Origin of the sequence: Streptomyces sp. NBRC 109706, from assembly GCF_000974485.1 — a bacterium.
GTDB lineage: Bacteria > Actinomycetota > Actinomycetes > Streptomycetales > Streptomycetaceae > Streptomyces.
Genome location: NZ_BBOM01000009.1, coordinates 115,042 through 172,712, shown reverse-complemented (window position 1 = coordinate 172,712; position 57,671 = coordinate 115,042). Strand labels below are relative to the sequence as shown.

At 73.1% G+C, this 57,671-nt stretch carries 40 protein-coding genes (2 of these 40 only partly in view); 7 read left to right on the top strand and 33 right to left on the bottom strand.

Annotation, left to right across the window (positions count from 1 at the left end; translation table 11 throughout):
• The 12 genes from AOM46_RS20285 to AOM46_RS20230 form a co-directional block, all read right to left on the bottom strand.
• On the bottom strand, window positions 1-358 hold the beginning of the coding sequence (locus AOM46_RS20285) for an aminoglycoside phosphotransferase family protein (protein ID WP_062214003.1). 692 nt of this gene lie to the left of the window's left edge; the window shows 358 of its 1,050 coding nt (coding positions 1-358); it begins with the start codon at window positions 356-358; its stop codon lies off the left edge, out of view.
• Window positions 359-368: 10 nt separating this feature from the next.
• On the bottom strand, window positions 369-1,241 hold the full coding sequence (locus AOM46_RS20280; protein WP_062214002.1) for a CoA ester lyase: 873 nt from the start codon (window positions 1,239-1,241) through the stop codon (window positions 369-371).
• Complete coding sequence (locus tag AOM46_RS20275) at window positions 1,238-2,413, bottom strand: CaiB/BaiF CoA-transferase family protein (RefSeq protein WP_062214376.1); 1,176 nt, start codon at window positions 2,411-2,413, stop codon at window positions 1,238-1,240. Before AOM46_RS20275 ends, AOM46_RS20280 begins: the two co-directional genes overlap by 4 nt.
• Before the next feature lie 113 nt (window positions 2,414-2,526).
• Window positions 2,527-3,459: a ribokinase gene (locus AOM46_RS20270; RefSeq protein ID WP_062214001.1), complete on the bottom strand. Its 933-nt coding sequence runs from the start codon at window positions 3,457-3,459 to the stop codon at window positions 2,527-2,529.
• 17 nt (window positions 3,460-3,476) lie between these two features.
• Entirely contained in the window at window positions 3,477-4,841 is a 1,365-nt protein-coding gene (locus AOM46_RS20265; RefSeq protein ID WP_062214000.1) for an ADP-ribosylglycohydrolase family protein, read from the bottom strand.
• Window positions 4,838-6,070 carry an ADP-ribosylglycohydrolase family protein gene (locus tag AOM46_RS20260; RefSeq protein ID WP_062213999.1) on the bottom strand — a complete coding sequence of 411 codons (1,233 nt, stop codon included), beginning with the start codon at window positions 6,068-6,070 and terminating at the stop codon, window positions 4,838-4,840. Before AOM46_RS20260 ends, AOM46_RS20265 begins: the two co-directional genes overlap by 4 nt.
• Window positions 6,067-7,281 carry an ADP-ribosylglycohydrolase family protein gene (locus AOM46_RS20255; RefSeq protein ID WP_078857026.1) on the bottom strand — a complete coding sequence of 405 codons (1,215 nt, stop codon included), beginning with the start codon at window positions 7,279-7,281 and terminating at the stop codon, window positions 6,067-6,069. Before AOM46_RS20255 ends, AOM46_RS20260 begins: the two co-directional genes overlap by 4 nt.
• On the bottom strand, window positions 7,278-9,077 hold the full coding sequence (locus tag AOM46_RS32340; protein WP_078857025.1) for an ADP-ribosylglycohydrolase family protein: 1,800 nt from the start codon (window positions 9,075-9,077) through the stop codon (window positions 7,278-7,280). Before AOM46_RS32340 ends, AOM46_RS20255 begins: the two co-directional genes overlap by 4 nt.
• Window positions 9,078-9,147: 70 nt before the next feature.
• Window positions 9,148-10,467, bottom strand: coding sequence for an ABC transporter substrate-binding protein (locus AOM46_RS20245; RefSeq protein ID WP_062213998.1), 1,320 nt, complete (start codon window positions 10,465-10,467; stop codon window positions 9,148-9,150).
• Window positions 10,464-11,360 carry a carbohydrate ABC transporter permease gene (locus AOM46_RS20240; protein ID WP_078857024.1) on the bottom strand — a complete coding sequence of 299 codons (897 nt, stop codon included), beginning with the start codon at window positions 11,358-11,360 and terminating at the stop codon, window positions 10,464-10,466. Before AOM46_RS20240 ends, AOM46_RS20245 begins: the two co-directional genes overlap by 4 nt.
• Window positions 11,357-12,316, bottom strand: a complete 960-nt coding sequence (locus AOM46_RS20235; protein ID WP_062213997.1) for a carbohydrate ABC transporter permease — start codon at window positions 12,314-12,316, stop codon at window positions 11,357-11,359. Before AOM46_RS20235 ends, AOM46_RS20240 begins: the two co-directional genes overlap by 4 nt.
• Before the next feature lie 7 nt (window positions 12,317-12,323).
• Window positions 12,324-13,433, bottom strand: coding sequence for a LacI family DNA-binding transcriptional regulator (locus AOM46_RS20230; RefSeq protein WP_062213996.1), 1,110 nt, complete (start codon window positions 13,431-13,433; stop codon window positions 12,324-12,326).
• A gap of 316 nt (window positions 13,434-13,749) precedes the next feature.
• Here AOM46_RS20230 and AOM46_RS20225 point away from each other — a divergent pair, with 316 nt between their 5' ends.
• Both AOM46_RS20225 and AOM46_RS20220 read left to right on the top strand, forming a co-directional pair.
• On the top strand, window positions 13,750-14,400 hold the full coding sequence (locus AOM46_RS20225; RefSeq protein WP_062213995.1) for an NAD(P)-dependent oxidoreductase: 651 nt from the start codon (window positions 13,750-13,752) through the stop codon (window positions 14,398-14,400).
• Between the two features lie 68 nt (window positions 14,401-14,468).
• Window positions 14,469-15,272 (top strand): GNAT family N-acetyltransferase, encoded by an 804-nt coding sequence (locus tag AOM46_RS20220; RefSeq protein ID WP_062213994.1) that lies wholly within the window; start codon window positions 14,469-14,471, stop codon window positions 15,270-15,272.
• Window positions 15,273-15,326: 54 nt separating this feature from the next.
• Here AOM46_RS20220 and AOM46_RS20215 read toward each other — a convergent pair whose 3' ends face one another.
• The 3 genes from AOM46_RS20215 to AOM46_RS20205 all read right to left on the bottom strand — a co-directional run bounded on the left by AOM46_RS20215 (window position 15,327) and on the right by AOM46_RS20205 (window position 19,551).
• On the bottom strand, window positions 15,327-16,916 hold the full coding sequence (locus AOM46_RS20215; protein WP_062213993.1) for an MFS transporter: 1,590 nt from the start codon (window positions 16,914-16,916) through the stop codon (window positions 15,327-15,329).
• A gap of 158 nt (window positions 16,917-17,074) precedes the next feature.
• Window positions 17,075-17,440 carry a hypothetical protein gene (locus AOM46_RS20210; protein WP_062213992.1) on the bottom strand — a complete coding sequence of 122 codons (366 nt, stop codon included), beginning with the start codon at window positions 17,438-17,440 and terminating at the stop codon, window positions 17,075-17,077.
• A 104-nt stretch (window positions 17,441-17,544) separates the two neighbouring features.
• Entirely contained in the window at window positions 17,545-19,551 is a 2,007-nt protein-coding gene (locus tag AOM46_RS20205) for a translation factor GTPase family protein (protein ID WP_062213991.1), read from the bottom strand.
• A 308-nt stretch (window positions 19,552-19,859) separates the two neighbouring features.
• Here AOM46_RS20205 and AOM46_RS20200 point away from each other — a divergent pair, with 308 nt between their 5' ends.
• Window positions 19,860-21,014: a threonine synthase gene (locus AOM46_RS20200; RefSeq protein ID WP_199824028.1), complete on the top strand. Its 1,155-nt coding sequence runs from the start codon at window positions 19,860-19,862 to the stop codon at window positions 21,012-21,014.
• Window positions 21,011-21,670: a transcriptional regulator gene (locus AOM46_RS20195; RefSeq protein WP_062213990.1), complete on the top strand. Its 660-nt coding sequence runs from the start codon at window positions 21,011-21,013 to the stop codon at window positions 21,668-21,670. The genes AOM46_RS20200 and AOM46_RS20195 overlap by 4 nt, the downstream gene beginning before the upstream one ends.
• 29 nt (window positions 21,671-21,699) lie before the next feature.
• Here AOM46_RS20195 and AOM46_RS33375 read toward each other — a convergent pair whose 3' ends face one another.
• The 10 genes from AOM46_RS33375 to AOM46_RS20145 all read right to left on the bottom strand — a co-directional run bounded on the left by AOM46_RS33375 (window position 21,700) and on the right by AOM46_RS20145 (window position 33,068).
• Window positions 21,700-23,184 (bottom strand): ABC transporter ATP-binding protein, encoded by a 1,485-nt coding sequence (locus tag AOM46_RS33375; protein ID WP_062214373.1) that lies wholly within the window; start codon window positions 23,182-23,184, stop codon window positions 21,700-21,702.
• Window positions 23,156-23,962, bottom strand: a complete 807-nt coding sequence (locus AOM46_RS33370; RefSeq protein ID WP_067226460.1) for an ABC transporter permease — start codon at window positions 23,960-23,962, stop codon at window positions 23,156-23,158. The genes AOM46_RS33375 and AOM46_RS33370 overlap by 29 nt, the downstream gene beginning before the upstream one ends.
• Window positions 23,963-24,042: 80 nt before the next feature.
• Complete coding sequence (locus tag AOM46_RS20180) at window positions 24,043-24,996, bottom strand: ABC transporter permease (RefSeq protein ID WP_062213989.1); 954 nt, start codon at window positions 24,994-24,996, stop codon at window positions 24,043-24,045.
• Entirely contained in the window at window positions 24,993-26,558 is a 1,566-nt protein-coding gene (locus tag AOM46_RS20175) for an ABC transporter substrate-binding protein (protein ID WP_062213988.1), read from the bottom strand. The genes AOM46_RS20180 and AOM46_RS20175 overlap by 4 nt, the downstream gene beginning before the upstream one ends.
• A 48-nt stretch (window positions 26,559-26,606) precedes the next feature.
• Window positions 26,607-27,416 (bottom strand): bifunctional 2-polyprenyl-6-hydroxyphenol methylase/3-demethylubiquinol 3-O-methyltransferase UbiG, encoded by an 810-nt coding sequence (locus AOM46_RS20170; RefSeq protein WP_062213987.1) that lies wholly within the window; start codon window positions 27,414-27,416, stop codon window positions 26,607-26,609.
• A complete protein-coding gene (locus AOM46_RS20165; protein WP_062213986.1) occupies window positions 27,413-28,726 on the bottom strand; it encodes an MFS transporter in 1,314 nt (437 codons plus the stop codon). The genes AOM46_RS20170 and AOM46_RS20165 overlap by 4 nt, the downstream gene beginning before the upstream one ends.
• Window positions 28,713-29,789, bottom strand: a complete 1,077-nt coding sequence (locus tag AOM46_RS20160; protein ID WP_062214372.1) for a dipeptide epimerase — start codon at window positions 29,787-29,789, stop codon at window positions 28,713-28,715. Before AOM46_RS20160 ends, AOM46_RS20165 begins: the two co-directional genes overlap by 14 nt.
• Window positions 29,790-29,800: 11 nt before the next feature.
• Window positions 29,801-30,898, bottom strand: coding sequence for a PLP-dependent cysteine synthase family protein (locus tag AOM46_RS20155; protein WP_062213985.1), 1,098 nt, complete (start codon window positions 30,896-30,898; stop codon window positions 29,801-29,803).
• Window positions 30,895-31,779: a Rossmann-like domain-containing protein gene (locus AOM46_RS20150; RefSeq protein ID WP_062213984.1), complete on the bottom strand. Its 885-nt coding sequence runs from the start codon at window positions 31,777-31,779 to the stop codon at window positions 30,895-30,897. The genes AOM46_RS20155 and AOM46_RS20150 overlap by 4 nt, the downstream gene beginning before the upstream one ends.
• A complete protein-coding gene (locus AOM46_RS20145) occupies window positions 31,776-33,068 on the bottom strand; it encodes an ATP-grasp domain-containing protein (protein WP_062214371.1) in 1,293 nt (430 codons plus the stop codon). The genes AOM46_RS20150 and AOM46_RS20145 overlap by 4 nt, the downstream gene beginning before the upstream one ends.
• A gap of 295 nt (window positions 33,069-33,363) precedes the next feature.
• Between AOM46_RS20145 and AOM46_RS20140 the strand changes: the two genes are divergently transcribed.
• Window positions 33,364-35,331, top strand: coding sequence for a hypothetical protein (locus tag AOM46_RS20140; protein ID WP_062213983.1), 1,968 nt, complete (start codon window positions 33,364-33,366; stop codon window positions 35,329-35,331).
• On the opposite strand, the gene AOM46_RS20135 is transcribed toward AOM46_RS20140, so the two are convergent.
• Entirely contained in the window at window positions 35,328-37,031 is a 1,704-nt protein-coding gene (locus AOM46_RS20135) for a translation initiation factor 2 (RefSeq protein ID WP_234313882.1), read from the bottom strand. The two genes, AOM46_RS20140 and AOM46_RS20135, sit on opposite strands and share 4 nt — an antisense overlap.
• 86 nt (window positions 37,032-37,117) lie before the next feature.
• Here AOM46_RS20135 and AOM46_RS20130 point away from each other — a divergent pair, with 86 nt between their 5' ends.
• A complete protein-coding gene (locus AOM46_RS20130) occupies window positions 37,118-37,537 on the top strand; it encodes a hypothetical protein (protein WP_062213982.1) in 420 nt (139 codons plus the stop codon).
• Between the two features lie 97 nt (window positions 37,538-37,634).
• Here the strand turns inward: AOM46_RS20130 and AOM46_RS20125 are convergent, their stop codons facing one another.
• The 4 genes from AOM46_RS20125 to AOM46_RS20110 all read right to left on the bottom strand — a co-directional run bounded on the left by AOM46_RS20125 (window position 37,635) and on the right by AOM46_RS20110 (window position 51,082).
• Window positions 37,635-38,621 (bottom strand): BtrH N-terminal domain-containing protein, encoded by a 987-nt coding sequence (locus AOM46_RS20125; protein ID WP_062213981.1) that lies wholly within the window; start codon window positions 38,619-38,621, stop codon window positions 37,635-37,637.
• A gap of 213 nt (window positions 38,622-38,834) precedes the next feature.
• Complete coding sequence (locus tag AOM46_RS20120; RefSeq protein WP_062213980.1) at window positions 38,835-39,896, bottom strand: NADP-dependent oxidoreductase; 1,062 nt, start codon at window positions 39,894-39,896, stop codon at window positions 38,835-38,837.
• On the bottom strand, window positions 39,893-41,653 hold the full coding sequence (locus AOM46_RS20115) for an NAD(P)/FAD-dependent oxidoreductase (protein ID WP_234313881.1): 1,761 nt from the start codon (window positions 41,651-41,653) through the stop codon (window positions 39,893-39,895). Before AOM46_RS20115 ends, AOM46_RS20120 begins: the two co-directional genes overlap by 4 nt.
• Before the next feature lie 45 nt (window positions 41,654-41,698).
• On the bottom strand, window positions 41,699-51,082 hold the full coding sequence (locus AOM46_RS20110; RefSeq protein ID WP_078857022.1) for a non-ribosomal peptide synthetase/type I polyketide synthase: 9,384 nt from the start codon (window positions 51,080-51,082) through the stop codon (window positions 41,699-41,701).
• Window positions 51,083-51,681: 599 nt separating this feature from the next.
• On the opposite strand from AOM46_RS20110, the gene AOM46_RS20105 reads away from it, so the two are divergent.
• Window positions 51,682-53,643 (top strand): glycosyl hydrolase family 28-related protein, encoded by a 1,962-nt coding sequence (locus tag AOM46_RS20105; protein WP_078857021.1) that lies wholly within the window; start codon window positions 51,682-51,684, stop codon window positions 53,641-53,643.
• Window positions 53,644-53,817: 174 nt separating this feature from the next.
• Here the strand turns inward: AOM46_RS20105 and AOM46_RS20100 are convergent, their stop codons facing one another.
• The 3 genes in view from AOM46_RS20100 to AOM46_RS20090 are tightly spaced (each overlapping or abutting the next) and all read right to left on the bottom strand, a layout consistent with a single transcriptional unit that may run on beyond the window.
• The gene (locus AOM46_RS20100) at window positions 53,818-55,239 is read right to left on the bottom strand and encodes an LLM class flavin-dependent oxidoreductase (RefSeq protein WP_062213979.1); all 1,422 of its coding nucleotides are present in this window, start codon (window positions 55,237-55,239) and stop codon (window positions 53,818-53,820) included.
• Entirely contained in the window at window positions 55,236-56,924 is a 1,689-nt protein-coding gene (locus AOM46_RS20095) for an ABC transporter ATP-binding protein (RefSeq protein WP_234313880.1), read from the bottom strand. The genes AOM46_RS20100 and AOM46_RS20095 overlap by 4 nt, the downstream gene beginning before the upstream one ends.
• Window positions 56,921-57,671 carry the 3' portion of an ABC transporter permease gene (locus AOM46_RS20090; RefSeq protein WP_078857020.1) on the bottom strand. It continues 137 nt past the right edge of the window, so 751 of the gene's 888 nt are visible here — the last part of the coding sequence; its start codon lies beyond the right edge, outside the window; it ends in the stop codon at window positions 56,921-56,923. The genes AOM46_RS20095 and AOM46_RS20090 overlap by 4 nt, the downstream gene beginning before the upstream one ends.

Sequence of the window (57,671 nt, the reverse complement as noted above, 5' to 3'; positions counted from 1 at the left end):
CCCGGCACCACTCCCAGGCCAGGAAGCTCACCGGCCCCGGCTCGTCCGCCACCCTCAGATTGACCAGCAGACCCTCGGCGACGCCCGGCGGCTCGATCGGGCGGGGGATCGCGAGGCCGGCGGCGAGCGCGGCCCGCTCGATCCTGGTGGCCAGCAGATGGTCCTGCCACCACCACTCCTCCCGGGAGCGGTTGAGCCGCTTGATCGCCCATTCACCATGCACGGTGCGCAGCCGGAACAGCGGGTGCGAACGGCCGCCGCCCACCGGCTGCCAGCCGCCCGTCACCCGGCCCAGGCCGAAGGCGGCGGCGACGGCGGCCGGCAGTTCCGCGCTGGTCACGACGGTGCGGTCGGTCATGCGGGGCACGTTAGCAGCGGGCCGCCAGGGCCAGGGTGCGCCGGGCACCCGCGACGACGGCGGCGTCCACAAACCTGCCGTCCGCCAGGGCCAGCGCGCCGGCCTCGGCCTCGGCCGCCGCCAGCACCTCCCTGGCCGCCGCGATCTCGGCTGCGGTGGGGAGGAACGCCTCCTCGATCACCGGGAGTTGACGCGGGTGAAGGGCGGTGCGGCCGAGAAAGCCAAGCGCCCGCCCCGTCGCGCAGGAGGCGGCCAGACCCGTCAGATCGCGCACATCCGGATAGACCGACTGCGCCGGCGGCGGCAGCCCGGCCGCCCGCGCCGCGACCACCGCCCGGCCCCGCGCCCAGGCCAGTCCCTCGTCCGAGGCGATGCCGAGATCGGCCCGGAGATCGGCCTCGCCGAGGGCGATCCCGGCCACCGCCGGATGCCCACCCGCCACGGCGAACGCCGCCTCCAGCCCCAACGCGCTCTCCAGCAGGGGGAAGAGCGGCGGCACCGGGCGGTCGCCCGCCCAGTCGGCGACGCGCGCCAGCTGCCCCGCCGACTCGACCTTGGGCAGCCGCAGCCCGGCCAGGCCCGGCAGCCCCACCAGACGCCGCACCTCGGCCTCGGCCCAGGGCCCGCCCAGCGCGTTCACCCGCACCTGGACCTGCACCCGCTTCTGGGCGAGCGCTGGCGGCGTGGACAGCAGCTCCTCGGTGGCGTCCAGCGCATAGCGCTTACGGTCCGGGGCGACCGCGTCCTCCAGATCGACGATCACCGTATCGGCCCCGGAACGCAGGGCCTTGGCGACGACTTCCGGACGGTCACCGGGCACATAGAGCCAGGTCAGGCTCACCTTCTGAACGGGGGGTGCCCCGTTCGACAGCGGCGTGCTCATAGCGTGCCCGCCGTCCTGAGCCGGGCGATCTCCCCGGCGGACAGGCCCAGTTCGCCCAGCACCGCATCGGTGTCGGCGCCGTGCGGGCGGCCCGCCCAGCGGATGGCGCCCGGCGTCGCGGAGAGCCGGAAGAGCACGTTCTGCATGCGCAGCGGGCCCAGTTCCTCGTCCGGCACCTCGGTGACGCTGTCCAACGCCCGGTACTGGGGGTCGTCCAGCACATCGCGCACATCGTAGATCGGGGCGATCGCCGCCTCCGCCGCCTCGAAGGCGGCCAGCACCGCCGCCCGGTCACGGCGGGCGATCCAGGTGCCGACGGCCTCGTCGAGGGTGTCGGCGTGCGCGGCGCGGCCGGCGCCGGAGCCGAACCACGGCTCGTCGATCAGCTCGGGGCGGCCCACCAGCCGCAGCACCCGCTCGGCGACGGACTGGGCCGAGGTGGAGACGGCGACCCACTGCCCGTCGGAGGTGCGATAGGTGTTGCGGGGCGCGTTGTTGGTCGACCGGTTGCCGGTGCGCGGCTGCACATAGCCCAGCTGGTCGTACCAGAGCGGCTGCGGCCCGAGCACCGTCAGCAGCGGTTCGATGATGGCCAGGTCCACCACCTGGCCGACGCCGCCGGCGGCGCGGCCGGCGAGCGCGGTCAGCACCGCGAAGGCGGTGGAGAGCGCGGCGACGGAGTCGGCAAGACCGAACGGCGGCAGCGTGGGCGGCCCGTCCGGCTCGCCGGTGACGGCGGCGAAGCCGCTCATCGCCTCGGCCAGGGTGCCGAACCCCGGGCGCCCGGCGTAGGGGCCGAACTGGCCGAAGCCCGTCACCCTGGCCAGCACCAACCGGGGGTTGGCGGCGTGGAGTTGGTCCGGTCCCAGGCCCCATTTCTCCAGTGTGCCCGGGCGGAAGTTCTCGATCACCACATCCGCCTCCGTCGCCAGCCGGAGCAGCAGCGCCCGGCCCTCGTCGGTGGACAGATCGAGCGTCATGGTGCGCTTGTTGCGGCCCAGCAGCTTCCACCACAGGCCGATGCCGTCCTTGCTGGGGCCATGGCCCCGCGAGGGGTCGGGGCGGCGCGGATGCTCGATCTTGATCACCTCGGCGCCGAAGTCCCCCAGCAGGGTGGCCGCCAGCGGCCCGGCGAAGAGGGTGGCCAGATCCAGCACCCGAAGCCCGGCCAGCGGCCCCGGGCTCCCGTGGGCTTCGTCCGTGGCGCTGTCCGGTCCGGCGTCCGGTCCGGCGTGCGGTGCGGTGATGCGTCCGGTGTTGCGTCCGGCGTTCGGTGCGGTGTGGTTCACGGTGCCTCCCTGGGGTGCGGGGCGGAACGGTGCAGGGCGTCGATCTCGGCGCGGTGCGGCATCGACGACGCGGCCCCCCGACGGCTGACGCAGAGCGCGGCCGCGCCGGCGGCCCAGGCCATGGCGCGCGGCATCGGCAGCCCCTCGCCCACCGCCACGGCCAGCGCCCCGACAAAGGTGTCGCCCGCCGCCGTGCTGTCCACGGCCCGCACGGAGACGGCCGGAACGCTCACCGGCTCGGCGTTCCGCGCGGCATAGAGGCTGCCCGCCGCGCCCAGGGTGATCACCACCTCGGGGACCACGTCCAGAAACGCGCGGGCGGCGGCCAGCGGCTCATGGTGGCCGGTCAGCGCGGCGGCCTCGTGTTCGTTGGGCACCAACAGATCGGTCAGGGAGAGGAGTTCGTCCGGCAGCGGACGGGCGGGCGCCGGCGTCAGCACGGTGCGCACGCCATGCGCGCGGGCGGCGCGCGCCCCGGCCAGCACGGCGTCCATGGGGAGTTCGAGCTGCGTCAGCAGGACGTCGGCGGCGGCGATCCGCCGCTCGTCGCCCGGCCCGAGACCGGTCACGGTGCCGTTGGCGCCCGGCACCACCACGATGGAGTTGCCGCCCTCGTCGTCCACCACGATATGGGCGATGCCGCTGGGGCCCGGCTCGGTGCGCAGCCCCACGGTGTCCACCCGTGCCTCGTTGAGCGCGGCCCGCAGGCGTGGCCCGAACTCGTCGTCGCCCACGGCGCCGATCATGGTGACTGAGCCGCCGGCGCGGGCGGCGGCGATCGCCTGGTTGGCGCCCTTCCCCCCGGGCACGGTGCGGAACTCGCGGCCCGACACCGTCTCCCCCCGGCGTGGCGCGGCGGCCACATAGGCCACCAGATCCATGTTGGTCGAGCCCAGCACGGCGACGGCGGTGGCGCGGTTCTCAGCCATCGGGTCATCTCCTTCGATCACGCGGAAACCTCCCGGGTCAGGGCGGCCAGGGCGTCGAAGCCGATGCCGTCGAAACCCGTGATGGAGCTGGCCAGTCGGTTGCGCAGCGGCGCCGTCCAGCGGCTGGGCAGCGCCTCGGGGGCGCCGGCCAGCGCGCCGGCGATGGAGCCGGCCGTCGCCCCGTTGGAGTCGGTGTCCAGGCCCCCGGCCACGGCCCGGCAGATGGACGCGGTGAAGTCACCGTCCGCATGGGTGAGCGCGGCGGCCAACAGCGCGGCGTTGGGCAGCACATGCACCCAGTGGTGGTCGGCGAACCGTGCGTGCAGCAGATCGACCACGGTGTCGAAGTCGGCATGCGCGCGGGCCGTTTCGATGCCAAGCGCCACGGCGGCGGCGTAACGGGAGCCGGGCGGAACGACGTTGAGCCCGGCCGCCAGGCAGCCGTGCACGTCACTCGCCCCGCCGACCGCCTCCGAAACCACGGCGGCGACAAACATCGCCCCGTAGACGCCGTTCGCGGTATGCGTCAACACCGCGTCCCGATGGGCTAGTTCGGCTGCGGTCGCCGGATCGCCGGGATGGGTCCAGCCGAACACATCGGCGCGGATCTGGGCGCCGATCCACTCCCGGAACGGATTGCGGAACGTCGCCGTCGCGGGCGGCTCCACACCGGTCAACAGATTGCGGTAGGCGACCCGTTCGGCGGTGAACGTCCGCCCGGCCGGCAGCTCGTCCAGCCACAGCCCGGCGACCTCGGCGGTATCGAACCCGTCGCCGTGCCGGCGTAGCAACAGCAGCCCGAGCAACGGGTAGTTGAGGTCGTCGTCCTCGGGGGCGCCGTCGATGGTCTCGGCCAGCGAGGTGGGCGCCGAACGGCGGTTCCAGGGATAGGCGGCGGCCAGCTCGGGCGGCACGCCCCTGGCGGTGAACCAGTCGTTCAGCGGCCAGTTCCCCGTCGCCCTGGCCAGCGCCCTGATGCCGGTCAGCGGCAGCTTCTCCACCGGCTTGCCCAGCACACAGCCGGCCGCCCGCCCCAGCCAGGCCGCCGCCAGCCTCGGCACCTCCGCCGGCGCCGAAAGCACCGGCCGCGCCGGCCAGTCGGGGCAGGCCGCCCGGATGGCGGCAAGCTCCGTCGGCTCCCGCCGCGCCGTCGGCACGGCGAGCGCCGCCAGCTCGTCAAGCGTCCGCTCGGCCAGCAGGCGCAGCGCGGGCGACGCCGGGCTCCGCGAGGCCCCGGCCCGCGCCGGGGCCGGCGCCCCGCCGGCGGCCAGCCAACGGTCGGCGACCGCGCCGGCGTCCCGGCCGTCCTGCGCGGCCTGCGCCAGCTCGTGCCCCACCAGATCCTCCGGCTGCACCCAGGTCAGCCGCAGCGCGCCCGTCATGGCGCCTCGGTGAGCGTGGCGAACGCGGCCTCGTGCGCCCGGCGGCGCGCCACATCCCGGGCGAACACCTCGCGGGCCACCTCGGTGAGTGCCACCGACGGCCCGTGCAGATCCAGCCGGCTGGCCCGGCTCACCTCGGCGCTCCACTCCTCCGGCACCGCCCGCTCGCCGCGCAAAGCGCCGACGATCGCCCCGCTCATGGTGGCGATCGAGTCACAGTCCCGGCCGTAGTTCACCGAACCCAGCACGGTCTGGCGGAAGTCGCCGCCGCCGACCAGCACCATGCCCAGGGCGACGGGCAGTTCCTCGATGGCATGCAGCCGGGACGGCCGCCGGGCGCCGAGCGAGGGCTTGCGGTAGTCGGGGCCGACCGTGTCGAACGGCGCGACGGCCGCCCGGAGCGGAGCCAGCGCGGGCTCGAACTCCCGGTAGTCGGCGGCCACTTCGCAGACCGCCTCGATCGCGGCCCGGGTGCCGTCCTTGGCCAGCCCGAGCGCCGTCTCCACCACCGACTCCGGCGTCGCTTCCGGTCGCAGCGCGGCGGCCACCGAGGCGGCGAACACCCCGGCCGCCTCCCGCCCGTAGCTCGACTGATGGGCGCCCGCCACGTCCAGCGCCTCCGCGTAGGCGGCCTCCGGATGCGCCGCGTTGACCACCCCGACCGGCGCCATGTACATCGCCGCACCGCAGTTGACGATGTTGCCGACGCCGGCCTCGCGCGGATCCACATGGCCGTAGTGCAGCCGCGCCACGATCCACTTCTCGGCCAGGAAGATCCGCTGCAACGGCAGTGCCTCCGCCTCCAGTTCGGGAATCCACCGGGGCGTGGTGATCAGCTCGGGCACCAGATGCTCGGCCACCGCGTAGGCGTCGAGATGGTCCCTGACCCGCTCGTAGACCCGCACCAGCGCATGGGTCATCAGGGTGTCGTCGGTGACATGCCCATCGCCCTTGTGATATGGCGCGATCGGCCGGGCGGTGCGCCAGTCGTCCTTGTGGAACGGCTCGACGATGCCCCTGACCCGGCCGCCGTGCCGCTCGACGATCGCCTCCGGCGTCCAACCCTCCACCGGGCCGCCGAGCGCGTCACCCACCGCCGCGCCCACCAGGACGCCGGCCGTCCGCTCCGCCAACGGGGGCCCGCCGGTGCTGAGTTGGGGACGGGACCGACTCCGGCTGACGCGTTGACCCGTGTCCTGGCCCGTGTCCTGGCTCGTGCTTCGACTCATCTGCGGACTCCTTCGGGTGCTGCCGAGTGGGGGGAGGGAAACGAGGTGGTCGATGCGGTGGTCGGTGGGGTGGTCGATGGGGCGTGGATCAGGGCGAGTCGGCCGGCGATCTCCACCAGATCGACGCCCGCCATTCGGGGCAGGGCACAGCCGGCGAGCGTGCGGCAGGCGTCGCGCCAGCTGGCCGGCAGGGCCTCGGCCCCGCCCACCACCCCGGTGAGGGCACCGGCGAGCGCGGGCGCCGAATCTGCCACCCGGGAGAGACACGCGGCGCTCGGCACCGCCTCGGTGACCGCGCCGGCAGCGGCGGTGGCCACCGCGAGCGCGACGGGGACCGTCTCGGCCGCCGCGATGCCGTAGCTGTAGACATGGTCGACGATCTCGTGCTCCAACACCGGGACCAGCGCGAAAGCGTTCCCCGGCAGACCCGGTCTGGCCGCTGCCGCCGCCTGCCCCAACTCCACGGCGCGCAGCGCGTTGCGCCGGATCTCGGTGTCCTCTGGCAGCTGCCGCAGGGCCGCCGCCACACACAGGTCCATCGACTCGCCGCCCAGCGCGGTGGCCACCGCCGCCGCTATGGCGCGGGCGCCGTGCACCCCGTCGTCGTCCTGGGTGTAGCGGGCGTCGAACTCGGCCAGATCAGCGGCGGCTTCGGGGGCGCCGGGGTGCACCACCGCCAGCACGGCCGCCCGCACACAGGCGGCGTCGTCGAAGTAGTGCGGATTGTCGTGCCCGGTCGCCGGGGGCCGCAGCCCCGCCGCGAGATTCCCCAGACCGGCGCGCACCGAGATCCTGGCCCGCAGCGGGATATGCGCCGACTCGATCTCGGCGGCCTGGCTGGCCGCCGCCGCCACCTCGTCGGCCAGGGTGTTCCAGGCCAACGCCAGGGCGGAGCGTACCCGTTGGTCCGCCGGCAGATCACTGCCACCCGACCCCGTCGCGGAGAGCACCGACCCGGCCGTGAACGCCGCCCACTCGGCGTCGTCCGACGGGCCGAGCCGCAGCGGGTCCGGCGGCTGGTTGAGGGCGATCGGGACGGGCAGCGTGGTCGTCGCGTTCTGCTCGGCGAAGGTGTCCAACTCCCGGGTGAGCCGCCGGGTCCAGTCCGGCAGCCGCGTCGCCCGATGCCGCCCCGACGGCCACCCGGCGGCGTCGCCAGCGGCGATCCCGAGTAGCAGCCCCTCCACCCGCGTGCCGCGGTGCGCGGTCACCGCACACCCCCGACGCCCTTGCCGGGCGGGACATGCGGGCCGGCGCCACGGCCCCGGCCGAACTCCCCGGCGACGACGAGCACAGCCACCGGGCCCACCCCGACGGCCGTCGCGCCGCCCGCCGGGCCCTCCGGGACGGTGGCCTGCCGCCGCGCCCGCACGGCGTCCCCCGGACCGGTGGACGGTGCCTCGCCCGCGGCGCCCGGTTCGTTGCCCGCGCGGTCATCCGGGCCGAGGGCTGTCGGCTCCCGCCCGGCTGTCCGGGACGGCTCTCCCGCCCGGCCCGCCGAGGCGGCATCGCCTCGCCCGTCCGCCGGCCCGGTGCCGTGCGTCGTGGTGGGCTCCGGCCCCGCCGGAGGCGTTGCCGCATCGCCTCGGTCGGTGGCCGGAGTCCGTGCCGCCACGACCGCCCCCGGGCCGGCGGCCGGTGCGCCGCCCGCCCGGCCCTCCTGGGCGGTGGCCTGCCGCCGCGCCCGGACGGCGCCCCCGGGGCCGGTCATCGGCCCCTCGCCCGCGCTGCTCCCCGCCCCGGCGGCCGTCGCGCCGCCCGACCGGTCACCCGGTCCTGCGGCCGGGTTGCCGCCCGGGGCGTCCCGTGGGCTGGGCGTCGTCGGCCCGTTTCTCGCCGTCCAGGTCCGTTCTTCTCTCCCCGCCGGAGGCGTCGCCGTCCCCGCCGGAGGCGTCGCCGTCCCCGCCGGAGGCGTCGCCGCACCGCCCCCGTCGGCGGTAGTGGCCGCTTCCGCCGGAGGCGACGGTGGGGTCAACAGGTCGGCTACTTCGAGGACATGGCGGCCGGCCATGGACGGGAGGCAGCTGCCGCTGACCGGGCCGATGGCGGCCGACCAGTCGGGGGGGATCGCGGCGACGCCGCGCAACGCCCCGGCCAGGGCGCCAGCGACCGCCGCCGTGGTGTCCGCGTCGCGGCCCATGTTGACGGCGGTGCCGACCGCCGCGCGGAACTCGCCGCGCGCGGCGGCGAACGCGCCGAACGCCAGGCCGACGGCCTCCGGCGCGAGGTCCGTCCAGGGGTAGCCGCCGATCACCGTCGCGGAGCGAACCGCGCGTTCCACCGACAGCCGGGTGGCCGCCGGATCGTGGCGGGCGCGGCGCGCCGCCGACACCGCGCGATGCAGTGATCTGGCCGTCCAGGAGTCCTCGGGGACCACCGAGAGCGCGGCCTGGACCACCACGTCCGGCTCGTGGCCGACCATGGCGGCGGCCACCCCGGCGGCGACCGCCCGTCCGCCGTAGATGCCCTCGCCGTCGTGCGAGACGGTGCCGTCGATGGCGACCAGCCGGGCCGCCTCGGCTGGTCGGCCGGCCGCGAAGACGCCGAACGGCGCGGCCCGCATGGCCAGTCCGTCGCTCCAGGCGTGCCGGTGCTGTGCCGAGATCGGCGCGGCCAGGCCACGGCGGAGGTTCTCCAGGGTGCCGCGTTCGCTGAAGCCCGCGCCCCGGAACGGGCCCTCGTCCCGGTCGGCGATCAACTCGTGCCAGGCCGACTCGACCTGGGCGACGGTCAGTTGGGAGCCGTGCCGGGCCAGGAGCAGCCCGGAGAAGATGGCGTACTCGGTGTCGTCGGTGCCGGCCGGGTCGTCGCGGACAAAGCCGTCGATGCGGCCCCAACGCTCCCTGATCTGGGAGGGGGTGAGGTTTTCCGCCGGTGCGCCCAGCGCGTCGCCGACGGCCAGGCCGAGCATCGCGCCCCTGGCGCGGTCGCGGGGCACGATCGGTTGCCCCGGCGGCGTGGGCGACGGCCGACGTGGTTCGGGAGCGGGAACGAGGCTGACACTCATGGTGTTCGTGCTCATTTCTGGGTTGTGCGGGGCCGCGCGACGAGGGCGCCGGCGCCGGTGAGGGGCGGCGCTACCGCTGATAGCGGTCGAGGATCCGGTTGCCGTCGTCGGTGAGCTTGTCCCGAAGCGTGTCCAGATCGCTGGCCCCGCCGTAGTACTCCTGCAGGGCGGGGGTGGCGATCTTGTCCTTCCATTCCGGATAGCCGCGCACCCCGAGCACCGGGGAGGGGCGCAGCTCGCTCGCTATTCGGGTCCCGGTGCGCCAGCCGTGCTCCTCGGTCTCCAACGCCGGGTCGGCCAGGGCCTGTTGGCTGGTCGGGAGCATCCAGTCGCCCCGGGCGAGGGCCACCTGGTGTTCGGGCCGGGTGAGGAAGGCGATGAAGTCGGCCGCGGCCTGCTGATGGACGCTGTCCCGGGCGACGGAGAGCGTCTGGGGTGCGACGCCCTGCGCCAGGCCGTGTTGTGGTCCGCCGCTCGGCATCGGCAGCACCGTCCAGTCGAAGCCGTCGGGCGCCTGCTGTGAAATCTGCTGTCGGAAGGAGAAGTTGAGCGGCAGCATCGCGTAGCGGCCGGCGAAGAAGCCGGGCAGGGTGTCCGAGCCGGACATGCCCAGGCCCCCGCGTGCGGCGGTGCCGTCCTCGTGGATCTGACGGTGGATCAGTTCGGCGACGGCGGAGTCGGCCGGATCGTAGCGGACCTCGTTCCTGCCGTCCCGCCGGGTGAACACCTCGCCGCCGGTGGAGAGCGAGAGGTTGATGGTCTGGGCGACCGGCTCCTTCAGCGACCAGGCGACGCCATAGGTGTCGGCCTCGCCGTCGCCGTCGGTGTCCCGGGTCAGTCGTTCGCTGACCTCCTCGAACTCCGTCCAGCTCCAGGGCTCTTCGGGGGTGGGCAGCCGCACCCCGGCGCGTTCCAGCAGCGCGGTGTTGGCGACCAGCACCCGGGGTTCCTGGAGGAACGGCACCCCGTGGATACCGCCCTCGTAACGGGTGGTGGACCAGGAGGCGTCGGGGATGTCGGCGAGGAGGTCGGTGGGCAGCAGCGGCGTGAGGTCGGCGAGGAAGCCGCCGTTCGCGAAGTCGGTGAGATCGGAGGCGTCGTTGTGGATGACATCCGGCGCCTCGCCGCCCTCGAAGGCGGTCAGCAGATGGTCGTGGATATTGTCCCAGGAACCCTGGACATAGCGGACCCGCACCTCGGGGTTGGCCGCGTTCCACTCCTCGACGAGCGCCTCGTTGGCCGCCACCGACTCCACCTGCCAGGCCAGGCTCAGGAACTGAAGGGTGACCCGGCCGTCGTCGTCCGACGGGCCGCCGCCGCAGCCGGCGACCCCGAGCAGCGCCAACGCCAGGATGCTCGTGGCGAGTTGGCGACGGGTGCGGCACCTCATGCCTTCACCGCCCCGGCGAGCATCCCGCTGACCAGGCGCCGCTGGAGCAGCGCGAAGAACAACAGGCTGGGCAGCGTGGCCAGCAGCGCGGCCGCGGCCAGCGGGCCCAGGTCGGCGACGCCCTCCGCGCCGATGAAACGGGTCAGGATCACGGACATCGTCTGCTTCTCCGGAGACTTGAGCAGGACCAGGGCGAAGAAGAACTCGTTCCAGGCGGTGACGAAGGAGAACATCAGCGTGGCGACCAGACCGGGCGTCAGCAGCGGCAGCACCACGCTGGTCAACGTCCGCGACCGGCTGGCACCGTCCATCGCGGCGGCCTCCTCCAGGGAGATCGGCACCGCCTTCACATAGCCCTGCAACATCCACAGCGAGAACGGCAGGTTCCACACCACATAGACGATGACCAGGCCGGGAAGCTGGTTGATCAGCTGGAGATTCCGCAGCACCAGGAAGAGCGGGATGATCACCAGAACGAACGGGAACATCTGGCTGATCAGGATCCACACCGTGCCGGCCCGGCTGATCCGGGAGCGGTAGCGGACCATCACATAGGCAGCCGGCACCGCGATGGCCACCGAGATCAGCGCTGAACTGGTCGCCACCACCAGGCTGTTGAGCGCGGAACGGAGCAGCGGCTGGGCGTCGAAGGCGGCCCGGAAGTTCTCCAGGCCCGGATCCCCGGGGATCCAGCTCGGGTCGATGGAGCCCAGCTCCTGGGGCGACTTGAGCGAGGTGGAGAGCAGCCACAGCAGGGGAAAGCCGAGAAAGACCAGATAGCACAGCAGCGCCAGATACTGCCCGGTGCGGCCGGCCCCTCTGAGCAGCCTGCGGCGGGCCGGTGGCCTGGAGACGGGGCGCTTCGCCGCCGGCGTGGGGTCGGTGCGGCTCATCGCGCGTCCTCCCTGAGCTTTCCGCGCAGGAACAGCACAAGCAGCACCGCGATCAGGGCGATCATCGCCAGCCCCATCGCCGCCGCATAGCCGTACTGGCCGTACTTGAACGCCTCCTCGTAGGCGAAGAGCGACGGCAGCCGGGTGCGGCCGCCGGGACCGCCCTGGGTCAACACATAGATCAGACCGAAGGAGTTGAAGTTCCAGATGAAGTTGAGCGCGGTGATCGCCAGCACCACGGGGCGGATCGCCGGCCAGGTGACCGTGGCGAACCGGCGCCAGGCCCCGGCACCGTCCAGCGCCGCCGCCTCCCGCAGCTCAAGCGGCACGTTCTGCAGGCCGGCCAGCAGCACCACGGTGGTCCCTGGCATGCCTGCCCAGACGCCGACCACGATCACGGCGGGCAGCGCCAGCGTCATCGAGGAGAGCCAGCCCACCTGCCCGTCGATCAGGCCGAGTCGGCCGAGTGTCTGGTTGAGGATGCCGGCGTCCTGGTGGTACACCAGCCGCCACATGACGCCGACCACCACCTCGGGCATCGCCCAGGGCACCAGCGCCAACGTCCTGGCCAGCCAGCGGAACCTGAGGTTCTGATCCAGCAGCAGCGCCAGCCCCAGGGCGAGCAGGAACTGGAGGGCGGTGACCGAGCACGCCCAGACCAGACCGATCCGGAAGGACTCCCAGAACAGCGAGTCGTGCCGGAGATCGGTGAAGTTCAGCACTCCCACGAACTGGGTGGGCGAGGTGCGGCCCGCCTGGGCGTCGGTGAAGGCGAGGGAGACCGCATAGAGTAACGGGCCCACGCTCAGTATCAGGATGGGTAACAGGGCGGGAAGCAGCAGAAACCAGGCACCCCGGTCCAGGCCCAGTGCACGCTTGCGCTGCGCGGGCGTTCTGGGCGGCGGGGTCCCGCGACTGCCCGGGACGACCTTGGCCCGGGGCTTGAGCAGACTCATGGGGTCCTCAGGGGATCGGGTCGGTGCGGGAACGGGCGGCCGGCGCCGTGGAGGCGCGGACGACCAGCCGAGGCAACGCCGTCGCGGTTTGGTGCGCTCCGCGCGCGGCGGCGGAGTCGGGTTCGGCCTCGGTGCCGGCGTCGGTTTCGGGGCCGGCCTTCGGCGCCGGCCGTTCGGGTGGGTGGTCGTCGAGCCGTTGGAGCAGCAACTCGGCGGCGCGGCGGCCGCGTTCGGAGGAGCCGAGGTCGACGCTGGTCAGTGGTGGCCAGCCGGCGCGCGCCAACTGGCTGTCGTCCATCCCGGCCACCGCCAGGTCCTCGGGTATGCGCAGCCCACGGGCGAGCAGCGCGTGCGCCGCGCCCAGCGCGAGCTGGTCGTTGGCGCAGAAGACCGCGTCCGGCCGGGCGGGCAGCAGTCGCCGGACGGCCTCCGCCCCGGCCTCGATGCCGAACTCGGTGTGGACGACCAGCCTCTCGTCGTAGGGCAGGCCGCATTCGGCGAGCGCGCCGCGATAGCCCAGGCCCCGGTTGTGGCCCGGCACGGTGTCCGCCGGGCCGTTGACAAAGGCGATCCGGCGGCGGCCGGTGGCGTGCAGATGCCGGACCGCGAGGGCGGCGCCGGCCACCGAGTCGGCCCGCACGCTGTCCACCGGCACGCCCGGCGGCGGCGAGCCGATCACCACCACGGGGCCGGCGGCCCGGCCCAGGGCCTCGACATGCGCGTCGGTGATCCGGATCGGGCAGAGGATCAGCCCGTCGCTGGTGCGGTCGGCGAGGCTGCGCAGCACCGCCAGCTCGTCCTCGGCCACCGCGTCCGTCGAGTGCAGCAGCAGCCGGTATCCGGCGGCCTTGGTGACCTCCTGGATGGCGCGGACCATCGCCACATAGACGGGATTGCCGATGTCCGGCATGGCGAAGGTGAGTTGACGGGTTCTGCCGTCCTTGAGGGAACGCGCCACCGCGTTGGGCACATAGCCCAGCTCGGTGGCGGCTCGCCGGACCCGTTCCGTGGTGTCCCGGCGCGCGCCCTGCCCGTTGAGCACCCGGGACACCGACGCGATGGAGACTCCGGCGCGTTCGGCGATGGAGACCATGGTCGGCTTCGCGCTGTTCGCCACGCTCTTGTCTCCTTGTCCCGGTAGTTCCGGCCTTTTGGGCTGTCTGTTCCGAAGTGCTGTGGAATGGCAGGGTTTTCGTAAACGTTTCCAGCTGCTGGAATCGTTTACAGATGCTGAGGGTCGCGGTTGTGTGCGTCAAGAGGGCGTCAACTATGGGGCGTTTACCCGGGTATGGGGCGAGCAGTCGCCGCGTACACCCGTGCGCCGGCGTGCGCCGCTCCGCATGCGCCGGCGTGCGGGCGTTTGACGGACCGACGGCCCGCGTCGCACCCTGGTGAGTGAACACTCACCCACCCTCTTGTGAAGGGCGTGACCCATGAGGATCGCCGTACTCGGCGCCACCGGGGGCACCGGTCGTCAGCTGGTGCGCCAGGCCCTGGCGGCGGGGCATCAGGTCACCGCCGTCGTGCGGGACCGGGCCAGGATCGCCGATGCCTCGGAGATATCGGACACCCGGGCGCTCGATATCGCCGAGGTGCCGGACCAGACCCAAGTCGCCGAGCTGGCCGAGGCGTTCGCCGGCCAGGATGCCGTGCTCTCCGCATTGGGCACCACCGGGCGTCAGGCGGGCGCCGTCGCCGCGGTGACCGGCGCCGCCCAGGCGGCGATGGCCGCCGCCGGCGTGCGACGGCTTGTGGTGGTGAGCGCGGCCCCGGTGGGGCCGATGGCCCGGGGCGAGGGTCTTGCCTACCGCGCGCTGCTGCACCCGCTGATCAGCCGGGTGTTCCGCGCGGTCTACCGTGATCTGGCCGCCATGGAGGAGGAGTTGCGCGGCGGCGGCGCCGACTGGACGGTGGTCCGGCCGCCCCGGCTGTTGGACGGGCCGCTGACCGGCGTCTACCGCACGGCGCTCGGCGCCAATGTGCTCGGCGGCCGCACCATCGCGCGCGCCGATCTTGCCCATGCCATGCTCGCCGCGCTGGACGCCGAGGAGACGGTGGGGCAGCCGCTCGGCGTCGCCTACTGACCGGCTCCGCTCCGGCGTCCCCGTTATTCACGGGTGGCGCGCCCGGTCGTCATCTAGGCTCTCGCCTCATGTCCGATCCGATCGCCAGGCGTCCTGACGTCGACGCCGAACTGCTGCGCATTCAGGGTTTCTTGACCGCCTTCGCCCGCCGACAGGCCCCGCGCGTCACCCCGCTGCCCGGTGGGTTCGCGGTGCGCGACGACGCGTTGCCGCACTCGCGTGCCGACAACCAGATCGTCCTCGACCAGCCGTCCGTGGACGCCGCGTCGCTGCCGGCGCTGGCCGACGAGGCGCTGGCCGGGCTTCCGCACCGGCTGATCAGCGTCTTCCACGACCAGGTCGGTCTCGCCGTCGCGCCGACGCTGGTCGAGGCCGGCTACGAGCATGCCGTCAGCCTGTTGATGCTGCACACCGGCCAGGTGCCGCCGGCCGGCAGCACCAAGCGTGAGGCTGAGGAAGTGGACCTCGAAGTGCTGCGTGGTCCGCTCGCCCGCCGCTGGCGCGGCTTTCTCCCGGAGGCCGAGGACGAGGCGATCCGTCAGCTGGTGGACCGCCGGCTCGCCCGCCGACGCGGCGCGGAGGCGGTGCACTTCATCGCGTCCCGCGCCGAGGACGGGGAGGCCGCCTGCTGGGCGGACCTCTATCTCGATCGGACCACCGGGGTGGCACAGATCGAGGATGTGCTCACCGACGAGACGCGGCTGCGGCAAGGCCATGGGAACGCGGTGCTGGCCGAGGCGCTGCGCCGGTCCGAGGCCGCCGGCTGCGCCACCCGTTTCCTGATCGCCGAGGCCGACGACTGGCCCCGTCACTGGTACGAGCGGCTGGGCTTCACCACCATCGCGCACGCGCACTCCTTCGAACGCGGCTGAGGCGGGGAACCCGCCCGGCACCCCCGACGGCCGGGGCCGTCGGGGGCACGGGGGTCAGGAACCCGTCGGGCTCAACTCCGGCTCGTGCGGTCCCGGTTGGTGGCCGGCCGCCGGCTGGTCCGGCGCCTCGCCGATCGGCCGCAGCTGGCGCAGCGCCCGGACGGCCACCAGCGACAGGGCGAGCACCACACCGGCGGCGATCAGGGCGATGACCCCGGAACCGCTGGTGAACGCCTCCCGTGCGGTGCTCAGGAACTCGTCCCCGACGTCGCCCGGCAGCGCCTCGACGACCGCCACCGCCCCGGGGAGGCTGTCCTCGGCGAGCGCGGCGGCCTCCTGCGGCAGACCGTCCGGGCTGGTACCGGACATATCGGAGCGGTAGACGGCGGCACCCACGCTGCCCAGTACCGCGATGCCCAGCGCCATGCCCAGTTCGGTGGAGGTCTCGGAGAGCGAGGAGGCCGCTCCCGCCTTCTCCGGCGGGGCCGAGCCCAACACCAGATCCGTGCCCAGCACCATCGCCGGCGACAGTCCGGTCGACGCGATCAACAGCCCCGCCACGCCCCAGGCCAGCGAGCCGGCGTCCCAGGACATCATCAGATAGCCGATCGCCGACACCGCGAAACCGGCGCCCACCACCCGGCCCGGGGGGATGCGGCGCGCCAGCATGGGCGACAGCACCGAACCGACGATCATGCCGGCCGTCATGGGCAGCATCCACAGCCCCGCCCTGAGTGTCGACATGCCCTGCACCAGCTGGAGGCCCTGGATGAAGAAGAGCATCACGCCGCCGGAGGTGAACGTGGCCGCCAGCAGCAGGGCGAGGGCGGCGCTGAAGGAGCCGTTGCGGAAGAGCTTGATATCCATCAGCGGCGCGGGAAGGGAACGTTGCCGCCGCACAAAGAGCAGGCCCATCAGCGAACCGAACATCAGCGAGGCCAGCGGCAGCGGTTCAAGCCCCTCCTTGGCCAGTTCCTTGATGCCGTAGATCAGCGGGATCATCGCGGCCAGCGACTGGCCGACGCTGATCGGGTCCAGCCGGCCCGGCTTGTCGTCCCGGTACTCGGGCAGCAGCAGCGGCGCGGTGATCAACAGCACCACCATCACGGGGACGCCCAGCAGGAACACCGAGCCCCACCAGAACGTCTCCAGCATCACCCCGCCCAGCACCGGGCCCACGGCCGCGCCGGCGGAGAAGCAGATGATCCACACGCCGATCGCCATCGACCGCTGTTTCACGTCCTTGAACATGTTGCCGATCAGCGCCAGGGTGCTGGGCATCAGCGTCGCTCCGGCGACGCCCAGCAGGGCCCGGGTGATGATCAGCATCAGCGGCGAGCTGGCGTAGGCCGCCACCACCGAGGCGACACCGAACGCGGTCGCCCCGATCATCAGCAGCTTCCGCCGCCCGATCCGGTCGCCCAGGGTGCCCATCGTCACCAGAAAGCCGGCGATCATAAAGCCGTACACATCGAGGATCCACAGCAACTCGCTGCTGGTCGCCCCGAGATCGGCGCTCAGATGCGGTGCCGCCAGATGCAACACGCTGATGTCCAGCGCCAACAGCAGCGTCGGGAGTGCCAGCACCCCCAGCCCCACCCACTCGCGCGTTCCGGCCCGCTCCGTGGCCTCCGCGACACTCATCGCACGGTCCTTCCCCTGAGAACATCGGTCACCCGGCAGGCGCCAGAACGGACCTGGCGGCACGCAGATCGGGTCTAGCATCCCTGCCGGGCCCGCTTATTCCCCAACCGTTTTCCCCGCCGCCGCAGCCCGGCCGGGAGGCGGTGACCGTGGCGCGATCAGTCGACGGTGCCGCCGCCGGCCTCGATCAGGTGGAGCAGGGCCGCCGCGTCCCGGCTGACCCGCTCGGGCCGGCCGGGGCGGAGCAGCCCGCCGGCCCTGTCGCCCCAGCCGGGGGAGACGTGGTAGCGGGTGCCGCGCAGCCGTAGCCGGAGGGTCCGGCCGCCTGTCCAGCGGACCCGGGCGGCGCCGACCTCCGTCACGGGGGCGCGTTCGATCAGTCGGCCCCTGCTGTCGAGCAGGGTCAAGGTGCCGTCGGCGACGGTCACTTGGCCGTGCTGGGCGACCGGCCGCACTCCCCTGCCGATCGCCACCTCGTTGAACTCATGGGTTTCCGCGTGGTGTTGGTCCTCTCCGGTGTTCATGGTGGGACGCTCCCTCCCGGGTCGTCGGCGGGCCCTGCTGGCCCAGGAGGGAACGGGTACCCGGTGACGCGCCTCGTGAGACGGTGCGTCACCGGGCGCTGTGGCTAGGGGAGTTCGCTCACGGCGAGCTGGCGTTGGGCGAGATGGCGGAGGTAGACGTCGAGGTCCAGCGGGTTGCCGTCCGTGCGGGGGCGGGTCGGGGGTGCCTTGTGCACCGGGCGGTCGCCGCCGGGGCGTGCCCCGTGTGCGGCCTCGCCCCGGGTCAGCCCCGGCAGGGCGGTGGTGATCCGGGGCGCGAGCCGGGTGGGCACCTCGACGGTGAGCGCCCAGGCGTCGCCGGCCTCGGCCGAGTCGAGGATCCGGCCGCCATGGCCGGCCAGCTGGCCGCTGACCGCGCTCAATGTGTCGGGCGGGATCTCGATCTCCAGGGTGAGACAGGGCTCGAAGACCGTGGTGCCCGCCGCCTGGAGGGCGCGCAGCAGCACGATCGGGGTGAGGCCCCGGAAGTCGGCGGCCGTGCTGGCCGGGGCGTGCTGCCCGGCGCGGAACAGCGTCACCGCGCAGTCCGTCACCTCCCAGCCGGCCAGCCCCTGCCGCAGGGTGCGGAAGACGCTCTCCTCGATGGCGCGGTGGAAGGCGGCGGGCATCACGCCCCGTTCGGCGCGGTGCACAAAGCGCACCCCGCTGCCGGGTGCGGTGGGTTCGACGCGGAGCCCGACGGTGGCCCAGAAGTCGTTGTGGGCACGGGGGTTCAGTTCCTGGGCGGCCGCGCCGACGCCGTTGGGGCGCTCGAAGAAGACGGGGGTGATCGGCGCGAAGACGGCCCGCAGGCCGAAGTCCCTGGCCAGCCGATCCGCGATCACCTCGCGTTGCACGGCGCCGTAGAGCAGCACCGAGGTGGTGCCCTGGGCGTCGCTCCGGGTGCGGATCAGCGGGTCCTCGTCCGCCAGCGCGGTGAGCGCGGCATGCAGCGCGACCTTCCGCTCCGGATCGGCCGGCCGGACCACCGTCTCCAGACTGGGGGGCGCGAAGTGGGTGCCCGTCGACTCCCGTGGTGGGCGGCCGAGTTGGTCCCCGATCCGCACCCGGGGCAGCCCGTGGAGGCGGGCGATCTGGCCGGCGCGCAGCCGGCCCCCGGCCCGGGCGCCCGGCTCTCCCTCGGCCGCGATCACCTCGATGCGGCTGATCCGTCCGGTGAACTCGCTTGTCCCGCCGTCCGGTTCGCGGCGGTGGAAGGCGATCCGGCGGCGCGCGGCCAACTCGCCGTCGAAGAGCCGCAGATAGGCCGCCTTCTCCCCGGTCGCGGTGCGTTCGACGGCGAAGACCGTGCCGCTCGGCGGCGCCTGGGGGTCGGTGGCCGGCGGACGGAGCAACGTCCGTAGCGCGTGGACGAGTTGTGCGCTGCCCTGGCCGGTGAGGGCCGAGCCGCAGAGCACCGGATGCACCAGCCCGGCCTCGGTCTGCTCGACCAGCGACGCGTGCAACGTCCTGGCGGACGGCGGGCGTTCGTCGACCAACGCGGCCAGCAGCGTCTCGTCGTGCTCGGCCAGCACGGTCGGATCCGGGGGGCGCGGCAGCGCGCGGGCCCCGGGGGTGCCGGGATCGGTCACGGTGCTCAACGGGACGGGGTGCGGGGCGAGCCGCGCCCTGATGTCGTCCAACAGCGCTTCGGGGCGTGCCCCGGGGCGGTCGATCTTGTTGAGGAACAGCAGGGTGGGCAGCCCGAGCCGGCGGAGCGAGCGCATCAGCACCCGGGTCTGGGCCTGCACGCCTTCCACGGCGGAGAGCACCAGTACGGCGGCGTCCAGCACGGAGAGGGCGCGCTCGACCTCGGCGATGAAGTCCGGGTGGCCCGGCGTGTCCACGAGGTTGACCTGCAGGTCCTCGGTGGTGAACGTGGCGACGGCGGAGCGGATGGTGATCCCGCGTTCGCGCTCCAACGCACCGCTGTCCGTACGGGTGTTGCCGGCGTCGACGCTGCCCAGCTCGGGGATGGCGCCGTTGTCGAACAGCAGGCGTTCGGTGAGGCTGGTCTTACCGGCGTCGATATGGGCCAGCACTCCGATGTTCAGGGTCTTCGGGTGGGAGTTCGGGGGGAGGTTCGGGAGCAAAGCGGTCCTCGGGCGTCAGGGAGGGAACAAGGGGTGTGGTGACTGCTCCGAGGTGACGCCGCATCCCGTTCTCCCTTACCTCCGCCGGCGGGGTCCGCATCCGGTGTCCCCGCCTGCTCGTTCTTCGTTCCCTGGGCGTGGGCCCGCCGGGCAGGTTACCCGGACCAGCGGTGAGCGCCAGCGAATAACGGGCGGTGTTCCGGCGCGGCACCCGTCCTTGGTGTTCTGTCTAGTGCTGGATAAAGTGTCTTAGCCGGGTTGCCGGTGCTGCCGGTGCCGCCGGTGCTGCCGCGAGGAGAGGAGCCCCCGTGTCATCCAGCGAGCCACCCGCCGCGCCCCGTCTGGTCGACGCCAGATCGGGCCGGGACTATGCCGTCGATCCGCTGCGCTGGCGCGGCGACGACGGGGCGCCGCTCACGGTCTCCCCGCTGCCGGCGCCCGCCCCCGGCGCGATCGACACCGGCGAGCGCTCCCTCTGGCGCTACCGCGCCGCCCTGCCGGCCGCCGCCTCCGTCGGCGCCCCGGTGAGCCTGGGCGAAGGCCGCACCCCGCTGCTCCGACGCGACTGGCGGGGCGGCCCGTTGGCGTTCAAGCTGGAGTGGTTCAACCCCACCGGCAGCTTCAAGGACCGGGGCACCAGTGTCATGGTCAGCGCCCTCGCCGGCGCCGGCGTCGCCGAGGTCATCGAGGACAGCTCGGGCAACGGCGGCTCCTCGGTCGCCGCCTACTGCGCCGCCGCCGGCATCAGGGCGGAGATCCTGGTGCCCGAGGGCACATCGCCGGCCAAGGTCACCCAGACCAGGGCGTTCGGCGCCCGCGTCACCACCGTCCCCGGGGACCGGGACGCCACCTCGGCCGAGGCGGTCCGGCGGTCCGCGCACACCCCCTACGCCGGCCACAACTGGCATCCGTTCTTCCTCCAGGGCACCAAGACCCTCGCCTACGAGCTGTGGGAGGACCTTGGCTTCGAGGCGCCCGACGCGGTGGTGACGGTCGCCGGCGCCGGCAGCCTGGTCCTCGGCTGCGATCTGGGGTTCGGCGAGCTGCTGGCCGCCGGGCTGATCCCCCGCCTGCCCCGGCTGCTGGTCGCCCAGCCCGCCGCCTGCGCCCCGGTGCACGCGGCGTTCCAGGGCGTCGAGCCGCCGTCGTTCGGGCCGACGATCGCGGAGGGCACCGCGATCAGGGAGCCCGTCCGGCTGCCCGAGGTGGTGGCGGCCGTGCGTCGCTCCGGCGGGGACACCGTGGCCGTCCCGGAGGAGCGGATCGTCGACGCGGTAAGGGAGTTGGCCGCCGCCGGGCTGTATGCCGAGCCGACCAGCGCCACCGCCGCCGCGGCCGTCGACGTGTTCCGCGAGCGCGGCGCGATCCGCCCGGGCGAGCGCACGGTCGTGGTGCTGACGGGCACGGGACTCAAGGCGTCGGGCGTGCTGACGGGCCTCTTCCCCGCGCCGGAGGAACGATGAGCGTTCCGGCCGGAAGCGCTTCGGCCGGCGGCCGCGAGGGCGAGGACGCGCTGCTGCTGCGCGAGGCGGAGAAGGTCGTCACCGCCATCGGTCGCATGTTCCCCGGGCTGTGCGAGGTGGTGCTGCACGATCTGCGCGATCCCGAACGCGCCGTGCGCACCATCGAGAACAACCTCTCCGGGCGGGCGGTCGGCGATCCGGCCACCGAGCTGGGCCTGGCCCGCATCGCGGACCCGGCGTACCCGGATGTGCTGCAGAACTACCCCAACCGCTTCCCCGACGGGCGCCCGGCCAAGAGCACATCGATCGGCATCAGGAACAGCGCGGGCGACTATGTCGCCGCCATCTGTCTGAACCTGGACGTCTCGCTCTTCGCCGTGGTCTCCAGGAGTCTCGCCCAGCTGGTCGCGACCGAGGAGCCCGACCGCCCGGTGCGGGAATCGCTCAACAGCCGGAGCACCGGCGAACTCCGCAGCGCCGTCGAGGAGTTCGCCAGTGCCCATGGCCAGACGCCCCGTGGACTCGGCGCCACGGCCCGCAGGGAGCTGGTCCGCTCGCTCCGGGCCAGGGGCTTCCTCGAAGTCAGACACTCGGTGCGTACCCTGACCGACCTGCTGGGCGTATCCCGGGCCACCGTCTACAACGATCTGCGCTGAGCACCACCCCCCGAACCGGTCAGGGCCGGTCAGGGCCGGGGCCCAAACGTCCCCCGGGTCACCGGGTGTTCGGGGGTGGCCGAAACGGTGTCCAGCGGGCCCGACTCGACCAGTCGTCCCGCGTCCAGCACGGCGACATCGTCGGCGAGCGCGGCGGCCACCGCCGGATCGTGGGTGATCAGCAGCACCGCGCCGCCGTCCGCCAGCACCTCGGCGAGCAGCTTGCGGATGGCGTCCCGACTGGTCGGGTCGAGGCCCGAGGTGATCTCGTCGCAGAGCAGCACCTCGGGACGGGTGAGCAACGCTCGGGCCAGCGCGGCCCGTTGCAGCTCCCCGCCGGAGAGTCCAGGGGGCCGACGGCGGGCCGTCGCCGGGTCCACCCCGGTGCGGGCCAGGGTCGCCAGCGCCCGCTCCTCGGCCTCGGCGCGGGACTGCCCGCGCAGCCGCACGGCGCCGCGCGCCACCTGGTCCAGGACCGGACGGTAGGCGTCGAACGAGGCCCTGGCGTCCTGGAACACATACTGCACGCCGGCCAGTTGGGCCCTCTCCCGGTCGCGCAGACCGTGCGCGAGGGCGCGCCCCGCCAGGCTGACCTCGCCGGACCAGCGGTGGTGCAGCCCGGCCAGACAGCGCGCCAGGGTGGTCTTGCCCGAGCCGGAGCGGCCCAGCACGGCCAGGCAGCGGCCGGCGTCCAGCCGTAGCGAGAGCGGGTGCAGCACCGGCTCCGAGGTCCGTCGGCCATGCCAGGCGGTGAGCCCGGTCACAGCCAGCAGCGGCTCCCCGCCCGAACCGCCCGCCTCGCCCGCCTCGCCCGCCGGCCGGGCGGCGCGCGGCACCGGCGCGGTCGGCGGCGTCAGCAGCTCGTCCGCCGGCCCCGCGTCCACCACCCGGCCCTCCGCCAACAGCACCACCTCGTCGGCCAGTTCGTCGACCGCCGCCAGATCGTGGCTGAGCAGCAGCAGACCCGCGCCCCGGTTCAGCAGCGTCCGCAACTCGGCCAGCACGCGTCGTCTGGTCAGCGGATCGAGCCCGGTGGTCGGCTCGTCGGCGACCACCACCGGCGCCCCGGAGAGCAACACCTGGGCCAGCACCACGCGTTGCTGCTGTCCGCCGGAAAGCTGATGCGGATGGCGCCTGACCACCACATCGGGCTCCGGGAGTTGCGCCGCGAGCAGCGCCTCGCGCACCCGCCCGGCGCGCTCCCCGCGCCGGCCGCCGGCGCGGCGCGCGATATCGCCGAGCAGCGCGCCGGACCGGCGCGCCGGGTTGAGCGCGGCCGACGGCTGCTGCGGCACATAGCCTGCCCGGCCCGAGACGGAGACGGTACCGCTGACCCGGGCGCCCGCCGGATGCTCGCCCAACAGGGCAAGCCCCGTGGTGGACTTGCCGCTGCCCGAGGGGCCGAGCAGCGCGGTGCAGCGGCCGGCCCTGACGGTGAGCGAGACACCGTCGAGCAACGCCCGGCCGGCCACCTCGATCCGTAGCTCATCGACGCGCGCCACGATGTCGGACATCGTCCGCCGCCTCCTTCCCGGCCGGTGGCCTTCGGGCCAGCACGGCATCGCACACCAGATTGGTGCCGGTCGTCAGGGCGACGATCAGCAGCGCCGGCACCACCACGGCCCAGGGCTGGACCATCAGCCCGGTCCGGTTCTGGTCCACCATCACCGCCCAGTCGGCGGCGTCCGGGCCCACCCCGACGCCCAGAAACGCTGCGGTCGCGACCAGATACAGAACACCCGTGAGGCGCACCCCGGCGTCGGCGGCCAGCATCCGCAGCATCGCCCGGCCCACATGGCCGAAGGCCAACCGCCACCAGCCCTCGCCCAGCATGCGCAGCGCCTCGACCGCCGGACGGGCCGCCACCTCGGCGGCACCGGCGCGCACCATCCGCACCGCGTCCGGCACATTGACCGCGGCCACGATCAGCGCCAGGCCCACCGTCCCCGGGTCCAGGAGGGTGCCGGCCATCAGCACCAGCAGCAGCGAGGGGATCGCCAGCAGCACGTCCAACGGGCGGACCAGCGCCTCCTCCAACCAGCCGCGCCGGGTCAGCGCGGCGGCCAGCCCGATCGGCAGCGCCAGCAGATACGCCAACGCGGTCGCGGCGAGCGCGGTCAGCACCACCGAACGTCCACCCCACAGCACCTGGTGCACCACATCCCGCCCGCTGTGGTCGGTACCCAGCCAGTGCCCGTCGCCCAGCGTGAACGAGACCCCGCGCGGCCCCGCGTCCCCGGCGATCCAGGGCCCGACCAGCGCCAACGCCAGCGGCACCAGCAACAGCGCCATTCCCGTCGCCAGTTGGGCGAGTCGCGCCCGTTGCGCGGGTTCGCCGGGGTGGCGCTGGTCGGGGTCGCCCGTCCGGCCCGTCATGCGATCACCGAGGCCCGGGGGGCGAACCGGCGGGTCACCAGATCGGCGGCGAGGTTGACCAGCACGGTGACCAGCCCGAAGACCACGGCCAGCCCCTGGATCACCGGCAGGTCACGGGCGGACACCGCGTCGACCAGCACCGTGCCCAGGCCCGGGATCACAAACAGCGTCTCCACCACGATCACCCCGGACAGCAGCCAGTCGCAGGTACGGGCCAACTGCTGGGCGGCCGGGATCACCGCGTTGGGCAGCGCGTGCGCCCAGCGCACCCGCCATTCGGGGACGCCGAACCTGCGGGCCTGCGCCACCGGCGGCGAGGCCAGCGCCTCGATCATGCCGGCCCGGACCAGCCGGCTGATCGAGCACACCGGACGGGCCAGCAGCACCAGCACCGGCAGCACCAACACGGCCGGCTCGCCGATGAGTTCGGCGCCCGGGCCGATCGCGGTCGGCGGCAGCCAGCCGAGCCGCAGCGCGAACACCGTCACCAGCAGCACGCCCAGCGCGAACTCCGGCAGCGCGTAGACGGCCAGGGTCACCCCGCTGATCAGCCGATCCGCCGGGCCGCCCTCCCGACGGGCGGCCAGCACCCCGAGGCCCACCGCGACGGGCACCAGCAGCGTCAGCGTCAGGAGCGCCAGCGTGAGCGTGGCGCCCATCCCGTCCGCGAGATAGGACGTCACCGGGCGGCCGGTCACCAGCGAGGTGCCCAGATCGCCCCGGAGCAGTCCGCCGATCCAGTCGGCCAGCCGCTCGCCCGCCGACCGGTCGAGTCCCATGGACTCCCTGATCAGCGCGACCCGCTCCGGGTCGGGCTGATCGCCGGCCAGGGCCACTGCCGCGTCGCCCGGCAGCGCCTCGGCGAGGGCGAAGACCAGCAGGACCACGCCGACGACCTGCACCAGTCCGAGCAGCAACCGGCGGACGAGCCAGGCGCGTTGATCGGTCACGCCAGCCACACGCGGTCGAAGCGCGCCCAGTCCAGGGTGTTGGCCGGCGCGTCCTCGGCGACCCCGCGCACCCGGTTGGCGGTGCCGACGATCCAGTCGGCAAAGCCCCAGATCAGAAACCCGCCCTCGGCGTGCAGTCGGCGCTGCATCCGCTCATAGAGCGCGCCTCGTTCCTCGTCGTCCCGGGTGGACTGGGCCTGCTGGTAGAGCGCGTCGAAATCGTCGTGCCGCCACTGACTGGCGTTGGTCGGGGAGTCCCGCAACAGCCGCTGGGATATGTGCGATTCGATGGGCATGGCGCCCGACCGGGTGCAGGCCAGCACCCCGGAGTCCAGCGTGTCGCTCCAGTAGGTGTCCGCGCTGCCCACCCGCACCTCGATGTCCACCCCGGCGCGGGCGGCCTGCTCCTTGAAGATCTCGGCCGACTCCAGGAAGCCGGTGGCCACCGGCGAGGTGTCCAGCTGGACGGTCAGCCCCTCGCCGTGCCCGGCCTCCCGCAGCAGTCGCCTGGCCCGGTCCAGATCCTGGGTGCGCTGGGGGAGTTGGTCGGCGTAGTACCGGTAGCCCTTGCCGAAGAGGTCGTTGCCGATCTCGCCGGCGCCGGAGAGCGCCCCGTCGATCAGTTCCTGGCGGTCTGCGATCAGAAAGAACGCCTCCCGCACCCGGGGGTCGTCGAACGGCGGCCGGTCGGTCTTGAGCACAAAGCCCTGCATCGTGCTGTTGGGAAGCCGCACGATGCGCAGTTGATCGCCGTCCTGATGGGCTCGGGCGGTTGTCGGGTTCAGTTCATGGGCGTACTCGACCTGTCCGCCGAGCAGCGCGTTCACCCGGGCCGACTCCTCGTCGGCCACCAGGAATTCGACCCCGTCCAGCAGCGGGGCGCCCTCCCAGTGGTCGTCGAACCGCTCCACGGTCAGCGACCGGCCGGGGGTGAAGGAGACAAAGCGGAACGGCCCCGAGCCCACCGGCCGGTCGAACTCCTCGGCGCCGTCCGGCACCACATAGGCGCCGAAGGCGGCCAGCACATGGGGAAAGTCGGCGTAGGGACGCTTGAGCCGGAAGACGACGGTGCGTTCGTCCGGCGCCTCGCTGGCGTCCAGGTCGATCGGTTCGAGCGAGCTCTTCGCCCGGAAGGCGCGGTCCGGGTCGGCGATTCTGCGGTAACTGTGCAGCACATCGGCGGCGGTGACCGGGCTGCCGTCGTGCCAGCCGGCCTCGCGCAGGGTGACCGTCCAGACGTCCAGGCCCTCGTTCGGCTCCCAGCGTTCGGCCAGGCGCGGCTGGGCGGACAGATCGGAGCCGAAGTCGGCGAGCTTGTCGAAGAGCGCCTTGGCGCGGGCCGCGTCGGCGAAGAGGTTCACCAGATGCGGGTCCAGGGTCTCGTTGGTGCCGCCGCCGGCGAAGGCGGCGCGCAGCGTTCCGCCGGGTCGGGGGGTGCCCCGCTCGGCGTCGTCCGCGGGGTCGCCCGAGGCGCCGGGGCCGGTGCAGCCGGCCATGGCCAGGGCGCCGCCGGCGGCGGCAACGGTCAGCAGGGTACGGCGAGTTGGGATGGGGAGTGGCATGGGTGGTTCGTTCCTCGGATGAGTCGGGGGTGGTGCGGTCCTCGCCGGTCAGGCGTCGAGCCTGGCCACCAGATGGAGCCGGTCGCCATCGGCTGAGCCGGTCGGCGGGGGCCCGTCCTGGCGCCAACGCGGTTCGGTGCGCGGCCCAGGGCCGTCGTGGAGTTCCAGCACCCGGAAACCGGCCGTGGCCAGCAGCGCCCTGAGTTCCTGGGGGAAGAGCAGCCGCCAGGCGGAGTGCTGCGCCACCGGCGGGGAGCCGTCGTCGGACCGCCACACCCGCAGGCGGCGCAGGAGTTGCGCGGACCGGTCCAGCCGGAGCGTGGTGGTCGCGGTGTGACGGACGCCCGCCCAGTCGAGCGTGAAGGTGCTGGGAGCGTCGAGAAGTTCGGTGCGGCCCAGAAAGAAGGCACCGTTACGCATCTCGGCGATCAGCAGCCCGCCCGGCGAGAGCGCCCTTCGGCAGCTGTCCAGAAAGCCGGCCAGCTCCTCGTTGCGGTGGCAGTGGAGCAGCGCGCTGTCCAGGCAGAGCACCGCGTCCACCGGCTGTTCCAGGGTGAACTCCCGCAGATCCGCGCGGAGATGACGCGGCCCCGGATGGTGGGCGCGGGCATACGCCAGCATGCTGGGCGCCAGGTCGAACGCGGTGACCCGCCAGCCGGCGCGGTGCAGATGGGCCGCGTCCCGGCCGGTGCCGCAGCCGGCGTCCAACACCCGGGGGCCGGACCGGTGGCGGCGCAGCACCGCGTCCACCCAGCGGCCGGCGATCCGCTCCGGATCGGGGAACCTGGCCTCGTAGAGCGCGGGTTGCTCGGTCAGGAGGTTGGCGCCGCTCTCCCGGCTCGGGGACTCGTCGGTCATGACGCCCCCCGTCGGGTCGGCGCGGAGCCGGCGGGGGCGGCGGACGCGGAGGGCGCCGGGGCCGGCCCCGGCAGGACGTCGGCACGGCGCAGCAGCAGCGCGCCGCCGGCCGAGAGCAGCCCGATGAGCAGACAGCAGAGCCAGGGCAGCGCGGGCAGTCCGGAACGTTCGCCGAGGTCCGTGGTCCAGCCGACCAGCGCGTTGACGCCGGCGGCCACCAGCCCGGAGATGGCGTAGAACACCCCGAAGTGGGTCCCGGTCAACCGCTGTTGGCCGAAGGCGGGGATCAGCTCCAGCACGAACGGCTGGGCCACCATCAGGCCCAGATACAGCAGCAGCGCGCCGACCAGCACCGGCAGCAGCCGCAGGGCGGCCTGGCCGACCCCGGCCGGCGGGTCGCCGGCCGGAGCCGCGGTGACCAGCAGCGGCGGCAGGAACGCCAGGGCCATCAGGAGCAGCCCGGCGACCAGGGCGCGGCCCCGGTCGCCGCCGGCCTTGAGCCGGGTGGTGAGGCGCAGTTGCAGGGTGAGGCCGAGGACGGTGCCCAGCAGGAACACGGCGCCGGCCGCGCCCGGCACATCGGTGGCGACCCTGGCCCCCTGGGGGAAGAGCAGATAGAGCTGGGTCTCCAAAGCGAAGAGCCCGGAGAAGGCCAGCGAGAAGGCGAGGAAGGCACGGTTGGTCAGCACCTGGCGCCAGTCGCTGAGCACACCGGGGCGCGCGGCGCTGGGCGCGGTGCCCGGCGCGGCCGGCAGCACCAGGGCCTGGGCGACGGTGAGCACGGCGAAGATGCCGGCGGCGGCCAGCGCCGAGGCCCGGAAGTCCACCAGCAGCAACACGCTGCCCAGCACCGGCCCCACCAGGGCGCCGGTGGTGGCGAACACCTGGAAGAGCGCGAAAGCCTCCGCCCTCCGCTCGCCGGCCGAGACCGCGACATAGGCCCGCACCGCCGGGTTGAACAGCGCGCCGGCCAGTCCGCTGAGCAGCGAGGCCACCAGCAGGACCGCCAGCGAGTCGCCCAGCGCGAAGGCCCCGAAGCCCACCGTGCGCAGCGCACAGCCGGCGATGATCACCCGGCGGGGGCCCAGCCGGTCGGCCGCCGAGCCGCCGATCAGAAACAGGCCCTGTTGGCTGAGGTTCCGTGCCCCCAGCACCAGGCCAACGGCGGCGGCCGACATGCCAAGGCCCTCGTCCAGATGGAACGCCAGATAGGGGATCAGCAGATAGAAGCCGGTGTTCACGCCGAACTGGTTGACCAGCAGCAGCTGGACGGCCGGCGGGAGCGTCCGGGTCGCCCTAAGCGTGTGCACGCTGTCCTCCCTCCGCCTGGCCTGCCGCCGGGCGCACCCCGAGCCCGGGACCCGTTCCGGCCCCGACCGTTCCGTCGGCGCCGCCGACGCCCCGCCACGGGTCGTGGGCCAGCAGCAGATGGCCGTCCAGGTCGACCCACCTGGCCCGGTCCACCAGATGGACCGCCGGCGCGATGGACAGCGACGAGCCGGCCTGACAGCCCAGCATCAGCCGGGTGCCGCTGCCGGCCAGCGCGGCGGTGATCTCCAGGGCGCGGTAGACGCCCCCACACTGGGCCAATTTGACGTTCACTCCCTGAACTCGTCCCGCCAGTCGCCGTACCTCGGCGAGCCCGGCGGCATCCTCGTCGGCGATCAGCGGCAGCGGTGAGCGCTCCGCCAGCCGGGCCAGCTCCTCGGGGACGCCCGGCACCGTCGGCTGTTCGACCGCCTCCACGCCCAGCTCCGCCAGGCGTGGCAGCAGGCTCGCCGCCCGCGCCACCGTCCAGGCGCCGTTGGCGTCCACCAGCACTCTGGCGCCGGGGGCCGAGGTCAGCACGGCGCCGATCCGGGCCAGGTCCTCCTCGGGGTCGGGGGAGCCGGCCTTCACCTTCAGCAGTCGGAAGCCGCGCGCCACCAGCCAGCGGGCCTGCGCCGCTGCCTCCTTGGGCCGCACCATGCCCACTGTGCGTGCGGTCGGCGCGGAAGGACGTACCTCCGTGCCCAGCAGCCGATGGACCGGCTGGCCGAGCGACCGTCCCCACAGGTCCAGCAACGCGGCCTCCACCGCGGCCCGGACGGGGGCCGACACCTCGGCCGGCAGCAGCCGGTCCGCGCGCAGCGCTGTCAGCGCCGCCTCGGGGGTCGGCTGCCGCGCCAGCGCGGGCGCCACCTGGCGCCGCAGGGTGCCGATGGCCTCCGGCACCCGCACGCCCAGATAGCGGGAGCCGAGCAGTTCGCCGTATCCGACCTCGCCCGCCACCCGCAGGGCCACCCAGACGGCCTCCCGACGGCTCATCGTCGCGCGGGAGATCCGCAGCGGCTGGCTCAACTCCAGTACAGTGACGCGCGTTTCCAGCGCGATGCCCCGGGCGCTCACCGCGTGGCCCCGGCCGGCGGAACGGTCTCGATCCGGACGCCGCCCCGCAGGCACCGCGTCCATCCGGTGGCCTCCACCGCGTCGGGCGCCGGGATCTCCACCGGCCGCCCCGCGGGCGGGGCGGCGTCCGGATCGAGGCCATGGCGCCGGCAGTACCCGTCGTCGTAGATGGTGCCCAGATAGCGGTGCGGCCCGTCGGGGAAGACGGTGGCCACGGTGGCGCCGGCGAAGGTGCGGGCCGCCCAGGCGGCGACCAGCGCCACCGCGCCGGTGCTCCACCCGCCGCTGACGAAGGCGTCCCGCGCCAGGGCCCGGCAGCTGGCGACGGCCTCCCTCGGTCCGACCCAGTGCACCTCGTCGAAGAGGTCGTGCCGCACGTTGCCCGGATGGATGCTGCTGCCGAGACCGCGCATCAGCCGGGGGCGGGCCGGCTGGCCGAACACGGTGGAGCCCACCGAGTCCACGCCGATCACCCGCAGCCCCGGCCAGCGGCGGCGCAACGGACCCGCGACCCCCGCGCTGTGGCCACCGGTGCCGACGCTGCACACCAACACGTCCAGACGGTCGAGCGCGCCGCCGATCTCGGCGGCCAGCGAGGCGTAACCCGCCACGTTGTCAGGGTTGTTGTACTGATCGGGCCAGTAGGCGCCCGGGGTGCTGGCCAGCACGCCCCGGAGCCTGGCGATCCGCGCGGCCTGCCAGCCGCCGCGCCGCGCCGGCCTGTCCACCAGTTCGAGACGGGCGCCATGGGCCCGCAGCTGGGCCCGGACGAAGGGCTCCAGCTCGGCGTCGCCGACCAGGGTCACCGGATGGCCCAGGGCCCGTCCGGCGAACGCGAGACCGAGCCCGAGGGTGCCGGAGGTGGACTCCACCACCGGTGCGCCGGGCCGCAGCTCGCCCCGCTCCCGGGCGCCGACAAGCATCGCGACGGCGGCCCTGGCCTTCAGCCCGCCGACGCTCATCCCCTCCAACTTGGCCCAGAACCCGGGGTGCGGACGCGGCAGCGGCACGGTGATCCGGGCCAACGGGGAGCGGCCCACCAGCGCCAACAGCTCGGGCACGGCGGCGTGTCGGGGGGCCAGCGCGGCCGTCATCGCGCGCCCTCCTCGCCCGGTCCGGCGGGCCCGGACGGTCCGGCCGGCCCGTAGAGATGGATCGCGCCGGGGCCGCCGTCCAGCCAGAAGAAGGGATAGGGCTCGGCCGACACCGCGCTCACCCCCGCCCCGAGCAACCGGGGCGCCACCGCGGCGCCGCTCTGCGCGAACAGCACCAGCGGTTTGCCCGTGGCCCTGGCATGGTCCAGCAGGGGATCGAAGGTGCCATTGCCCAGCGTCATCCCGGAGACCAACAGCGCGTCACAGTCGTCGAGTCGGGCGAGTGCGTCGGTGGACACCGGCTCGTCCCACTCGGTTCGGCCGCCCTTGAGATCGCAGGGCAGATAGTCCAGCCCACGCCAACGCAGCGCCTCCAGCAGTGAGTTGACCACACCCACCACCAACACCCGCGCTATCAGCGGCGGCTCGGGCAGGAGCCCCACCACGGCCGCCGCCCTGGCCCGCGATCTGGCCAGGCTGTCGCCGGCCGGCAGCGGGCGGCGGCGCGCGCCGTTCTCCGGCGTGTGCGGCAGCACCCGCCCCAGATAGGCGTCCAACGCGGCCAGTCGCACCGGCCGCCGCGGGTGGCGCAGCAGCCCGGCCAGCTCGGCGCCGGCGAGGCCGTCGAGCACCTCGGCGGACAGGGTGCCGGGCTCGACCGCGCAGGAGCCGACGGAGTCCGCCACCCGCAGGCTCAGCACCTCGTTGCGGTAGCCGCCTGAGCGGCCCCGGTGGCGCACCGCCTGCCGGGTGTCGAAGGCCAACGAGACCCGGGTGCCCGCCGGCGCCGGGCCGAACTCGCCGGCCAGCGCCCGCGTCACCAGCGCGGACACGGCGCGGTCGGCCGTCGGGGACGGGAGCGCCGTCCGCCCGCCCGTCATGCCGCACCGCCGACCGGCGCGGCCCAGCGGGGGCGCAGCAGGGACAGCGCCTCGCCGGCGCGCTCCCCGGCGGAGCCGTCGGGCGCGGTGGTCAACACATGGCCCAGATAGTCGTTGTTGCTGGTGGCCGGGGTGACGGGGCGCCCCGCCTCGGCCAGCCGCAGCTCCCGCACGCCGGGCAGCGACGCCGCCTGGTCCGTGCCGTCGAAGGCGCCCAACTCGGCGCCCCCGGACGGGAGATCGGGCCCCTCGGGGAGAAGAAAACGAATCGCGGCGCTGCCCACCCCGGTGGCCCCGGGCGTGAGGTCGGGCTCGTGGCCGAGCGCCAACTCCACGGCCGCCGCCGGCAGATCGATCCCGGTCACCTGCCGCACCAACTCGGTGATCCGGTTGCCGGCCGGGCGTGGATTGACCTCCACCACCCGGGGGCCGCGCGCGGTGAGTCTGATCTCGGTGTGCGCGACCACCTGGTCGAGCCCCAGCGCCGCCAGCGCGGACACGGCCGTGTCGGCCGCCGCCCGCACGGCCTCGGGCGGCAGCGCACTGGGGAAGAGATGCCCCGTCTCCACAAAGGCCGGCGCGCCGCCCAGGCTCTTGTCGGTCACGCCGACCACTTGGCAGGCTCCGCCCCGGGAGACCGTCTCCACGCTGACCTCGGGGCCGTCCAGCAGCTCCTCCAACAGCACGGCCGTGGAACGGCGTTGGCCCCTGGCATTGACGGGGAAGGCGGCCAACGCCTGGTACGCCCGGGCCAGCTCCCGCTCGTCGGCCACCCGCCGCACCAGCATCCCGGCGCACAGGTCCACCGGCTTGATCACCAGCGGATAGCCCAACCGGGCGGCGGCGTCGGCCAGTTCGTCCCCGTCCCGGCAGACGGCGAACGCCGGACCCGGCACCCCGGCCGAGGCCAGCCGCTCCCGGGTGGCGTCCTTGCGGCAGGCCGCCGTCACCGCCTCGGGCGCGGGGCCGGGGAGGCCCAGGGCCTCGGCGATCCGGGCGGCGGCCGGCAGATAGTAGTCGCAGGCGGAGATCACCCCGTCGAACCCGAGCAGTCGATGGGCCCGCCTGGTGTACTCCAGCAGCGCCGGCAGCTCGTTGGTGGGGGCGCTCAGCACGTTCTCGGCGGCGAGCAGCGGATGCGGCCCGGTCTCGCCGACCGGGCCCGAGCTCAGGTAGTGGTGGAGATCCCGGGTCAGAAAGGTGAACCGGTGGCCGCCCTCCCCGATCGCGCGCGGCAGCAGGCGGCTCATGGAGCCGACCCAACTCTCGACCATCAGCAAATGTCCCACGTTCCGCGTCCGCCCTTCGTCCCGTTCGGCCTGCCGATCCCGTTCGGCGCGCCGACTACGGAGCCAGAGCATACTGATAATCGTTTTCATTGTCACTCGTGTTGTGGGCCGTGCCCAAGGCCACCGGGGCGCGGCCGGTGCGGCTGGCGTGAAGGGAACGGGGGAGGGGCGGCGTCGCTGGTTCCACAGCGGCGGTGCACTTAGAGTGAACGACAGCTCCAAGGGGGCGTCGCCGAACGGCCGGTGGGACCGGTCCGACGCGACCACTGACAGCGGACATCGGAGTCGGCCGGGCATGGTGTACCAGGTTCCACCGGAAACAGCACACTTCGTCGATCGGGAGGACGAACAGGCCCGCGCCTTTCGGGCCGTCTCCGACTGGAAGAACCCGTCCCGGCCACTGTGCCTGGCGCTCAGCGGCCTCGGCGGCACCGGCAAGACCGAACTCGCCTACCGCCTAGCCCGCACCCTCCGCGACCGCTACCCCGACGGCGTCCTCCATGTCGACCTCAACGAGCTGCGCCGCGACGGGGCCGTCGAAGTGACCGACGCCCTCGGCGAGTTGCTGGCCCCGCTGGATGTCGACGGCCGCTGGCTCCACCAGACGCTCCGCGACCGCAGCCGCCAGTACTGGGACCGCACCGACGGCCGCCGGCTGATCGTGCTCGTCGACAACGCGCGCACCGCCGCCGAGGTGCTGCCGCTGCTGCCCGCCTCGGGGGACAGCCTGGTGATCGTCGCCAGCCACGGCCCGCTGCACGACCTCGAACACGGCCTCGCCGTCGAGCTGCCGCTCGCGCCGCTCGCCGACCGGGACGCCGCCGAACTGCTCCGGCTGATCGTCGACGACCCCCGACTCGCCGCCGAACCCGACGCGGTCGACGGCCTGTTGCGCCTCTGCGCCGGCCTGCCGGCCGCCGTGCGGGTCGCCGGGCAGTGGCTCCGCCGCCACCGCAGGCGCCCACTGAGCAGGCTACTCGCCGAACTCGACACCGAACTCCACGACAGGGGGCTACCGATGGTCGAAGCGGTGTGGGACGCGGCCTACCGCACACTGGACGAGAACGCGGCGCTGCTCTACCGGCTGCTCCCCGCCTACCCCGGCGGCACCTTCACCGCCGAGGGCGCCGCCGTGCTCCTCGGCCGGGGCCGCGAGGCCGCCGACGACGGCCTGGACGCGCTGGAGACCGCGGGACTCCTCGACGCCAGACACCAACGCACCCGGCTCCCCGAGCCGTTGCGCGCCCACGCCGACCGCCGCGCCCGCGAGGACGGCACCCCGGCGGAACGGGAGGTCGCGCTGCGCCGCGTCATCCGCTGGTACCTGCGGCAGGCCCAACGCGCCGACCTGCTGGCCGCCGGCCCCCGGCTGACCGTCGCCGATCCCGTGCCGGCCGACCCCGACGCACCCGACGTCTCCTTCGGCACCACCGACGAACCCCAACCCGCCGACGGACGACGCTGGTTGGCGGACGAACGACACGCCCTGCACGGCTCGGTGGCGGACGCCAACCGGCTCGGCCTCGACACCGAGGCATGGGCCCTCTGCGAACCGCTGTGGACCCACTTCCTCGACCATCCGCACTACGCCGACACCACCGACTCCTTCCGCCTCGGCATCGCGTCCGCCCAACGCGCCGAGCACATCCCGGCGTTGGCCCGCATGCGCGCACAACTCGCCCGCGCACTGTGGGAACAGGACGAGTTCGACGCCGCCGCCGAGGAGATCGCCGGCGCGCTGGCCGCCGTCGAACTGCTCGACGACACCCCCAGGGACCGCAAACTGGCGGCCTCCGTCGTCGAGTTCAGAGGCACCCTGCACGGCAGGCGCGGCGACTGGCAGTCCGCAGCCGCCGACTTCGCCTCGGCCCGGCAGACCCATCGCGCCATCGGCAACGCCTATGGCGTACTGCTGGGCACCTACCGGCTGGGCGAGGCGCTGGCCGCCCTCGGCGAGCTGGACCGCGCCGTTGAACTACTCGCCCAGGCCCACGAGTCGGCGATCGAACAGGGCCGGGAGCGGATCGCCGCCCGCGCCGGGTTCGCCCTGGCCGGCGTCCTCGTCCGCCTCGACCGCCCCGAACAGGCCCGCCCGCACTACGAGTTCGCCCTCACCTCCGCACGGGCACGCGGCGCCGACTTCGACGAGGCCAGGATCCTGGACCCGTTCGCCGACCTCCTCGCCCGACTGGGCGAACCCGCCCGGTCCACCGAACTCCGCACCCGCGCCCAGGAGATCAGGGAGCGGCACGGCAACGGTTAGAGCGGCAGCTCCGCGTCGTTCGGGGAGGCCGGGGCGAGGGTGGTGGGGAAGGTGTGGTGGCCCAGCCGGGTGGTGAAGGCGGCCCGTGGTCCCGGCTGGCGGGCCAGCCAGGCGTGGGCGGCGCAGAGCGCGGCCGCCGGATCGGTGTGGATCACCCGCCCCTCGACCGTCAGCGGCGCCAACTCCAGCCGCAGCAGCGCCCCGACGCGGGTCCGCAGCAGCGCGGAGGTGGCGGAGAGCACCACCCCGGCGGTCGCACAACCCGGATAGGCGCGCAGCGTCTCGTCGATCCACCCCGCAGCCGTCCACGCCACCCGATGGGGCCCGGCCGGCGCCATGCTCCCGGCCCGCCGGTAGAGCAACCCGGCGCTCTGTGCCTGCCGTTCGCTCGCCGCGCCCCGCTCGGCCGCCAGCATCCTGGCCGGTGGCTCCCGCCACGGCGGAAACCGCTCCACCGTCACCAGCGCGTCACCCACCACCTCCGCGTTCACCGCGCAGGCCACCGGCTGGCGCGCCGCGTGCCGGGGCACCGGCAGCGGCTCGGGCGCCGGCGGCGGGCCGACCGGCTCAAGACCCAGCAGCGCGTACAGCTCGGCGCGCAACCGCTCCAGCGCGCGCCCGCGTTCCGCGAAGACGGTCGCCGTCACGGCCGGGCCGACGCCGCGCGCGGCCGACGCTTCCTCCAACGCCTCCGCCAGCCGCGCCGCCGACGTCAACCGGGGGCTGGCGGCCAGCAGTCGGGCCATCGGACTGTCCCGGATCAGCTCGTCGCCGCCTTCGTAGGCCGCGATCACCGGACGGTCGAGCGCCGCGGCATAGAGCGCCGTCGAACCGTGGTCCGTGATCACCGCGTCGGCGGCGACCAGCAGCGAGGCCCATTCGGCATGCGGCCCCGGAAGCAGCAGACCGGCGTCCAGCGCCGGCGCGAGGCTCTGCGCCAGATCGAACGAGCCCAGCCTGCTGCGCTCGTTGGGATGCAGCACCAACGCCAACTGGTACCCGTCGAAGGGGAGTTGAGCCAACAGCTCGGCGGCGAGCCCCGGCCGGCGGCGCAGCAACGACTCCGGGCCCCAGGTGGAGGTGAGCACCAGCAGGCGACGCGCTCCCGTGCCCAACGCGGCCCGGATGTCGTCCCGTCGACCGACCGAGGCGAGCAGCCGCTCCAACGTGGGATCGCCCACCACCACCGCCCTGGCCGCCGCGTGCGGGCTGGACACCGCCAGCTGGTCGACCTGTTGGGGATGGGCGAGCGCGTGCAGCGCGGCCAGCGGCTCCCCGTCGGCGAGCAGGAACTCCGGATCCAGACCGGACGGCGCGCCGGGCGTGCCCTCCCCCGGGAGGGTCTTGCCGAAGCCCGCCCCATGCGGAAGCAACACCCGCTGCCCGGCGAGCAGTTCGAGCCGGCCCTTGGGGCTGGCCGCCAGGATCAGGTCAAAGCCGAGGCCCCGCGCCCGTTCCCAGGGCACCATCCGGCCGCCGGCCCGTTCCACGGCGGCCAGCGCGTCCACGTCGAACGCGGAGCCGGGCACCAGGGTGAAGCGGCGGGCGATCCGGTCGTCCCCGGCGAAGACCGGCAGAACGTCGAGCAGGCGGTGGAGCGCGGTCGCCGACCGTGCCGCGAAGAGCACGGTCCGGCCGGTCGGACGGTTGTCCGACGTGGCCTGGGCGAGCCCCTGAACAGGCTCGTTCCCGCTGGTCACCGACGGTTGCATGGGTTGTCAGCACGCATGGCTCGATCGTACTCGTCGGGGGTGGGAGGGGCAGCCGAGGCGGGAAGAATAACCGCATGACGGAGTGGGGAGTGGCGTTGATCGCGGCCGGCTCGGCTTTGGTGGCCAGCCTGATCAGCGGGATCTTCGCCCGGTCGGCCGGCCGGCGGCAGGCGGCGGCGATGCTGGAGACGGTGCGGATCACCGTCGAGCAGCAGCGCCGGGAGCGGGCGCTGGCCGCCCGCCGCGCCACCTATCTGCGTTTTCTGGACGCCGCCGAGACGGTGCTGCTCGCCCGCCGGGCCGGCGGCGGCTCAGCCGAGGACCGCGCGGCGCTGCAACGCGCCATGGGCGCAGTCCAGTTGGAGGGCCCGGCGGCCACCGAGGCCGGCGCCCTGCTGGAGGCGTTGCGCCGCGAGCGCGGCCTGGACGAGCTGGAACGCGCCCGCTTCGCCTTCATCCACGCGGCCCGCGAGGCGCTGCGCGCGCCCGACTGACCCCACCGGGGGTGTTCTCCCCGCCCACCCACGCCTGCTCTGGGCCTACCCCGGCCCTGCCCTGCCCGGGCTCGGGGTCACCGCCGCCGGCGTGGGTTCACCCGAGACGGCTCAGCGCCCGCATGGCCTCGCGTTCGATCCGGGACACCTCGCCGAGGGTGGCGCCCGCCCGCGCCAGGCACCCCGGGTCGCCGGTCTCACCGGCCTCCGTGATCAGCGCGGCGACCTCCGTCCACCGGATCGCGGCCTCCGTGTACAGCCGATGCCCGGTGCGCAGCTCGTCGCTGTCGAGCAGCTGGGCGCATTCGCCGAGAAAGTCACGGTAGAGGTTTCGGAACAGGGCACCGCCGGTGCCGGCCTTCTCCATCAGGAGGGCCGCCTGCGGCAGGTCCCGCCCGGGATCGTCGGTGCGCTCCAGCCAGCCGGGCACCAGCCGGCCGGCCTTCTCGATGCCCCGGTGGCCCAGGTTGGCGATGGGCGGATTCAGAAAGGCGTCGGCGCAGGCGGTGACGGCCGGCACGATCCGGCTCGCCGGGGATGGCCGCTTCTTCGGCACGGTGAGGGTGAAGGACCGGTGCCTGGCCGTCATCGGACCGCGCGCGGCCCTGGCCAGGGCGAGGCTCGTCAGGCTGGTGGACACCGCTCCGCCCTGCTGGTCGGTGTCCACCAGCAGGGCGTTCCGCTCGTCATAGCCGTAGAGGGCGACGATATGGCCGCCGAAGTGCGCCTTCGAGGAGAAGTAGTCCAGGTGGTGGCTGTCCAGCTGCAGCCCGACGGGCGCGCCGGCGTCGACGGACTCCGTCACGTTCCGCCATGCCTTACGGGGCGAGGTGGTCTCCCTGACCTGCAGCTCAAGCCCGAGTTCGGCGGCCAGGTTTCTGGTGAGTTCGAAGGGTTTGACCCGCCCGCCGAGGAAGGGGAAGCCGAGGTTCCTGCTGTCCCAGTAGACAAAGGACAGCCCGGCCCCCAGGCCGAAGAGCATGGCCTCCGAGAGATCGACCCCCCGGTGCCGCAGCAGCACCCCGAGCGTCGATGTCTCACAGTGCCGCGCGCCGCGGGCGTCGATGTCGATCACCATGCTCATGTCGGGCCCTCCTCGACGGATACGACCGGCCGGGTCGTCAGCTCTTGCGGCGGTGCCTCCGCCGTGCCGACGGGACGGCCGTCCCGTACGGGGGCGTGCGGGCGGCACGGTCCGTCGTGCACGCCACCATGGTGAACCCTCCCACGAGGAGAGACGCGACCCGGGGGCCGTTGACGCCCGCCCACCCCGGAAGAGGGGTGGGCGGGCGCGGCCTCAGGCCACTGCCACGAGGAGTTTGCCCCGGTTGGCCGCTCGGTTGGTGTAGAGGTTCTGGTACGCGACGGGAAAGGCGTCGAAGCCCTGGTGGACGGTCTGGTCGAAGACGATCTCGCCGCGTCGCACCGGGCCGCCGACATCGCGCAGCAGGGTGGCCAGGTTCTCGTCGGTGAACCACTCCTCGGCGAAGATGCCGCGGATCGTGGTGCGCGGGAACATGATGTACGGCAGCAGCCGGGGCCCGACCCAGTCGCCGTTGACCGTGGTGGACCACTGCCAGCAGACGGCGACCCGGCTGTGCGGGCGCAGCATGCGGAACGCCGCGTCGGTGACGCTGCCGCCGAGGTTGTCGAAGTAGCGGTCGATGCCGTCGGTCGCGGCGAGCAGCGCCTTGTGGGTGTCGTCCACATCGTCGCCCTGGCGGTAGCGCACCACCTGGTCGAAGCCGAAGCGCGCCAGGTAGTCGACCTTGTCGTCGGACGAGGTGGTGCCGATCACCCGGCCGGCGCCGGCGCGTTTGGCCAGCTGCGCGGCCAGCGTGCCGATCGCCCCGCTGGCGCCGCTGATCAGCACGGTGTCGCCCGGGGTGACGTCGAGGAACTTGGTCATGGTGCCCCAGGCGGTGATGCCGGGGGTGCCCATGATGCCCAACGCCGTGGTGACCGGAAGTCGTTGGTCGTCGTAGTCGGCCGGGTCCAGACGGCGGAACGGGGGCAGCCGCAGCGGGAAGCCGCCGTTCTTCCAGACCCAGGCCCGGCCGTCGCTCACCAGATGGGTGCGCCAGCCGCCGAAGCCCTGCACCAGGTCGCCGGCGGCGAAGTCGGCACGCGGACCGGCTTTGACGACCTCCATGATGGAGTCACCGCCGACGTGTTGGCCCAGCGGCGTCTCCTGGGAGAGGCCCACCAGATAGGGGTCGACGGAGACATAGCGGGTGCGGAGCAGCATCTCGTCGTCCCGCAGGGTGACGTCCAGCTCCTCGCTGACCTTCTCGTAGATCCGCTCGGCCTCGGGGATGCCGGCCACATGTTCGCGGACGACCCATTTCTCGATCTTCAACAGGCGCTCCTCGGTGCGGAGTTGACAGCGGCTACGGGGGACGGGACGGCGGGGGCGGCCGTGTCGTTCGGGCCGTCGGCCGTGACGCGGGGGCCGACCGGCACCACACGTTGACGCGGCGGCGGCAGCTGATCGTCGATCTCGGCGGTGAACTCCCGCCCGTCGTCCCGGCAGATGAACTGGACGACCTGCCGGCCCGCCGCCACCGCGCGGATCAGCCCGCCGACCGTCACCCAGACGCCCGACATATAGAAGTTGGCCAGCCCCGGCAGCACGGGGCCGTTGCGGTTGATCTCCTTCTCCAGCGTCTCGCCGCCGTCCATGAACGGCTGCCAGCCGGGGAAGGCCCCGTTGTAGGAGGCGGTGTAGCGCACCTGGGTCAGCGGGGTGGACACGTCCCGGACGGCGACGGACTCGCGCAGCCCGGGGAAGCGCTCCTCCAGGAACGTCTCCACGGCGATCCGGGCGCGCCGTTTGGCCGCCACATACGCCTTGCCGTGCCGCACCGGCAGGGTGTGCAGCAGCTGCCCCCTGCGCGGCCGGCTGGACTGTTCGGGGCCTTCCCGCAGCGCGCGCCAGGGGGCGGCCTCGGAGAAGTAGGTGGCGTACACCACGCTGGTCTCGTCGGGGGACAGTTCGGGATAGTGGTTGTTGCGGAACTGGACGTTGATGCTGGGGTGGCGTAGCCCGAGCAGCTTTTCGGCCCGGTCCTCGTCCAGCAGGTAGGTGGTGCACGGGTCGGCCTCGGGGAACGGGCGGCGCAGTCCGAGGAAGACGCTCACATAGCCGGGGGAGAGCATGCCCGGCTGGTCGATGGTCTCCGAGTACAACCGCCGGTAGGTGTCGTTGAGGTAGCGCCCGCCGAGCATGCCCAGCAGGGTGCTGCGCGCGTCGCAGGCGGAGACGACGATGTCCGCGCGGAACTCCCGCCCGTCGGTCAACCGCACCCCGACGGCCCGGTCGTCCTCCACCAGGATCTCCTCGACCAGCGCGTTGTAGGTGATCTCACCGCCGAGCCGCCGGTAGCGGTCCTCGATGGACCGGGCCAGACCGAGCGAGCCGCCCTCGGGCACGCCGGCGGTGTGGTTGGCGTGCGAGGCGAGCTGGAAGTAGAACGGCAGCACCGGGAAGTCGGGGTGCTTCTCATAGAGGATGAAGTTGAACGCCTCGCGCAGCAGCGGGTGTTGGAACCGCCGGGAGTAGTCGGTCATCAGCTCGGTGATCGACTTGCGGATGGCGTTGAAGTAGGGGAGGAACGAGAGCATCATCCGCCAGCGTTCCGCGCGGCCCATCATGCCGACCGGTTTGAGGAACGGGTAGACGGCCAGCGCCTTGCGGAAGGTGCGCAGGTTCTGGCAGAAGTGCCGGATCTGCCGGGCGTCCGCCGGGGAGATCTCCGTCAGATGCCGCTGCAGCCGGTCCGGGTCCGAATAGAAGTAGACGGCCTGACCGTCCCGGCCACGGACGATGTTGAAGACGTCGAACTGCCGCATCTCCTTGCCCTGGATGGCGCCCAACTCCAGCCAGATCTGGTGCATCTCGTTGCCGGGACCGCTGCCCAGCAGCCAGGAGACACACCAGTCGAACGTGAAGTCGCCGCGGTCCCAGGAGGTGCACGAGCCACCGGGGATCTCGTGCATCTCCAGGATGTGGGTGCGGTATCCGCTCATCCGGGCATAGGCGCCGGTGGCGAGGCCACCGAGGCCGCCGCCGATGATGATCATGGTCTCTCGGGTGTTCCGCGTCCGCGGTTTCATGCGTCGGTCACGCTCCTCCTTCTCGCATCCCCCTACGCACCGAACTCAGGCGGGTGCCTCGCCGTTGAGCAGCCCTCTGACCAACTCCGCGTTCTGGCCGACGTGTTCGGCGTCCAGCAGCTCGGCATGGCTGCCGAAGCCGGGCAGCACGACGGTCCGCGCGGTGGAGGACCCGTGCCAGCTGCCGGACCCGTCGACCGCGTAGAGCGCGGCGTTGCTCTGCTCGCTGATCACCCCGAGCACCGCCTCCACCGTGCCCACGTTGGCCGTGCGGCTGGCGAACTCCATGTAGTCGCGGGCCTGTTGGCGGGTCTCGTCGGCGACGCCCCGGGATCCCGTATGGCGCCGCAGATGGTCGTGCAGCTCCTCGTCGAAGGCGGCCACCGCCTCCTCGCTCAGCGGGTAGGCGGCCGCCACCCGGGGCGCGTCCACCAGCACCACGCGCCGCACCCGACGTCCCCTGGCCTGCAGCTCCTTGGCCACCTCGAAGGCGAGGTTCCCGCCCAGCGAGTAGCCCAGCAGGTCGAGCGGCCCCTCCGGGCGGAGTTCGGCCACCAGATCGGCGTAGCGGGCGACCTTGTCGTCGCCGGACAGGTAGTTGAAGCCGACCAGCTGCCATTCGGGCAGCGCGCCGGCGAGCCGCCGGTACACCAGTCCATGGCCGCCGGCCGGTGGGAAGCAGAACACCGTCGGCTCGCGTTCGGTGTTGAACCGGAGGTAGGGCTTGGCCCCGCCGATCCGGCCGGTGACGATGGACTCCAGCGTGCCCGCCATGCCGTGCAGCGTGGTCACCTTGAACAGCTGGCTGACCGGGATGGACACCTGGAACTCGCCCTGCAGCAGGTGGATCAGCTCGATCAGCCGCACCGAACTGCCGCCGACCGCGAAGAAGTCGTGCCGCAGCCCGACCCGTTCCACGCCGAGCAACTGCCGCCAGTGCGCGGCCATCCGCTCCTCGTAGAGGGTCACCGGCTCCTCGTACTCGACCTCCTCGCCGGTGGTCAGCGGCGCCGGCAGGGCGGCCGTGTCGACCTTTCCGTTGGGGGTGAGCGGCAGCCGCTCCAGGGCCACCAGATGGGTGGGGATCATAAAGGTGGGCAGCGCGCTGGCCAGCCAGCGCCGCAGTTCGGCGGCGTCCGGCTCGGCGTCGCCCCGGGCTTCGGGGGTGGGCACCCAGTAGCCGCAGAGTGTCGGTTCGCCGGCCGCGTCGGGGCGCACCGCCACCACGGCCTGCGCCACGCCCGGGCCGGCCAGCAGCCGGGCCTCGACCTCGCCCGGCTCGATCCGGTGTCCGCGCACCTTCACCTGGGAGTCGGCGCGGCCCACCAGCCACACCCGGCCCTCGGCGTCGAAGGACGCCAGGTCCCCGGTGCGGTAGAGGCGTTCGTCGCCGCCCAGCACGCCGGTGACGAACCGCTCGGCGGTCAGCTCGGGATCGCCCACATAGCCGAGGGCGACGCCGGTGCCGCCGATCCACAACTCGCCGGTGACACCCGGTGGTACGGGCTCGCCGCGTCCGTCCAGCACATAGAGCGCGCTGCCGGGGAACGGTCGGCCGATCGGCACCATCCGGTGCGGATCGAGATCGTCGGCCGGCCCCTCGAACCAACTGCTGTCCACGGTGGCCTCGGTCACCCCGTAGGAGTTGACCACCCGGGTGTCGCGCCCGGCCAGCGCCGTCAGCCGCTGGTACTCGGCGACCTTCCAGGAGTCGGAGCCCACCACCAACAGCCGTAGGAAGTCCAGTCGTTCACCCGTGGACTCGCAGTGCGCCAGCAGGGCGCGCGCGACGGCGGGCACGAACTCGGCGCAATCAACGCGCTCCTGACGCATCGTCCGGTAGAGCGAGGCGGTGTTGAAGAGCAGCTCGCGGCCCACCAGCACCAGCCGGCCGCCGGAGCAGAGCGCCCGCACGGTGTCCCCGGTGAACACGTCGAACGAGGGCGACGCCATCTGGAGATGGACCGAAACCTCACTCTCCAGCCGGTACTCCGTGCGCCACCCCGCGTAGGCCGAGGCCAGGTTGCGGTGGCTGACCGCGACGGCCTTGGGCCGCCCGGTGGAGCCCGAGGTGTAGATCACATAGGCGGGGGAGTCCGGCGCGTCGCCCTCGCCGACCGGCGGTCCCGGATCGTGCGCCACCGGCTGGTCCAGCGCGCTCAACGGCACGACGGAGCCCGGGAGTTCGGGGGGCGTGCCGTCGCCGACCAGGGTCCGGGTGGCGCCGGCCGCCTCGGCCATGTAGGCCAGCCGCTCCGCCGGGTACTCCGGGTCGAGCGGCAGATAGGCGCCGCCCGCCTTGAGCACCGCCAGCAGCGCCACCAGCAGCTCGGGCGACTTCGGCAGGCAGAGCGCGACCACCGAGCCACGCACCACCCCCAGCTCCCGCAGCCGGTGCGCCACCACGTTCGCCCTGACCTCCAACTCCCGGTAGGTCAGCCGGACCGCCTCACCCGACTCGGCCGGCGCCACCACCGCGATGCGGTCGGGCCCCTGGGCCACCGCCCGTTCGAAGAGCCGGTGCACCGGCTCCGCGCACTCAACCGGCCGCGCGACGCCGCTGAACTCGTCGAGCACCCGTCGCCGTTCGGCCGCCCCCAGCATCGGCAGCCCGGCCGTGGACGCCGAACCGGCCGCCCGGGTCAGCCCGTCGAGGAGCTGGGTGTAGTGGTCCGCCATCCGGCGCACCGTCTCCGGCAGGAACAGATCCGAGTTGTACTTGAGCACACAGTGGAACCGGCCGTCCGCCGCCTCCTCGTAGGCGGACAGCGTCAGGTCGAACTGGCCCTCCTCCTCGGGGAGTTCGATGTACTCCAGGCGGTAGCCGTACTTCTCGGTCGCCACCTTGTGGTGCAGCAGGATGAACATCGCCTGGAAGACCGCCGACCGGCTCGGGTCATGGCGCAGGCCCAGCCGCTCCACCAGCAGGGTGAACGGGTACTCCTGGTGGTCGAGCCCACCCAGCACCGTCTCCCTGACCTGCGTCAGCAGTTCGGCGACCGTCGGCTGCCCCGACAGATCGGCGGTCAGCGGCAGCGGGTTGACGAAGTAGCCGTAGACCGAGGCGAACTCCTCCTCGGTGCGGCCCGTCACCGGGCTGCCCACCACGATCCGCTCCTGTCCCGAGTAGCGGTGCAGCAGCAGGTAGTAGGCGGCCAACAGCACCATGAAGACAGTGGTGTTGTGCTCGTTCGCCAGCGCGTGGGTGCGGGCGCTCAGCTCCTCGTCCAGCGTGAAGAACTCCGAGGCGCCGTTGTGTGTCTGCACCGGCGGACGCGGCCGGTCCGTGGGCAGTTCGAGCACCGGGGTCTCGGCCGGCAGCCGCTCCCGCCAGTAGGTGAACATCCGCTCCGCCTCGGGGCCGGCGAGAAACGCGTTCTGCCAGTTGAGGAAGTCCAGATAGCGGGTGGTCAGCGGCGGCAGCTCGCCCGCGCCGCCCTGCCGCAGGTCCTCATAGACCGCCAGCAGCTCCTCGATGAAGACAAACGTCGAGATCGCGTCCGAGACGATATGGTGCACCGCCTTGGTGATGATCCACCGGTCGTCGGCCAGCCGCAGCAGCCGCAGCCGCACCAGCGGGTCCCGTTCCAGATCGTAGGGCCGGCGGTACTCGCGGATGATCAGCTGGTAGACCGCCTCCCACGGCTGCCCGGCGACGTCGAAGATCGCGCTGTCCTCCCGCACCTCGGGCGAGATCCGGGCCTCGGGAACGCCGTCCCGCAGCGCGAAGTTGGCGCGCAGCGCCGGGTGTCGGGCGAGCAGCCGGCGGTAGGCCGCCAGCATCAGCGTCGGATCGAGATCGGCCCGTACCTCCACGGCGCCACCGATGTTGTAGGCGAAGCCCTCCGGATTCAGCTGCTTGAGGAACCACAACGCCTTCTGGTTCTGCGTCAGCGGATAGCGGCTCTCATCCGTGAAGACCTCCACCGCCGAGGCGGACGTGGACCCGCCGTCCATGGCGAGCCGTTCCAGCAGGCCCGCCCGCAGCTGCTCCATCAGCTCCCGCGCGCTGCCCCCGCCGAGCAGCGCCACCACCGGCAGCGCCACGCCCAGCTCGGTGCCCAGCCTGGCCCGCAGCTCCATCGCCAACAGCGAGTCCAGGCCCAGCAGTTGCAGGCTCAGCTCCGGATCGAACCGGTCCGCCGGCACCCGCAGCACCGCGCCCACCACTGCGGTGAACCGCTCGGTCAGCAGCCGCTCGCGCTCCGCCTCGTCGGCCGCGCCGAAGGCGTCCAGGAAGCTCCCCGACTCGCCCTGGCCCGGGGTCGCGCCAGCCGCGGCCAGCTCCTCGACCAGCCTCGGCGGCGTCGGGTACCAGGCCAGGAAGGTGGGCCAGTCCACCACGGTCGCCACCAGCAGCTGGGCGACGTCCTGCCCGATGATCCGCTCCAGCACCGCCATCCCGGCCTCCGGCGACAGCGAGGACATGCCCCGGCTGTGCCGGTAGTGGTCGACCAGGCCCAGCTCCTCGATCATCCCGGTGGCCCAGGGGCCCCAGTCCACGCTCAGCGCCGGCAGCCCCAGCGCCCTGCGGTGGTGCGCCAACGCGTCCAGAAACGCGTTCCCCGCCGCGTAGTTGGTCTGCCCGGCCGTCGGCAGCCAGGCCGCCACCGAGGCGAAGAGCACAAAGTGCTCCAGCGGCTCGTCCGCCAACTGCCGGTGCAGTGCCCAGGCGCCCCGCACCTTGGGATCGTGCACCGCGTCGAACGCGGCCCGGTCCATCTCGGGGACCAGGGTGTCCCGCACCTGTCCCGCCAGATGGAAGACGCCCCGGATCGGCGGCAGCGCCTCCGCGCGGTGCCCGGCCAGCCAGCCGGCCACCGCCGTCTCGTCCGTGACATCCACGGCCGCCACCAACACCTGGACGCCAAGATCCTCCAACTCCCGCACGAACCGCACCCGTTCGGCGGTGTCCCGGGAGAGCCCCGGATCGCGCCAGTGCGCCCTGGCCGGCAGCGGGGTGCGGCCCAGCAGCACCAGACGACGGGCCCCGCGCGTCGCCAGCGTCCGGCAGAGCAGCCGGCCCAGCGCGCCGAAGGCGCCCGTCACCAGATAGCAGCCGTCCGCGCGCAGCCGCAGCGGCAGCGGTCGGGTGAGCCCTTCGGCCGGCCGCAGCCGGCAGGTGAACCGGCGCCCGCCGCGCAGCGCCACCTCATCCTGGGCGGTCTCGGCGGTCTCGGCGTCCTCCGCGCCGCCCACGGCGGCGATCTCCGCGAGCAGGGCCTCGGCCTCCACCCGGGGTTCGGCCGCGGCCGGCGCGGCCAGATCGATCAACGCGCCACGCCAGTCTGGGAGTTCCTGATGCGCCAGCACCCGGCCCAGGCCCCAGGCGCGCGCGCCGAGCGGTGCCACCCGCTCCCCGGGCAGCACCGCCTGGCTGCCCCGGGTGACCAGATACAGCCGGCCTCGTCCACCGTCGGCCAGCAGCTGCCTGGCCAGCAGCACCAGCCCGTAGGCGCCGGCCGAGACATCCGCCGGCAGCGGCCCGGCCCGGTCGAACGCGGGCCGCCCACTCGATTCGGCGGTGCCCCACAGCTGCAGCACGGCGTCGAAGCCGGCGCCGGTCTCGGCGAAGAGCCGCGCCAGATCCTCCGCCGAGTCGGGAACCAGCACCGACTCCCCGGCGATCGGATCCCGCCGGTACGCCCCTCCCGGCCGCACCAGCTCGCAGTGGCCGCCCTGTTCGGCGACCAGCTTGGCCAGCGCGTCGCCGACTCCGCCCGGCGCGTCGGCGAAGACCAGCAGCCGGCTCGGCACCGCCCCCGACTCCGCCGCGAGCGCGGGCAGTTCACTCCACTCGGCGGTGCACAGCCAGCTGTCGACGGTCGCGGTGGTGACCGTGCCACCGGCCCGTTCCACGTCCTCGGCGCGGAAGGCGCCGACCGTGCCCAGCGGAGTGCCGTCGTCCCCGTGGATCGTCAGCTCGCCCACCAGCCGATCGGGCGTCCGCTCGGTGACCGTGGCGTGCACCCACACCGGACGGTCGTCCACCGGGGTGAGCCGCACCTCGCCGATGGACAGCGGCAGCCGCACCCCGGTGCCGTCCCGGCGTTCCTCCAGCGTGGTGGGCGCGAGCAGGGTCTGGAAGCAGGAGTCGAGCAGCACCGGATGCATCTGGTGCCCGGCGCCGCCACCGCCACCGCTGGCGGCGGCCGGCAGCCGCACCCGCGCCAGGGCCTCGTCCGGCCCGATCCATACCTCCTCGATGCCCTGGAACGCCGGCCCGTAGTGGTAGCCCCACTCGGCCAGCGCGGCATAGCACTCCGCGCCCGTGCGGTGGACGGTGGCCCGCGCGCGCACCGCGTCCGCGTCCAACGGGCCGCCCAGCGGCCTGGGTTGGCCGACGCGCACCGTGCCCGTCGCGTGCACCGCGGGATCGGCGTCGGAGACCGTGGTCACGGCGAACGCGGCCGATCCGGCGGCGAACGAGAGCCGCACGGTCGGCGGCCGGTCCTCCGGCAGGAACAGCGCCTTGCGCAGCTCCACATCGGCGAGCACGGTCTCCTCGCCGCCGCTCAGCGCCCGCACCGCCTGCGCCGCCATCTCCAGATAGCCGGCGGCCGGGAAGAGCGCGTTGCCCTGGATGCGGTGGTCCCGCAGATAGGGCGCCGACTCCGGGTCAAGACGCACCTCCCAGGCCGGCTCGGCGCCCGCCAGTCGGCGGCCGAGCAGCGGATGGTCGACCTCGCCGCGCCGCACCCGGGCGAACTGCTCGGGCTCGGCCCAGTAGCGGTCGCGCCGCCACGGATAGCGCGGCAACGGCACCTGGCGGCCAGCCGGTTGCAGCCCGTGCCAGTCCACGTCGAAGCCGAGCGTGAAGAGCGCGGCCAGGCTCCGGGCGAACCGTTCGCTTTCGTCCTCCTGCCGGCGGATGGACGGCAGCGCGAGCCCCGGCACCTCGCGGCGCGCCAGGCATTCGCCGATCGAGTGGCCGAGCACCGGATGCGGGCCGATCTCAAGGAAGAGCTCGAATCCGTCGTCGACCAGCCGGTCGACGGCCGCCTGGAACCAGACGGTGTCCCGTACGTTGTGCCACCAGTAGTCGGCGTCCAGCTCCTCGCCGCGCGCCACCGCGCCGGGCAACGCCGTGAGATAGAGCGGCAGTTGGGCGCGGTGCGGCTTGATATCGGCCAGCGCGGCGCGCAGGTCCTCCTCGATCAGCCGCATTCCGGCGCTGTGGTAGGGCACGGTCACGGCGAGCCGTCGCGCGAACACCTGCTCGGCGGCGAGCTGTTCGGCCAGCTCGTCGAGCGCCGCCTCGTCCCCGGCCAGGGTGATCGAGCCCGGGCTGTTGACCGCCGCCAGATCGATCCGGCCGCCGTAGGCGCGGACCCGGCGCGCGGCCTCGGCCTCGGTGAGGCCGACCGCCAACATCCCGCCGGTGCCGACGAGTCGGTGCTGCAGCCGGCTGCGGTGCAGGGCCACGGTGACCGCGTCGGCCAGGGTGTAGACGCCCGCCTCGTAGAAGGCGGCGATCTCGCCGGTGCTGTGCCCCACGACGGCGTCCGGGGTGATGCCCCGGCTGCGCCAGAGCGCGGCGAGCGCGATCTGCAGGGCGAAGTTGGCCGGCTGCGCCAGCCAGGTCTCCGCCATCCGGGAGTCCGCCTCGTCGGCCAGCAGCTCGTCCCGCAGCGACCAGTCGGTCAGCCGGGCGAACTCCTGGTCGCAGCGGTCGATCATCTCGCGGTAGACCGGCTCCTCGGCGTACAGCCGACGGCCCATGCCCCACCACTGCGGGCCCATCCCGGTGAACACCCAGACCAGCCGGCGACGCAGGCCGTCCCGGCGCTGTCCGGTGGCGACCAGCGGATGCGGCTCGCCGGCGGCAGCGGCGGCCAGCGCCTCGTCCAGCTCATCGGGCGAGGCGTAGGCCACCGCCGTGCGGTGCTCCAGATGCTCCCGGCGGTGCGCCAACGTATAGGCGACATCGTCGAGTTGACTGTCCATCAGCTCGGTGCGGATCGCGTCGGCCAGCTCGGGCAGCGCCTCGGGGGCGCGGGCGGTCAGCGGCAGCAGGGTGTGGCGGGGCCGCTCGGCGGTCGGCTCGGTCGGTGGCGCGGGCGGCGGCTCCTCCAGCAGCACATGGGCGTTGGTGCCGCCGAACCCGAAGGCGTTGACGCCGGCCCTGGCGGGGCCCTGGTGCGCCGGCCAGGGGGTGGCCTCCCGGGGGATGCGGAACGGGAGATCGTCCGCGTCGATGCGCGGGTTGAGCGTCCGCAGGTTGATCTGCGGAGGTATGACGCCGTGCTTGAGGGCGAGCGCCGTCTTGATCAGCCCGGCGATGCCGGCGGTCGACTCGGTGTGCCCGATGTTGGCCTTGACCGAGCCCACATAGGCGGGGTTGCCCTCGGCCCGTCCGACGGCCAACGCGCGGCTCAGCGCCTCGGCCTCGATCGGGTCGCCGACGGCCGTCGAGGTGCTGTGCGCCTCGACATACTGCAGGTCCCCCGGGGTGATGCCGGCCCGGGCGCAGACCTCCTGGATGAGGCGGACCTGCGCGTCGGCGCGCGGCACGGTGATACCGCTGGTGTGGCCGTCCTGGTTGACGCCGCTGCCGATGATCACGGAGTGGATCCGGTCGCCGTCGGCCAGCGCGTCCGCCAGCCGTTTGACGGCGATCAGGGCCACGCCCTCGGCCCGCACATAGCCGTCCGCCTCGGCGTCCATCGGCCGGGAGAGCCCGGCGGGGGAGAGGAACCCGCCCTTGGTCTCGGCGATGGTGTACTGCGGGGCGCTGTGCAGCAGGGTGCCGCCGGCCAGCGCCAACCGGGTCTCGCCCCTGGCGAGGCTCTGGCAGGCCAGGTGGACGGCGACCAGCGAGGAACTGCACGCGGTGTCCAGGGAGACGCTGGGCCCCCGGAAGTCGAAGCAGTACGAGATCCGGTTGGACACCATCGTCATCATGGTGCCGGTCGCGGTGTGGGCGGCCAGGGTCTCGAAGTCAAGGCCGGCGAACTGGAGAATCTTGTAGTCCAGGGTGAACGCGCCGACGAAGACGCCCACATCGGTGCCGGCGAGGCTGCCGGGGCGCTGGCCGGCGTCCTCCAGCGCCTCCCAGGCCACCTCAAGCAACTTCCGTTGCTGTGGGTCCAGTTGGGCGGCCTCGCGGGGGCTGATGCCGAAGAACGCGGGATCGAACTCGTCGAATCCGTCGATATAGCCGCCGCGCCCGCCGACCAGCCGTCCTGGTTTGTCCTTGTCGGTGCTGCCCAGGGTCCGGACGTCGTAGCGGCTGCGGGGGGTGGGGGTGAGGCAGTCCCGGCCGGCGAGCAGGTTGCGCCAGTACGAGCGGTGGTCGTTGGCGCCGCCGGGGAAGCGGCAGCCGATGCCGATGACGGCATATCTGTCCGCGTGCGGGTCCGCGTTGTGGTCCGCGTTTCTGCGGGAGTTCCAGTCGGGGTTTCCGGGGACGGGGAAGGTGTCCTTCATGGTGATCCTTGGGTGATGACGCTGGGACGGGGCAGCAGGGGAGAGGGGGGACCGCTTGCCGTTCTCGCCGTACTCAGTGGAGGCAGCGCGCCAACAGAACCGGGAAAGTCGTACAAGACATTTCTCGTGTGGTGGGTCGATTTTCGTATGTGGGCTCATGGTAAAGGCGGTGTGTTGTGACTATGTGCTGCCCGGTCGGCTCAACTCCGGTGTCCGGAGGGCGAATCGCGGGGTCTTTCAACGCTCCGCAACGGCTCTGAAGTGGCCGGTTGGCGACGAGGTGCGCCGGCGCCCGGTGAATGGCGGTCGCCTCCACCATCATCGAATTGATGACGACGTGAACGTATTTTTGATTTCCGCATTCGAAGAGCTGATCGGTTTTCCCGCTCGAAAAGGGGAGCGTCAGAGGCGCGGAACCAGCGCCGGCGCGATGGGGTCACGGGGCCCGTGAGCCGGGGCGAAGGGGGGTGGGGTGAGCCGCCGGCGCCCGGGGGCGGGCGGGGGTGCCTCGGCGGGGCGGGGTGGGGCTGCGGCTCGGTGCGGCACCCCGGAGTCCACTCGGGTTTTTGCGTGAATCACGAGAGATTTTGCGTCAGCTCATGGACTTTCTGCGGCAATCGCTTCTAGTCTCTGCGGCAACCGCGATCCCCCCCACACCCAAGGACCCGACGGCTGTGACTTCCACGTCCGAGAGACCCGTGTCCCCGTCTCCAACCTCCCGACGCCGCCCGCGTGTTGGCGGCCTCTCCGGAGCGCTCTCCCTGTTGTTGGTCGCCGCCGGCGCGGCGGTCGCCACGGTGGGGAGCGCGCCCGGCGCCACGGCGGCGGCGGTGCCCGCCGTCTCGCCCCTGGATGTCGAAGGCCGGGGCGCCACCGTGCCGTTCGTCGAGCAGGAGGCCGAGAACGCCGACTACGACGGCGAGTTGATCGGCCCCGACCGCATCTATGGCACGCTGCCGTCCGAGGCGTCCGGCCGACAGGCCGTCACCCTGGACGCGGTCGGCGAGTATGTGGAGTTCACGCTCACCGAGCCGGCCAACGCGATGACCTTCCGCTACTCCCTGCCGGACAGCCCCGAGGGCACCGGACGGGATGCCGAGATCGATCTGCTGCTGAACGGCGAGGCGGCGCAGAGCCTGCCGGTGACCTCCAAGTACGGCTGGTACTACGGGGGTTACCCGTTCAACAACAACCCGAGCGACACCAATCCGCACCACTTCTACGACGAGACCCGCACCCTGTTCGGCGAGACGCTGCCGGCCGGTAGCACGGTGCGGCTCCAGGTCTCCTCGGTGGCGGACTCGCCCAGCTTCACCATCGACCTGGCGGACTTCGAGGTGGTGGCGGCGCCGATCGCCAGGCCGTCCGGCGCCATCGACGTGGTGGCCGACTTCGGAGCCGACCCGACCGGCGCCGAGGACGCGACGGCCCTGATCCAGGCGGCCGTCGACGCGGGCGCCGCCGAGGGCCGTGAGGTCTATCTGCCCGAGGGCACCTTCCAGGTGCGCGACCACATCATCGTGGACCGGGTGACGCTGCGCGGCGCCGGGCCCTGGTACAGCGTGCTCACCGGCCGGGACCCGGTGGACCGCACCAAGGCCGTGGGCGTGTACGGAAAGTACGCGCACGAGGGCGGCAGCAGCGATGTCACCCTGCGGGACTTCGCCATCATCGGCGATATCCAGGAGCGGGTCGACGAGGACCAGGTGAACGCGATCGGCGGCGCCATGTCCGATTCGGTGGTGGACAACGTCTGGCTGCAGCACACCAAGTGCGGTGCCTGGATGACCGGCCCGATGGACAACTTCGAGATCCGCAACAGCCGCATTCTGGACCAGACGGCGGATGGCGTGAACTTCCATATGGGGGTGACCAACTCCACCGTCACCAACACCTTCGTCCGCAACACCGGGGACGACGCGCTGGCGATGTGGGCGGAGAACATCCCCAACGAGAACAACGCGTTCACCCACAACACGGTGATCCTGCCGATCCTCGCCAATCACATCGTGACCTATGGCGGTCGGGATATCACCCTTTCCGACAACGTGCTGGCAGAATCGATCACCAACGGTGGTGGGCTGCATATCGCCAACCGCTATCCGGGGGTGAACTCGGGCAACGGCACCGCCGTCGACGGCCATATCACGGCGGAGCGCAACACGCTGATCAGAACCGGGAACAACGACTACAACTGGCAGTTCGGCGTGGGCGCCATCTGGTTCGCGGGGCTCAACGAGCCGATCGAGGGCGCCGACATCCTGATCGCCGACACCGAGGTGCTGGACAGCTCCTATGCCGCGATCCATCTGATCGAGGGCGCCAGTCGGGGCATCACCTTCGACAACGTCACCATCGACAGGACCGGCACCTATGCCCTGCAGATCCAGTCGCCGGGCAGCATGACGTTCAACAACGTGGTGGCCACCGGCATCGCGCAGGAGAACCCGATCCACAACTGCGTCGGCGCCGGCTTCGAGATCATCCAGGGCGAGGGCAACTCCGGCTGGTTCGCCGACCCGCCCGAGTGCACCGGCGTCTGGCCCGACCCGGTGTGGTGACCGGACCGGCCGACCGTTCCCGGCAGGACTCCTGAACGTTCCACGCCAGGGCTCTCGTTCAGGAAGGCCCCGCACCCCGCGCCGAGCGCCCGGGGTGCGGGGCCGCCGGCCCTGCGAAAGCCGGCCCGCCGAGGGGCCCGCTCGGCCGAGGTCCCGCTCGGCCGAGGAGCCTGATCAGCCGAACGCCGCCGGCAGGCCCGCGCCGCCCCGGTAACGGGCGCCCGGGTGGCTGGCGGGCAGCCGGTTCCGGCCGGGGCCGAACAGCCGCTCGCGCAACGTGTCCTCCTCGTACTTGGTGCGGTACAGGCCCCGGTTCTGCAGTTCGGGCACCACCAGTTCCACAAAGTCCTCGGCGGTCCCCGGGGTGAGGAACTGCCGCAGGTTGAAACCGTCCAGATCCGTCTCCCGCACCCACAGCTCGATCGCGTCGGCCACCTCGGTCGGGGTGCCGATGGCGAAGAACGGCGGCCGGTCGAAACGGGTCACCTCGCGCAGCGCGTCCGCGACCGTGCCGTCCATCCCGTAGAACCGGGTGCGCAGCGAACGGTCCCGGCCCGCCGCCTTCTCGGCGGCCAGCACCTCGGACATCGGCGTCTCGGGCGGATAGGCGGCCAGATCGACGCCGCCGCCACCGGCGTGGGCCAGATACCCCTCGGCGCGGGAGAACCGCTCGTACTCCTCGGCCTTGCGCTCCGCCTCCGCCCGGGTGCGGCCCACGATCACCACCGCCATGGCGAACGCCTTGACGTCCCCGGGATCCCGGCCGTGCTCCGCCGCCTGCCGGCGGACATCGGCGACATTGGCCCGCACGGTGGCGAAGTCCCGGCCGGCGACAAAGATCGCCTCCGCGTGCTTCCCCGCGAACGCCCGCCCGGGCGCGGAACTGCCGGCCTGGAAGAGCACCGGGGTGCGCTGCGGCGACGGCTGCGACAGATGCGGCCCGGCGACCCGGAACCAGCGCCCCTCGTGGTTGATCGGCCGCACCCGGGTGGGATCGGTGTAGACATGCCGCTCCCGGTCCTGGCGCACCGCGTCCTCGTCCCAGGAGCCCTCCCACAGCTTGTAGAGGACATCCAGGTACTCGTCGGCGATCTGGTAGCGGGTGGCGTGCTCGACCTCGTCCGGCAGGCCGAAGTTCCTTGCCGCGTTGGGCAGATAGGAGGTCACCACGTTCCAGCCGAAGCGCCCGTTCGTCAGATGGTCCAGGGTGCTGGCCCGGCGGGCGAAGGCGAACGGGGGCTCGTAGGTGGTGGAGAACGTCGCGGCGAACCCCAGACGGCGGGTGGCCGCCGCCATCGCCGGGATCACCAACAGCGGGTCGTTGCACGGTATTTGAACGGACTCGCGCAGCGCCGTCTCGGGGCCGTCGCGGTAGCCGTCGTAGGCGCCGATGACATCGGCCAGAAAGACCGCGTCGAACAGGCCCTCCTCCAGCAGCTTGGCCTCCTCCACCCAGAAGTCCAGCTCGTTGAACCGGTGTCGGTTGTTCTCCGGATGCGTCCACAGCCCGTGCGAGATATGGCCGACGCAGTTCATCTCGAACAGGTTGAAGGCGATCTGCTTGGGATCGCCGCCTCGGCGCGTCGGGTCGGTCATGCCACGGGCTCCAATCGGGGTAGCGCGGCCAGGAGTTGACGGGTGTAGGGGGCCTTCGGCGCGGTGAGGATCCGGTCCACCGGGCCCTCCTCCACCACCCGGCCGTCCTTCATCACCAGCACCCGGTCGCTGACGTGGTGGATCACCCCCAGATCGTGGGAGATGAAGAGGTAGGCGACGCCGAGTTCCGCCTTGAGATCGGCAAACAGATCCAACACCCGTGCCTGCACCGAGACATCGAGCGCCGACACCGGCTCGTCACAGACCAGCAGCTCCGGGCGCGGCGCCAACGCCCGTGCTATCGCGACCCGTTGACGTTGACCGCCGGAGAGCCGCAACGGGCGGTCCGTCAGATGCCGTTCACCGAGCCCCACCTGCTCCAGCAACTCCACGCTCCGGGCCCGGACATCCGGCACCGGACGGGGATCGGTCGCCACCGCGTCGGCCAGCACCTGGCCGACCGTCCAGCGCGGGTCGAACGAGCTGAGCGGATCCTGCGGGACCAGGCCGACGCGATGCCGCAGCGGACGCCGCCGCGCCCGGCTGGTCTCCGTCCAGGGCGCGCCGTCCAGCAGCACCCGGCCCTCGTCGGGCGCCAGCAGGGCCAGCGCCATCCGGGCCGTGGTGGTCTTGCCCGATCCCGACTCGCCGACGATGCCCAGCGTCTCGCCCGGCCGCAGCTCGAACGAGACCCGGTCCACCACCGTCCGCACCCGCTCGTCCGGGCCGCGATACCGCTTCACCAGCTCATCGGCGGTCAGCAGCGGGCCCACGCCCCCCGGACGCCTCCCCGGCGCGGCCGCCGGGGCGCGCCCCGGCTCGGGCGAGAGCCGGGTGCCCCGGGTGTGCGCGGTCGGAATAGCGTCCAACAACGCCTGGGTATAGGGGTGTTGCGGGGAGTGCAGTACCTCGTCGGACGGGCCCTGCTCGACGATCACGCCGTCCTTGAGCACCGCGATCTCGTCGGCGAGGCGGGCCACCACCGCCAGATCATGGCTGATCAGCACCAGCGCCCTGCCGTGTGCCAGCGTGTCCGCCAGCACGTCCAACACCTGGGCCTGCACGGTCGCATCGAGCGCTGTGGTGGGCTCGTCGGCGATCACCAGATCCGGGTCGAGCGCCAACGCCGAGGCGATCAGAGCCCGTTGCCGCAGGCCCCCGGACAGCTCGTAGGGGCGTTGCGCGGCGCGGAGTTCGGGCTCGGGCACGCCCACCTCGGCCAGCACTTCGAGCACCCGCGCCCGCCGGGAGCGGCGGTCCCCGCGCCGGTGGGTGCGCAGTGGTTCGGCCACCTCGGCGCCCACCGTGCGGAGTTGGTCCAGGGAGACCAGCGCGTCCTGGAGGACAAAGCCGATCTCCCGTCCCCTGATCGCCCGCCACCGCCGCTCGGAGAGGCCGCGCAGATCCCGGCCCCGCCACTCCAGCAGGTCGGCCTCCACCACCGCGCCCGGCCCGGTCAGCCCCACCAGGGTGCGGGCCGTCACGCTCTTGCCCGAGCCGGACTCGCCGACGATCGCCAGGCAGCGACCCGGCCGGATGTCGAAGGAGACGCCCCGGACCACCGGGGTGACGGTGCCGGCGCGGTCGAAGCCGATCCGCAGATTTCTGACCCTGACCAGCGGGTCCTTCGCCGTCTCGGCGCTCTCCCGGGGGTGGTCGGCCGCCCGGGTCGCGGTGCTGCTCACGCCTGTGCTCCTTCGAGTCGCTTACGAACCGCCCGGCCGAGCGTGGTCACCGCGAGCGCGACCGCCACGATGGCCAGCCCCGGCATCACCTCGATCCACCAGGACGTGGTCACATAGAGCCGCCCGCCCTCCAACAGCGCGCCCCACTCCGGCGAGGGCGGGGCGACGCCCAGGCCGAGGAAGGCGAGCCCCGAGGCCCAGACGATGGACTGGCCGACGCCCAGGGTGAACATCGCCAGCAGCGGACGGAGCGCGTTGGGCAGCACCTGCCGGACCACCACCCGTGTCGGACGGTGTCCCAGCGCGTGTGCCGCCTCCACATAGGGCTGGCCCCGCACCGCCAGCACCTGGCCCCGAACCATCCGGGCATAGCCGGGCGCCGAGCCGACGCCGACGGCGATCACCAGCGTCGACACGGACGGGCCCCGCACCGCGACCAGCAGCAGCGCCAGCAGCAACACCGGGAAGGCGAAGGCCACTTCGAGGAGCCGGCCGATCACCAGATCCACTAGCCGGCCACCGAGCCCGGCCAGCAGGCCCAGCACCACGGCGAGTGACAGGCCCAGCGCCGTGGCGCCGAGACCGATCAGCAACGAGGGACGGGCACCGTGCACGATCCGGGTATAGAGGTCACGCCCCGACTGGTCCGTGCCCAGAACATGGTCCCAGGAGGGCGGTTGAGCGGCCCGTTGGATATCGACGGCCAGGGGATCGCCGGGCGCCAGCAGGCTCGGCCAGAGCGCCGCC

Excerpts from the sequence above, each read along its gene's own strand:
- AOM46_RS20280 (WP_062214002.1), bottom strand. The coding sequence starts at position 1,241 with ATGAGCACGCCGCTGTCGAACGGGGCACCCCCCGTTCAGAAGGTGAGC.
- AOM46_RS20270 (WP_062214001.1), bottom strand. The coding sequence starts at position 3,459 with ATGGCTGAGAACCGCGCCACCGCCGTCGCCGTGCTGGGCTCGACCAAC.
- AOM46_RS20265 (WP_062214000.1), bottom strand. The coding sequence starts at position 4,841 with ATGACGGGCGCGCTGCGGCTGACCTGGGTGCAGCCGGAGGATCTGGTG.
- AOM46_RS20260 (WP_062213999.1), bottom strand. The coding sequence starts at position 6,070 with ATGAGTCGAAGCACGAGCCAGGACACGGGCCAGGACACGGGTCAACGC.
- AOM46_RS32340 (WP_078857025.1), bottom strand. The coding sequence starts at position 9,077 with ATGAGTGTCAGCCTCGTTCCCGCTCCCGAACCACGTCGGCCGTCGCCC.
- AOM46_RS20245 (WP_062213998.1), bottom strand. The coding sequence starts at position 10,467 with ATGAGGTGCCGCACCCGTCGCCAACTCGCCACGAGCATCCTGGCGTTG.
- AOM46_RS20240 (WP_078857024.1), bottom strand. The coding sequence starts at position 11,360 with ATGAGCCGCACCGACCCCACGCCGGCGGCGAAGCGCCCCGTCTCCAGG.
- AOM46_RS20235 (WP_062213997.1), bottom strand. The coding sequence starts at position 12,316 with ATGAGTCTGCTCAAGCCCCGGGCCAAGGTCGTCCCGGGCAGTCGCGGG.
- AOM46_RS20225 (WP_062213995.1), top strand. The coding sequence starts at position 13,750 with ATGAGGATCGCCGTACTCGGCGCCACCGGGGGCACCGGTCGTCAGCTG.
- AOM46_RS20220 (WP_062213994.1), top strand. The coding sequence starts at position 14,469 with ATGTCCGATCCGATCGCCAGGCGTCCTGACGTCGACGCCGAACTGCTG.
- AOM46_RS20215 (WP_062213993.1), bottom strand. The coding sequence starts at position 16,916 with ATGAGTGTCGCGGAGGCCACGGAGCGGGCCGGAACGCGCGAGTGGGTG.
- AOM46_RS20210 (WP_062213992.1), bottom strand. The coding sequence starts at position 17,440 with ATGAACACCGGAGAGGACCAACACCACGCGGAAACCCATGAGTTCAAC.
- AOM46_RS20195 (WP_062213990.1), top strand. The coding sequence starts at position 21,011 with ATGAGCGTTCCGGCCGGAAGCGCTTCGGCCGGCGGCCGCGAGGGCGAG.
- AOM46_RS33375 (WP_062214373.1), bottom strand. The coding sequence starts at position 23,184 with ATGTCCGACATCGTGGCGCGCGTCGATGAGCTACGGATCGAGGTGGCC.
- AOM46_RS33370 (WP_067226460.1), bottom strand. The coding sequence starts at position 23,962 with ATGGCGCTGTTGCTGGTGCCGCTGGCGTTGGCGCTGGTCGGGCCCTGG.
- AOM46_RS20175 (WP_062213988.1), bottom strand. The coding sequence starts at position 26,558 with ATGCCACTCCCCATCCCAACTCGCCGTACCCTGCTGACCGTTGCCGCC.
- AOM46_RS20170 (WP_062213987.1), bottom strand. The coding sequence starts at position 27,416 with ATGACCGACGAGTCCCCGAGCCGGGAGAGCGGCGCCAACCTCCTGACC.
- AOM46_RS20155 (WP_062213985.1), bottom strand. The coding sequence starts at position 30,898 with ATGACGGCCGCGCTGGCCCCCCGACACGCCGCCGTGCCCGAGCTGTTG.
- AOM46_RS20150 (WP_062213984.1), bottom strand. The coding sequence starts at position 31,779 with ATGACGGGCGGGCGGACGGCGCTCCCGTCCCCGACGGCCGACCGCGCC.
- AOM46_RS20140 (WP_062213983.1), top strand. The coding sequence starts at position 33,364 with ATGGTGTACCAGGTTCCACCGGAAACAGCACACTTCGTCGATCGGGAG.
- AOM46_RS20130 (WP_062213982.1), top strand. The coding sequence starts at position 37,118 with ATGACGGAGTGGGGAGTGGCGTTGATCGCGGCCGGCTCGGCTTTGGTG.
- AOM46_RS20125 (WP_062213981.1), bottom strand. The coding sequence starts at position 38,621 with ATGAGCATGGTGATCGACATCGACGCCCGCGGCGCGCGGCACTGTGAG.
- AOM46_RS20115 (WP_234313881.1), bottom strand. The coding sequence starts at position 41,653 with ATGAAACCGCGGACGCGGAACACCCGAGAGACCATGATCATCATCGGC.
- AOM46_RS20110 (WP_078857022.1), bottom strand. The coding sequence starts at position 51,082 with ATGAAGGACACCTTCCCCGTCCCCGGAAACCCCGACTGGAACTCCCGC.
- AOM46_RS20105 (WP_078857021.1), top strand. The coding sequence starts at position 51,682 with ATGGACTTTCTGCGGCAATCGCTTCTAGTCTCTGCGGCAACCGCGATC.
- AOM46_RS20100 (WP_062213979.1), bottom strand. The coding sequence starts at position 55,239 with ATGACCGACCCGACGCGCCGAGGCGGCGATCCCAAGCAGATCGCCTTC.